Below are 48,728 nucleotides of genomic sequence, written 5' to 3'. Positions count from 1 at the left end.
CTCTTTTCATAATTCCCTAATTTAATGGTTCTAAATTGTTTTTAAAATTTAGTCCAGCTTTTTAGGGGGTTAATACATATACGAAAATTATCCAACTGATCCAGCATTAACCCTGTTAAATAGAGATGTTAATTTACTCGGAGCGCCACCTATCAAAGCAATGTACATCAGAAATGAAGGCTTGGTGACCGGTTTAAAATATGCTCCAGGTACTACAGCTACTACGGGAAAAGTAGATTTTGTTTATAATCTACCTCATTATGTTTCTACAGATTATTACGAAATACAAAGCAAAATAGTGAATGCTTATGCTGTACATAGGGCGTTGAATATTTCGGATAGAATGAAAGAGATAGTAACTACGCCATTTATGCCAGTGAGAAAAGGTTCGTATAAATTTAAGGTAAGTTATGTATTGCCCGGAACGAATAGAATAACAACTACTAAACAACTTGTAATTAATAATGAAATTGGACAATAAGATGGTATCAAATATTAAGTACGTGATACCTAGTATCAAGATTGGCTTGAGCAAGCTTTTATTTCAATTTAGTCTGTTGATATTTTTGTTTTCAGCATTTAGCTTAAAGGCTCAGCAAAAAGTAAAAACAATTAAAATTGCTGTTTTATCAAGGCCAGCAAAAGATTCTATTATGTTGAGATGGGCGCCTGCATCTGCACAAGCTTGGCACAGTTTAAATAAAACGGGTTATCAAATCAAGCGGTTTACCATAACCAGAAACGGAAAGTTGTTGCCCAAACCAGAATCTATATTGCTTACTCCTGTAGCTTTAAAGCCGTGGCCTATGGATAGCTGGAAAACTATGGTAGATCAGGAAAATAAATATGGTTCCATTGCTGCACAAGCCTTATATGGCGAATCATTCGAGGTTAGTCAGGATAATAAGGGTGGAATAAGCCAAATGATTAACAGAGCTAGAGAAAATGAATCTCGTTTCTCGTTTGCACTCTTTAGTGCCGATCAGGATTATCATGTTGCAAAAGCAATGGGTTTAGCCTATGTAGATAAAAATGTAAAACAAAATGAAAAATATCTATACAGAATTTATCCTGCCGTAACTGATAAAATGGTGAGGATAGATACGGGATTTGTATTTACAGGCTTTTCTGATTTTTCCCCACTTCCAAAACCTTATGATGTTAAAGTGGAACCTCAGAAAAAAGGTGCGACAATAAGTTGGAATCAAGAAGTAACCAAAGGTATTTACACCACTTTTATGGTAGAACGATCAGAAGATGGCGGTAAAAACTTTGTTCCGATTAGCGATGAACCAGTGGTAAATACTGAAGATGATGGAAAAGTACGAAGGAGAGCTTTGACCGCAGATACTCTTTCTACACTTAATCATAAGATTTTTTATCGTGTAAAAGGAATTTCACCTTTTGGTGAAACAGGACCAGTTTCTGATACCATTAGCGTAATTACAGATCATCAGTTGGAAGCATCTCCCGTAATGGAGAAAGCTGATGTTATTGGGAAAACGGTAAAAGTAAGCTGGAAGATGCCTGAGCAACCAGCCTTTATTTTGGGATATGATTTGGAGCGATCAAATAATGTAGAAAAGGGATTTAAAAAAATTAATCAAAAGATAATCTCTAGTAGCACTTTCGAATACATAGATGATCAACCACTAGGCTCTAATTATTACAGAATAAGAGCTTATGGTCAAGAGGGAATATCAAAGGTTTCTTATGGGATATTCGCCCAATTAATCGATAGTATTCCGCCTGCACCACCAATAGAATTAAAAGGAACTATTGATAAAACTGGCTTGGTAAAATTAAGCTGGAAAGCCAATAGCGAAAAAGATTTAGCAGGCTATCGTGTTTATCGGGGCAATGTCATTGATGGAGAGTTTTCGCAAATAACCAGAAAGGCTGTTAAAATAAATGCTTTTACCGATACCATCGAATTAAAAACATTAACCAAATCTGTTTTTTACAAACTCGTAGCGGTTGATAAGCGATATAATCCTTCTGAGTTTTCGCAACCCTTAAAGTTAAAGCGACCGGATATCGTTCCACCAATGCCCCCATCCCTGTATGAGGTTAAAAATCAAACGGATGGAATTTATTTAGCCTGGTACATAAGCAGTAGTAATGATGTGGTGGCACATGAGGTTTATCGTACCCCAAAAGGCGAAGAAAACTGGAAACCTATCGCTTCATTTAAAGATACGACACACACTTTTAACGATGCTACAGCCGAATTGAAACAGACTTATGTTTACAAAATTAGAGCTGTAGATGATAGTAATTTAACATCAGATTCTAAACCATTTACCGCTAAAAGACTTGATTTAGGTTTAAAACCAGCTATCATAAACATGAAGGCGACAGCAGATAGAGAAAATCTTGCGGTGGTTATAAAGTGGGCATACAATATTCCAAAAGTGGATAGCTATCTGATTTATAAAGCCGAACAAGGAAAACCTCTACGATTGTACAAAACTTTGAATCCTGCAACAACCTTACAGAAAGATAAATCCAATCAATTTATCGATACCCAATTATTAATCAATACCATCTATATATACCGCATAAAGGCTGTGTTTGTAGATGGAAACGAAAGTCCTTTCAGTAAGGAAATCCTAATTAATTATTAAGCTTATGAAGAAGATTTTATTATTAATGTTACTATTAGGGATTATTATAGATATTAAAGCACAAGTAAACAAAGTTTATAGTATTGATTATACTATATCTGCAAATATACCGGCAGATGCTTTTATATGTTCTTCCTTACCATCAAGTTTGCACGCTCAAGGTTTGATTGGGCAAACCCACTATTTTGATAAGAGTTCTCCAAACACAAATCCTCCAGATTTCATAACATCAATAAATGATATATTTTATCAAACTGAGATACCTACAACAATTAGCTATGAAAGTAATGTTTCAAATGGTGATGCCTCCATGTTATATCTTGGTTCAAATGATGGAGCTTATACAACCAATCTTTGTGGTGTAGTTGCTGGTACAAGTTGGCATGTTAATATTAACGAACTGACTTTTAAGCCTATTAATATTGGAAATAATGTCTTGTGTGGTACTGAAAACGTAACATTGAACATTCCTACATATCCTGATGGAGTATATACTTTACAGGCAACTAACGATCCTTCAAATTCAGCATCTTGGCAATCAATTTCTTTGTTAACTACGAACACTGTCACTTTTAATCAAGATTTGCTTCCAGCAACTATAATCAAAGGAGTTCCAACTTATTTTAGGATCAAGGGTGCTTATCAAAGTTTTCAAATTGAGTCTGATGTATCGAACTCAATAACTTTCTATCCAAGTTTCCCCACTCCCCAAACCAAAAATCCAATTGCTCCTCTTTGTGCAAATGGTAATGGCTCAATAAGTTTAAGCGATTTTAAGTACGATGATGGAACAGTTTACAATGGAGGAGAAAATTTATCACTTGTGATACAGAAAATTGGGGATATACCTGGTGCACCAATTATTTTTACAAGTTCGTCTCTTGTTGTTCCCGGGCTTGCTCCTGGTAATTATAAAGGACAGATAAATAGTGGAAGTGCCAATTGTACAAGTGAGTTTACTTTTACCATTCCCAATGCACCACCTCCAATAACGGCTAGTATAGCCGGTCAAAATCCTGATTGCTCAACAGGTACTGGAATTATAACAGCGACTGGTGGAGGGGGAACCCCACCTTATCAGTATTCTATAAATGGGGGCACAACATATCAGGCATCAAATGTTTTTACTGGTTTAACCGCGGGAAGCTATACGGTTAAAATTATAGATGCAAATGGCTGTAGTCCTGCAACGAGTAATGCCGTGGTTATTTCAGTTCCAACAGCAGTGAATACAGTCTTAAATAACAAAACCAACCCAACAGGTTTCGGTTTAAGCAATGGGCAGATCATCCTATCAGCCAATGGAGGTACAGGAACTGGTTATACATATGCTATAAATGGAGGAAGTTATACCGCATCAGATACTTTTAGTGGTTTAGTTGCTGGAACATACAGCTTAACCGCAAGAGACAATAAAGGTTGCGAGTCGTTGCCTTTGAGCGTTACCTTAGCTGAGCCTACACAATTGGGTTTAGCAATAAGTACCAAAACAAATAATATTTGTTTTGGTGGTAGTATTGGAAGTGTAGAAGTTACTGCTAGCGGTGGCACTAGTCCTTATGATTATTCTATAAATGGTGGCAGTTATCAAACCAGCAATTCTTTTAATAATTTAACCGCGGGCAATTATACCTTATCTGTAAAAGACAATAATGGGAATATAGCTAATGTTAATGCAAACATTTTACAGCCCAGTTCAATAAGCGCTAGTATTACAGGGCAAAATCCAAATTGCGCAATTGGAGGTGGAATAATTACGGCAACGGCAAATGGTGGAACTCCGCCATATAGCTATGCTTTAAACGGAGGTACTTATGTAAGTTCTAACGTATTTACCAATCTCGCAGCCGGAACATATACCGTTAGTGTAACTGATTCGAAAAATTGTAGTGCCGCAATCAGTAATTCTGTTGTAATAACTTTGCCAAATCCTGTAAATGTTTCGCTGAGCTTCAAAAATGATCCTACAGGTTTTAATACCAATGATGGACAAATCGCTGTTATAGGAAGTGGAGGCAATGGAGCAGGTTTTACCTATTCTATTGATGGTGCAAATTATGTTTCATCGGGTACATTTACAGGTTTACCCGCGGGAACGTATTCACTGTTAGCGAAAGATGGAAACGGATGTGCATCTACAGTTTTATCTGTTACTTTAAATCAGCCCAATCAATTTAGCATCAACGTAAACAGTAAAGTAGATAATACCTGTTTTGGTGGAAATACAGGTTCGGTAACTGTAAGCGCTTCTAGCGGAACGGCACCTTATCAATATGAAATTAATGGTGGCGGTTATCAAAGTTCGAATAACTTTACAGGATTAATCGCTGGAAACTATACATTAAATGCTAAAGATGCGAATGATTATGAAGTTTCTACAGTTGTAACCATTATTCAGCCTCAGGCTATAACTGCTAGCATAGTAGGGCAAAATCCAAATTGTAATTCTGGCACTGGAACAATCACGGCAACTGCTGGTGGTGGGGTAGCACCATATCAATATTCATTAAACGGCGGGATTTATCAAAGCTCCAACTTATTTTCAGGCTTAAATAATGGAAATTACACCGTAACTGTAATAGATGCAAATAATTGTGTACTTAAAACAAATAATACAGTAAATATTGCCATTCCCAATGCAGTAGTGTCAGTATTGGGTTTTCAGAATAACCCTACAGTTGTAGGGGCAAGTGATGGCCAAATTGTGGTTTCTGCTACTGGTGGAAGTAATTCGGGATATGTATTTTCGATAAATGGATCTGCTTATAATCCATCTGGAACATTTAGTGGTTTGCCAAATGGAACGTATTTAATTACAGCTAAAGATGGAAATGGTTGTGTTTCAAATCAATTAAGCATAACGCTTAATTCGAGTACACAGCTTACTTTAAATGTAACATCCAAGATAGATAATAGTTGCTATGGCGATTTATCGGGAAGTGTTGCCGTATTGGCAAATGGAGGAACCTCGCCTTATCAATATAGATTTAATGGTGGGGTTTATCAGAGTTCGGGCAGTTTTACAGGATTAGTTGCAGGAAACTATACTATAACTGTTAAAGATGCTACCAATACAACTATTGATGTGGCTGTTAATATTGCCCAGCCAGCACAGATTAGTGCAAATATTGTTAAAGTAGATGCAAGCTGTTTTGGTGGAACAGGATCGATTATCATTAATAATCCAACGGGTGGTTCGGGCTCTGGATATACTTACTCGAGCAATGGTGGAACAAGTTATCAGATTAGCAATATCTTTAATTTACCACAGGGTAATTATTTGGTTAAGATTAAAGATGGAAGCGGTTGTGTATCGGTAAATAATAACATAGTTGTTGGCCAGCCTGCAAGCGCAGTTCAAGCAACGGTTGTTACCCAAGATGTAAAATGCAATGGTTTCTCTAGTGGGGTAGTTATAATTTCTGCTTCTGGAGGCTCTGGCGGATATATTTATTCCAAAGATAACTGGGCAAGTAGCAATGCTACTGGCGTATTTACCGGTTTACTAGCAGGTCAATATGAATTCAAAATTAAAGATCAAGCAGATTGCGCCACAAGCTTATCTGTTTTGGTTAAACAACCGCCACAACTTGTATTGAATATTGACGGAAAAACTGATGCAACTTGTTTTGGAGGAACGGGTACAATTAATGTATCTGCAACAGGTGGCGAAGGGAATATTGCATATAGTAGTAATCCAAGTCTGCCATTTAGCAATGGCGTATTTTCTGGAGCGGTTGCAGGAACTTACGAAATCAAAATTATTGATGATAACGGATGTATCAAGTTTGCAAACGTAACCATTGGTCAGCCGAACCAATTAATAGCATCTGCTGCGGTTACTGCTGTAACTTGTCATAGTTCTGCAGACGGTAAAGTAGTTTTATCTGTTTCTGGCGGAACTGGCACCTATGTTTATGGAATTAAAAGTTCAGGATTATATGCATCCACAAATACGTTTAGTGGATTAACAGCCGGACATTATGTTTTCTCTATCAAAGATCAAAATGGCTGTATGGTGGATGTTAATGCAGATGTTCTTCAGCCAGACGATATTTTGTTGAATGTTTCAAATAAGCAGAATGTACTGTGCAACGGAGCTAATAACGGAAGTTTTGTTGTAAATGCAACTGGTGGAAATGGAAGTTATACTTATAAATTAAATGGTGTAGATCAAGGTTTAATTAATAGTTTTAACAATTTAGCTTCTGGTAATTATGTAGTGCGTGTTACGGATGGTAACGGATGTTATAAGGAATTAACTGAAGCCATTACTGAGCCAATGACTTTAAATTTAGCGTTGATTAACAAAGCGGATATTAAATGTTTTGGTTCTAATACTGGAGAAATCTCTGTGTCAGCATCTGGAGGTGTAGCTCCTTTTCAATATGCTTTAAATGGAGGCAGTTTTCAAGCTAATTCTACATTTACTAGTTTATTATCTGGTAATTACGTGGTTCAAGTTAAAGATGTTAATTTATGTTTGCAAACACTAAATATAACTCTTACCGAATCTCAAAAATTAGTTGCCTCTATTACAAAGCAAGATGTTAAATGTTTTGGTGATGCAAGCGGATCGATTACCATAAATGTTTTAGGCGGAGAAGCGCCATATCAATATTCGGTTAATGGCTCTTCGTTTCAATTAAGTAATACATTTTCGAATCTAATTGCCGGGAATTACAATTTGGTGGTTCGAGATAAAAATAACTGTCAGATTTCCGATCAGGTTTCTGTAATTAACATCGCACCTAAATTGGTTTTGCAGGTTTCGGCAGTTTCTCCTACAACTTGTAACGGTGTTGGTAGTATTTCTGTTAGCAGTGTTAATGGCGGAGTACAGCCATATTTATATAGCATCGATGGAAATAATTATTCTTCAAATCAGAATTTTACAGGACTTGTTGCTGGTCAGTATACGGTTTTTGTTAAGGATAACAATGGATGTATAACTTCAGAAACAAAAACCATAAGTGTTCCGGCTGGTATTTCAGCTCAGCTCTTAACAACTGATGTTTCTTGTTTTTCTGGTAATAACGGAAATATCGTGGTTAATAATACTGTAGGCGGAAATGGAAATTATTCATATTCTCTTAACGGCGGAAGTTTTCAGGTATCGAATAATTTTAGTGGTTTAGTTGCAGGTAACTATTCTCTTGTAGTTAAAGATAATCCCAACAGTTGTCAGTATACTTTAAATATATCAATAACAGAACCTTCTAAATTAAATCTCGAATTAAAATCTCAAAAAAATATTTCTTGCAACGGACAAAATAATGGAAAGATCGAAGTTTTGGCGAATGGAGGTACATCATCATATCAATATAGTATTGATGGAGGAATAACTTATACTACTTCAGGAATATTTTCTTCGCTAATAGCTAAGAATTACAACGTTTGGGTAAAGGATGCACATAACTGTACAGAAAATATTAATGTGTTGCTTACTGAGCCTGCCTTATTAGCGTTAAGTTTATCAAGCAAAAGTGATGTAACTTGTTTTGGAACTAAAAATGGTTCATTAGTCGTAAATCCATTAGGAGGAACACAACCTTATCAATATTCTATAAATGGGGGAACACAACAGTCTTCCAATCATTTTGAAAATTTGGCAGGTGGGAATTATCTGATAAATTTAATCGACGCAAATGGCTGTAGTACTAATCTAAATGTCGTTATCAATGAAAATTCAATTCTTGGATTATCTATTAACTCATTTAAAAATCTAAGTTGTAACGCTAGTTCTACTGGTGAAATTTCAGTTGTTTCAACGGGCGGAAGTGGCATTTACCAATATTCAATTAACAATGGTGCTTATCAAGCATCAGCAATTTTCAAAAACCTAAGTGCCGGAAATTATAACATCTCTGTTAAGGACGATAAAGGTTGTACGGCTTCAATAACAAAAACGATTATTGAGCCATTAGCTTTAATGGTAACAAAAACAGTAACTCAGCAAAAGTGTTTCGATGTATGTGATGGAGAAATAAAACTATCAGTTTCTGGAGGAACTGCTCCCTATACTTATAAATGGTCATCAGGTAATTATGGAAATGTTTCTACCATAAGTAATTTATGTGGAGATTTTTATAGGGCAACGATTGTTGATGCTAATGGATGTTCTGTAGAAGATGCAACAGATATTATTACGCCATCAGAAATTAAGATCACTAATGTTCCTGATACAGTTTTGTGTGTTGGGCAAATTGTAACTTATGATGCCGGTAACCCAGGATTCAGCTATTTATGGACTGCCGATAATGGTTTTTCCAAAACGACTCAAAAAGTTCAAATCAGTGAAGACGGGAAATATTCGTTAAAAGTTACCAATGCTATTGGTTGTTCAGTAGCAAAAACATTTACCGTTCAAACTTCTACAACTCTGTTAAAGGCTAACTTTCTGGTATCTACCTATGCGAATGTTGGCGATACCATTATCGTTGTTGATGTTTCCAAACCAACACCATCAAAAACATCTTGGATTTTTGATACGGGAACGATTATGGTAGGAGGGAATGCATCAAGTAGCATTAAGCAAATAAGTTTTAACGCTCCCGGAGTTTATAACATGATGATGATGGTGAATCTTGGACAATGTGCAGATGCTGTTCAAAAAAGCATAACAATTTTGCCGAAAGACAAGAAGAAGGAGGTTAATGATGCTTTGGGTTATAAAGATGAATTATTTACTTCTTTCAAAATATATCCAAATCCTACCAATGGAGAGTTTAAAACAGTGATTAAGCTCTCACAAAAGATGGATATTAAAATTTCGATGTATGGTTTCGGTGGCAACTTAGTTATTGCTCCACAAACTTATTCGAACAATGATAATTTTGAAATTAATTTTAATGAGAGGGGAATTCCACCAGGGATTTATGTTTTAACGCTCGAAGCCGGAAATCAGGTCGAAACTTTAAAGATTATTAAAATATAAAATCAGACTGAACCTAATTGCAAAACCCTTATAGAAAATAAATCTATAAGGGTTTTGCGTTGGTAAATTAAATTCTTAATTATAGATGAAAGTTCCTTTTTCGCTTTCTATGGTAACCTGTTTTTGAGCACCTTTTTCTACGCGACCGATAATCTGTGCCTCGATGTTGAAGCTTTTGGAGATTTCGATAATATCTTGGGCAATTTCTTCGGGAACGTACAATTCCATACGATGGCCCATGTTAAATACTTTGTACATTTCTTTCCAATCTGTTCCAGATTCTTCTTGTATTAATTTGAATAATGGTGGAACTGGGAATAAATTATCTTTTATTACATGAATATCATCATTGATGAAATGGAGCACTTTGGTTTGGGCACCGCCACTGCAGTGTACAATTCCATTGATTTTATTGCGGTGGCTTTTTAATATTTTCTTGATAACCGGAGCGTAGGTACGAGTTGGAGATAATACGAGTTTTCCTGATGTGATTTTACCGAATCCTTCTATTTCGATTTGATCGGTTAATTGTTTCTGACCTGAGAAAACTAAGTCGAAAGGTACAGTTGGATCGAAACTTTCAGGATAATTATTGGCTACAGATTTTTCAAACACATCATGGCGGGCAGAGGTTAATCCGTTAGAGCCCATACCACCGTTATATTCAGTTTCGTAAGTTGCTTGTCCGTAAGAGGCCAGTGCTACAATTACATCGCCTGGTTTAATGTTATCATTGCTGATGATTTCTTCTCTTTTTATACGACAGGTTACGGTAGAATCGACAATTATGGTTCTTACCAAATCGCCAACATCGGCTGTTTCGCCCCCGGTGGAGTAGATGGAAATGCCTTCTTTACGTAAATCGGCCAGAATTTCTTCGGTTCCGTTAATGATTTCGGCAAGTACTTCACCTGGGATTAGATTTTTATTTCTTCCAATTGTAGAAGATAGCAAGATATTATCGGTGGCACCAACGCAGATTAAATCGTCGAGATTCATGATGATGGCATCTTGAGCGATCCCTTTCCAAACGGATAGATCGCCGGTTTCTTTCCAATATACATAAGCTAAAGATGATTTGGTACCTGCACCATCGGCGTGCATAATGTTGCAATAAGCATCATCTCCACCTAAAATATCGGGAATGATTTTACAAAATGCTTTCGGGAAAATTCCTTTATCGATGTTTTTGATGGCATTATGCACATCTTCTTTTGAGGCCGAAACGCCACGTTGATTGTACCTGTTATCACTCATGTTGGCGCAAAGATAAGGATTCGAGGTAAAAGGAGGAAGGTAAAAGGTAAAAGGTTTTTAGCAAGGGGTGAAAAAAACAAAAGTATTATGTTTGATGGATTGTTTTACCACCTGATAGGCCTGGGAACAGGTAAGGATTGTTGTAGAAGAAATTTTTACCATATAAGAAATGTAAGGACATTTAATACTATAGCGAATGACCTTAAAATCCTTAAATCTTAAAAATCTTGATCAAAAAAAGGAGTAAAGATTTACACCACCTGAGAAACCTAAGAACACCTAAGCTCTGTAGCAGAGGGAATTTCTAACGCAGAGGAAATGTGAGCATATTTAAGTCTATTGCGAATGATCTTAAAATCCTTAAATCTTAAAAATCTTGATCAAAAAAAGGGCGTAAAGTTTACACCTTACGCCCTATACTTTAAACCTTAAGGCTTAAATGTTATTTCATGAATAATAATTCTCTGAATTTTGGTAAAGGCCAAACGCTGTCATCAACGATTTGTTCTAATTTATCTGCATGGTAGCGGATTACTTCGAAATACGTTTTAACTTTCTCATCGTAAGCAATCGCTTTTTCGCGAGTATCTTCGATTTTGTTGGTGATTTTACGTTCTTCTAACATCGCATCGATATTGGTTTTAACAATTTCTAAATGCTCGGTTAATTTTTTAACGATATCTAAAGAAACTTTACTATCTACACCGATTTCTTTTAATCCTTTTACGTTTGCGATTAAAGAGTTTTGGTAAGCAATTGCAGCAGGAATAATTGCAGTGTTTGCAACTTCACCCATTACACGCGCTTCGATTTGTAGTTTTTTGTAGAAGTTTTCTAACATGATTTCATGACGGGCATGAACTTCACGTTTGCTATAAATACCTGTAGCGTTGAATAATTCTGCCGATTTATCTGTTAAATAAGCATCTAAAGCTTTAGGTGTAGTTTTAATGTTTGATAAACCACGTGCTAGTGCTTCATCTTCCCACTCTTGGCTATAACCATTGCCTTCGAAACGAATAGATTTCGATTCTTTGATGTATTTTTTGATAACTGTTAATAGAGCGATGTCTTTTTTATCACCTTTCTTAATCAATTTATCAACCTCAGTTTTGAATTTAACCAATTGCTCGGCCATGATCGCATTTAAGATCGTCATCGGTGCTGATGAATTCGCTGAAGAACCTACCGCTCTTAACTCAAATTTGTTACCTGTAAATGCGAAAGGAGAAGTACGGTTACGATCTGTATTATCCAACAAAATTTGTGGAATTTTAGGAATACCTAACCAAAGTGCGTTATCTTCTTTAATTTTTTTGCTGATGCGTGAGTGCTCAATCTCATCCAACACATCGTTCAATTGAGAACCTAAGAAGATAGAGATAATTGCTGGTGGCGCTTCGTTAGCACCTAAACGGTGATCGTTGCTTACCGAAGCAATACTTGCACGTAATAAATCTGCATGCTCGCTAACTGCTTTAACTGTGTTAACAAAGAAAGCAAGGAACATTAAGTTGTTTTTAGGCGTTTTACCTGGTGCCAATAAATTTTTACCAGTATCTGTAATTAACGACCAGTTGTTGTGTTTACCTGATCCGTTAATGCCTGCATATGGTTTTTCGTGCAATAAAACACGGAAATGGTGACGACGGGCAACTTTTTCCATCAAATCCATCAACAATTGGTTGTGATCGATTGCTAAGTTGATTTCTTCGTAAATAGGCGCACATTCAAACTGAGATGGTGCAACCTCATTGTGACGCGTTTTTAAAGGAATCCCTAATTTTAGGGCTTCATTTTCGAAATCGACCATGTAACTGAATACACGCTCAGGAATTGATCCGAAATAATGATCTTCTAATTGTTGGCCTTTTGCAGACATGTGTCCGAATAGCGTACGGCCGGTTAACAATAAATCAGGACGAGCGTTAAATAAAGACTCATCAACTAAGAAATATTCTTGTTCGATACCTAAAGATGCGTTTACTTTAGTGATACTTTTATCGAAATATTGGCAAACATCAACAGCAGCTTTATCAAGCGCAGCTAATGCTTTTAACAAAGGTGCTTTATAATCCAAGGCTTCACCGGTATATGATACAAAAACTGTAGGGATACAAAGTGTTTTACCTGCTTTACTTTCCATGATGAAAGCTGGAGAAGAAGGATCCCATGCAGTGTAACCACGCGCTTCGAAAGTATTACGAATACCACCGTTAGGGAAACTAGAGGCATCTGGTTCTTGTTGAACTAAGGCGCTTCCGGCAAATTTTTCAATTGCACCGTCTCCGCTAGGTTCGAAAAATGAATCGTGCTTTTCTGCAGTTGTTCCTGTTAAAGGCTGGAACCAGTGTGTATAGTGTGTAGCGCCTGCACTCATTGCCCAAGCTTTCATAGCTGTGGCAATCTGGTTAGCGTCGTCCGTATTAATTAATTCACCTTGGTTGATAGATGATATTAATTTTTCATACACGTCTTTAGATAAGAAATCTCTCATTTTTCTCTTATCAAATACATTAGAGCCAAAAAAGTCAGAAATTTTTGCTGATGGTGATTTAACTTCTGGTGAAATTCTGTTTTGAGCCTCTTTTAATGCGATGGTTCTTAAGCTTTTCATTAATTTGTTATGTTTTTTGTCAAAAATAGCATATTTTATTAATTTTTATAAAACAATCGCATTAAATATGTGAAATTTATTGAAAATGAAATAAAAAAATGTTTTTGAGATGAAAAATTTCATTTTTCGCAAATTATATAGATTTTTTAAAGTTTTATGGAATTGATTAATTTTCTACATCATGGTATAAAACTTAAAAGCTATGTTCAATTCTTCAATTAACGTATACAAAACCGAGTGGCTCGATCTTGTATTTGCAAACCGCAACAAAACTTATGGCGCTTATGAATTAAGATCTAAGTCGTCTACTATCATGACCAGAGCACTTTTCGTATCGGGAAGTATTTTTCTTCTGTTGTGCTTTTCTCCAATTATTTATGCAAAGGTATTTCCGAAGGAGACTGTTTTTGAAAATACTACAACCGTAGTGGACTTGCAGCCTATCCATGATATGAATAAAAAGGTTGAGCCTGAAAAAAAGGTAGAGCCAGCAAAAGCAGAGCCAGTTAAGGTTAAAACGGTTAAGATGGTTTCGAATATTGTGGTGGTTGACCGAAAAGACATAGAAGAACCGCCAACAATTAAGGACATTGAAAGTGCTGTTGTTAGTAATAAAACCCAAGATGGAGAGATTAAACCAAACTTGGTTATCCCGACTGCTACTGGGAATGGAAATGGTTTGGGTAAAGACAAAGAAGGTGTTGTTGGTGGGGTTGATAATGAGATCTATATTGGTGGTGGAGTTGATGAATATCCAGAATTTACTGGGGGGATGAAAGCCTTTACCAAATATATGGAGCGCAATTTAAGGTATCCCTCAAGAGCACAAGAAGATGAGATTCAAGGTAAGGTATTTGTAAGTTTTGTAGTGGAGAAAGATGGTTCGATTACCGACGTTCAAGTTTTGAGGGGAATTGGTTATGGTTGCGATGAAGAAGCAATGAAAGTGATCAAAAAATCGCCTTTATGGAAACCTGGTAAAAATAAAGGTGTTCCTGTTCGCGTGAGATACAATATGCCAATTAATTTTAATTTGATGTAATGGATTGGTATTCTTCTAACTTGATTCGGCAAGGATTAATAGCATTATAAAATCTCCCGCAGATCAAGGTGATTTACGCAGAAGCAATCTGCAGATTTTGCGTGATCTGCAGGAGAATTTTAAATGATTAAAATTAATATAATCTTGAGAAAGTGTATTTCAGAATTTATAAACGTATTAACGAAATCCGTGTTTAATTAAACGCTCTTAATTAAATATGAATAGTGGGGTGGGTAAGAAAAAGGCTTGGGTGAAAACTCAGGCCTTTGTTTTTAGGTATAACCATTAATAGTTGTGGTTTTCTAATTCACTAATGATGACTTTAAGCATTCTCGGTACTATAAGGTTATGGAATGGTTTAATGATTGTAAAATATATTCTGCCAAACCAATTGTTAAAATTTATTGTTGTAGAAAGGATTAATTCCCTTTCGGTTATTCCGCTTTTTTGTTCGCCAAGTAGTAGTGAGATTTTGAAATTTAAATGTTTGTCGTTGTGACCTAAAATGATTTCATTCTCGGTTCTATCTAGTAATTTGAAAAGACCAAGGTGTTCTCCATTTTCACCTTTTAGATTTTTAAGTTGGCTAGATCTATCCTCCATGTTGCTGGATGTTTTTAATCCAAAAATAGATACTATTTTGTTTCTCCAGATAAATAATCTTTCAATCCATTTTGGACTTTTTAAAGCGCTCGAAAAAAATGCGATCCAAAGGTGGAGAGAAGTAAATTTATGATCGTGATCGATTACCATTCCGGCAAAACCATCCATGTAGTCATATTTTGAATGATTGGAATTCAAAATTGAATTTTTAGGAAGTGTGTTTTTTTTTAAAATCGTCATTTTAGAGGCTTAATTTTTTTAGCTGGAAGGATAATCTATGGTTATAAAATTAGGCACTCTAAAATTAGGAGTCTTTTAACCAAAAGTTATCTTTTATAAACTTGGCTCTACTTTATTATTCTTGAATCTAAAATACTTCTCTCATTATAGATGGAAACGGTGAATATTGAGAATATCTACCTCAAAGCTATGAAAAAAGAGCCTATCTGCGAGGGAAAAATAAGATCTAATCCTTGGTTTTTTTTTTATTACTGATAAACTAATTTATACCCCAAAATATGGGGATTGTGGATGATTAATGGATGTTGTAGATTTAAATTGGTTAGGGGATTCCAGAATGTACATCTGATTTCCTTAAAGATTAAGAGTTAAAACTATTCATTATTAGATTATTGAGATTATGGCATTTCGGAATCATTTATATTTATTATATCTATCGACAACATTTTGGACTTGGTTCTTTTTAGCTGGACTATGGACAAATTACTATCAAGATTTAAGTTTCATAAATGCTTTGATATTTGTTGTAATATTTCCCACCATAGTGATGTTATTTATAGGAAAAGGACTATTACGCTCCATCACTAAAAGCGGTTATTTTAAAGTTGCACTTATTTGCGCTTCCTATTTCGCGTTTGTATTATTAACCTACGATTTTATTTACCTGAAGCTATATTTAGGAAAGAATTTTAACTATTTAACTGATTATTGGTACTTAACTTTCTTCTCGCCCATACCTTATTTAATTTTATTGCCGTTGGGATATTCTCTGGATAAAAAAATGATAATACATTAAAACATTAACCTAATAAGATTGGGTTTTTCTCTTGCAATACCTGTAAATATGTGTGATTTATTTCTTTTTTATGGCTGTTTGAGCTGATTGAATATTAATATTTTTGCTTATAAAATTATATCAATGGTATTAAAATAAAACAATAAAATATGTGGTCAAAATCTCATACAATCTTAACTAAGGAAGTTACAAAAGAACAAATGTGGAAACTTGTTTCAGACGTGAATAAATGGCATACTTGGGATAATGGGGTTGAATTTGCAGAATTGGAGGGTAAATTTGAGAAAGGAAATCATTTTATTTTCAAGCCCAAAGGAGGTCCAAAGCTTAAAGTTGGGATTGTGGAGGCTACCGAAAACAAAAGCTATACAGATTTTACCACATTTCCTTTAGCTAAAATGTATGGTGAACATATTTTTGAAGAGACCCCAAATGGGCTAAAGTTAACGACCACCATGAAGATTGAAGGGCTTTTAGGTTTTTTGTGGCGAAAAATTGTAGCTGAGAAAATAGTTAATGCTTTACCAGAAGATATGCTACAACAAATTAGAACGGCAAAAAATCTATAAAAGTAGATTCTATTCTGCTTAAAACTACTAATCCTTATCTAATGAATACAACACTCATTATAGCCAATATATTGGTATTCCTAACATTTATAGCGCATACTTTTGGAGGCGATGGAGCTTATGGAAAAATAGAGCCTGATCAAACTGATTTTGCGAAACTTCAGTTTTGGGTTATGGGTAGAGGTGCATTTCAAATGGTTTCTGTAGATTGTTTACTGGCAACCATTGGATTAACACTTATTAATTTTACCAACTATTTTAAAGATCCGAAATTACTGTTAAATATTTTGGCCATTTATTTTTTTGCTTACGGAATAGCCTTTTTAATTACATTGATTATTTCTACTAAATTTCCGAAAAGCTTTATAAAACTATGGCAATGGCTATTAATGTTTGTTATTTCAGGATTAATATATGCTGGAACACTTTAATAATTATCAAATTCAAAAAAATGACTAACAATGTAAATTACTTGCATAATCAAAGTCAAGTAAACAGTATCAAAAGAGAAAAAAGAAAAATATAAACAAAACATCATGAACAGAGTTCAAGTAATTTTAACAATAGACACAGAAAACCTCCCTAAAAATTTCCAAGATATCCTAAAGCAAGAACAAGAAATTGTTGCCCAATGGAAAGAAGAAGGTATAATAGACCATTTATTTTTACGACAAACCAAAAATGGAGCGATTGTAATTTTTAAAAATATTGAAGAAGCAAAAGTGAAGGAATTGATGGAAATTCTTCCTCTATATAAACTAAAAAAAAGCGTTGAATATTTTAGCTTAATAAAAGAGTATTAAGATTATACAAAGAATGAAAAATCTCGAAAAATTAACCGGAATCACCAAAGCAGACTATTACGAGAAAGTTTGGGAATTAATAAATAGCGAAAAATAGAAACCGAATTAAGCATTCTTTTTTAATGAAAATAACATTTATACGGCACTCAAAAGTATTATTTAATTGGGCTAGTTTTTATAACTCAGAAATGTTTGATTTGGCCTGTATAAATTATGATTTTAGTGATATTGAATCTATAAAAAAAATAAATCTACAAGGAGAAATTATTTACGTGAGTACCTTATTCAGAAGTGAAGAAACGGCTAACCGCATTTTAATTGGAGAGGTTGAAGTAATTAAAACAGCTTTACTTAATGAAGTGCCACTTCGATCTTTTGTTGATACGAAAATTAAATTGCCCACATCAGCATGGATGCTAATCGGCCGGTTACAATGGTTAATCAATAATAAGAGACAAAAGGAAATTAGAAAAGATTCTGAAAAAAGGATAAGCGTTTTTCTAGATCTTATAGAACAAAAACAACAGGATTGTATTGTTGTAGGTCATGGGTTTTATTTCTCACAAATGGTTGGGATAATGAAAACCAGATTTTTTAACGGCGATATGAAAAAAAGGATTAAAAATGAGGAAGTGCGGATTTATGATTTAATCAATTAGAAGAAAAGACATTAAATAATGCGGGTAATAGGATAATCAGCCACTTTTAACTTCTGATTGCTAATCTACTTTAGCACATTGCTAAAATAGGTTTTGGCACTCGTCATTTCAAATTTAACCCAATAGTGAGCGGATGGAAATCTTAAAACTAATGGCATTAAGATTCCAGACTTTAAGAGAAAGAAGGCTGTATTAGAGGAACATTATGCTAAAATAATTCCAAATGATAAAAAACAGTCGCATAATATCTCATTACCATCTTCATAAAGACCAACCGGAGAAACTTCAGTTTGAAATTTATTCGTTGAATGATTATTTGGCGAAAAATGTTGGACATACTCACCAACCACATGTTCATAGTTTTTACCAAATGATATGGTTTATGAAAGGCATTGGTCAACATTTTGTCGATTTTAATGCATTTGAGGTTAGCCCGAATTCAATTTTTTTTATCGCTAAAAATCAGATTCACTTTTTTGATGACAATGCAAATTATGAAGGCTTAATTATCCATTTCAACGAAAGTTTTTTGGGAGGGAGCGAAAATGATGTCGACCTATTGTTGAAAAATATTTTTAACGATTTTGAAAGCGATCCTTTTTTTAATATTTCAAAATCTGATGTAGGTAATCTGGAAAATTTAATTGCACAGCTTCAACAAGAAATTAAAACTCCAGAAAATTTTGCGCATAAAGATTATTTAAAACACTTACTAAAGCTGTTTTTTATATCAATAGAGCGCCTTGGCAAAAGGAACAACTCCAAACAATTATCTATAAAAAGCAATAGCCACATTGTATTCCTAAAGTTTAGGCAGTTAATCGAATCCAATTTTAAGCACAAGCATACCGTTGCAGAATACGCCAGTTTATTAAGTATATCTTCCAAAACGCTCGCAAATTATACTAAAGATATCGCGTTTAAATCGCCACTAAACCTAATAAACGATCGGGTTATATTAGAAGCAAAGCGGTTGTTGTGTCATTCTAGTTTAAATGTAAATGAAATAGGGTTTCAGTTGGGGTTTGCCGATGCATCTTACTTTGTAAAGTTTTTTAAAAAACAGGTAAATAAATCGCCAACCGATTTCAGGAAAATCGTTTCTTAAATTTACCATTCATATTCTTTTTTGTCCATTTTAGATTAGTGGCTAACATTGCAATTTTGTAGTGTCGATATTGACATAAACAATTAAAAAAGAACAAAATGACGAAATTAAAAAGAAACATATTTGTTTGCCTTACACTTATGGGAACGTTATTATCTACGGTTAGCCTTGCACAAAAAACAACAAAACAAGCCGTAGGCGCCTATTTAGAAATTACCTTGAAAGTAAATGAAGCCGATAGGCCAGCTGCAGCAGGCGTGTATTTAAATTACAAATCTCCATTTTTGAAAAGTATAAAAGGTGCAGTTTCAAAAGAATTGTTAATAAGAACGGATGATGTACAGGTTTTGCATGGTTTTAAAACACAGGCGGATGCAGAAGCTTATTTAAAATGTGATTTATTTAATAATGATGTTGTTTCTGCATTGAAATCTTATTTACAAGCAACACCCGAAGTAAGAATTTATTCGGTGTTTAGTCAAAAATAAGAAATGGCAGAGCCAGATAAAATATTTTCTGGCTCTGTTATTACTAAAGAGATGAGTTTTTTTGGAAAGCAATACCTGTGGTAATCGTCTTCAGCAATCCCGCCCTTTGCTTAATACCATGAAAAATGGTATAACGCTGTCGGTCGGGTTTATTTTACATTTTACAGAACCAGAATTTTTTGTTTAGCGTTATCTTAGTAATTGATCAACCAACTTGCTGTTGTAATTTTGATCCAACAAATTCTCGATTATAAGTCCGAAATTAAAATCGGACAATTATCTTCTGGATTGCTTGGGTTACAGTTATCATTGCACTTTTTTAAGCTGTTAAATAAAACTGCTCTAATTGAGATTAATTCACGAATCTTTCCATCGAGTAACGTTACTTTTTCCTCTATTTTATGTGAAACATTACCACATGATGCTTCGTTCACATCAATTAAATTTAACAAATCTGCAATTTCATTAAGGGTAAAGCCAAAGTTTTTAAGCCTTTTAACTGTGAAAAGCCGTGTTTTCATTACATCTGAATATTCCTTATAATTATTATCACGCCTTTCTTTCCTGCCAATACTTATTAAGCCATGTTTTTCGTAATAACGAATGGTGTCTTTTGTAAGCCCAGTTTCTTTTACAAGTTGCCCTATTAACATATTTTTTATTTTTTTTAGAAAAGCCTTGACTGTTGCCTATACTCCACTGTTTATGTTTGTAAACATAATTACAATTTAACTAAAAATACGATGATCAAAACAAATTTTAAAGCTCTGTTACTAGGGGCTTTTTTAATAGGATTAAGTTCTTCAGTTCAAGCACAAACTATTGATAAAAAAACTTCAGTAACCCAGCCCTCATCAGTTTGTGGCGGTTGTGGTAAAGCCTATTGCGATAAAAACTGCTCATCAAATTTTAAAAACACAATGGCAGATACAAATAACTTAAAAGGTAAAAAATCTCCAGCTATCCTAACAACTAAAAAACGTAAAAAATGGAAATGTTAGATCAAATAAACAATGAAGAAATTGTAAAAGGCAAAAGCTGGCCTAAAAAAATTGGTTGGCTAGGCATTTCCCTTTGCGTATTGTGCTGTGCTCTGCCAGTAATTGGGGGCCTAGTTGGGATTACCTCATTAACAGTGCTCTCTTTTTATCTAGAAAAAATTGGCATGATTGCTTTAGGTATTTCTGCATTTTTCTTCTGGTATGCATGGTATAAGAAAAATAAAAAATCAAAAACATGCGCAGTAGATTGCGATTGTAAAACCAAATAATATTATTGTAGACCGGCGAATGTTTTCGTCGGTTTTTTATTATAGCTTTACTCTATCGATTTTATGATAAAATGTTCGAAACACTTAAAAAATATTGCCAATCGATTGTTTCTTTATCTAATGAAGAATTAGATCTTATACCTCTTTATTTTGAAAAGAAGGATTTAAAGAAGAGAGAATATCTGCTTCATGATAACGAGATCTGTAATTTTATTGCTTTTGTTTCCCAAGGCTCCATCAGGCATTTTCATGTTAAGGATGGTGTAGAAAAAACCTGTGATATTTCTTTTGAAAATGCCTGGGTAACCGATTTTCAAAGTTTTACCCATAACAGCCCTTGCATCATGAATTTACAAGCTATGGAAGAAACAATTGTTTTCCTTATTCGTAAAAACAACCTAAAAGCTTTATACCAAGTTTGTGGTAAATACGAAACTTTTGGCAGAATAATGGCTGAGCAGGTGGCGCAAAGAGCTACTGAAATTGCCATGTCTCTTTCGTCTGAGAAACCAGAAGAACGTTTCCAAAAATTGATTAAAAATCAACCAAATTTATTTCAAAGAATTTCCCAGAAATATATCGCCAACTTTTTAGGGATCAGTCCTGAGAGTTTAAGCAGGATTCAAAATAGAATCATTACTAAACGAAAGTCTTAACTTAAGTCATCGTTTTGCGTGTTGATTAGGTTGCAAATTTGTTTCAATAAATAATTAAAAAAATGAGACAAATATTTTTAACCTTAACAACCGTAATTATGGCAACCATTAGCACAGTACAGGCTCAAAAAATTAATCTATCTGTAATCAAGGCTACCGAACATCAATTGGATGATGTTATGGAAGTGATTGATACCACACTTTTGAAGCATAAATTAATCGAAGTTGAAAATGATTATAAATCGAATCCCAACGAAATTAATAAGACTAGATTGGGATTGATTTATCATGAAACTGCGTTGAATCTTTTTTTTTCTTCTAAAACCAAATATCAAGGTTATGCGCAGAAGGCTTATGATGTTTTAAGCGAAATGTTTAACGATCCAAAAACTGATCAAGCTTTAATGCCTTTCATTGCTTCATATCGGGCATCATCATTATCATTGGTAGGAGCAGAGACGAAAAAACTAAAATATCTTGGGGAAGCATTTGTTTTGTTTGGAGATGCAGTAGAAAAATATAGTGCAGTATCTCCACTTCCAGAGTTTTTGAGAGGGAGCGTTGCTGAGAACTTACCATGGTTTTTCTTCACCAAAAGAAAATTTGCCAAACAAGATTTTCAATCTATTATTGATAAACAGGAACGACTTGATGATTATGCCAATTGGAAAATAATGAGTTTTACTTATTGGGCTTGGGCCAAACAACATCAGGTAAAAAAGTTTAGAAGCAAAGCCTTGCAATATCTTGAAAAGGCAATAAAACTAGATCCTACCTACCAAGCAGGAAGAGCTAAGGCAGAAGAGTTGAAAGTAGCTTTAATGTAAGTGAAGTTAAGTTGGTTTTGTAATGGGGCTTTATCCTAAATGTGAATGATTTTTCTGAGCTTTTCTAAGGATTAATAAAAAGTGCATTTAAGGCATTTTGACAGGCTCAATGTGACAAAAATCTAAAGAAAAATTGGGTTTGGTTCTGCATTAAGATTCCCGCCTACGCAAGAATGACGGGGTGAGTAGGCAACTCGCTATTAAAGCGGCCATCATTAAGGCCCTCAAATCAAAAACATACAATAAACACACACAATTTAATTTTACAATAAATCAAAACCCACCCTTGCTTTTGTGTCTTTTGTGGTGGGTTTTTACCACAAAAGACACAAAAGTTTATCGTTACCAAATAATAAGATATTCCGATATAGCCTCATTAATGCTTAGGGATTATTTGCCTTTGCATTAAGATTCCCGCCTACGCGAGAATGACGGGATGGCTAGGCAACTCGCAATTAAAACGGCCGTCATTAAGGGGCTCAAATCAAAAACATACAATAAACACACACACAATTTTATTTTACAATAAATCAAAACCCACCTTTGCTTTTGTGTCTTTTGTGGTCGGTTTTTACCACAAAAGACACAAAAGTTTATCGTTACCAAATAATAAGATATTCCGATATAGCCTCATCAATGCTTAGGGATTATTTGCTGTGCATTAACTCCCGCCTACGCGAGAATGACGGCATGAGTAGGCAACTCGCTATTAAAGCGGCCGTCATTCTCAGCTTGATCCGATAGCTATCGGATGGGAATCTTAATGCTTAGGGTGGATTTTGCTCTGCATTAATTACGCCTGCGGGAGAATGATTGTCTTTTATAAATAAGACGTATCGCTTACAATTTCTTTTGTGTCTTTTTTCGTTTAAAACAATGTATCAATCCAATTCAAACCAAAATCATTCAATCTTTAACGAAATAGAAGCCCTAATATTTGTAAGATTAATATCGGTTTCCATATTAATAATCCCCTTTGGGTTTGTAATATTGGCCAGAAAATCAAAAGGATCGATTTTATTGGTGCTATTATCCTGAATAAAAATTATGCAGTTCTCCTGCTCAAAATGGATGGAAATGTGGGCGGTATTGGCATTTGTAAACTTGACTACATTTGAGATTACTTCCCTAATAAAGTTGCAGATCAGCTTATTTAATAAAGGCGTTAAATTGGTTTTAACTAACAGCGCATCATAATCTGATTTTATTTCTATGATATTGAAATCTAGAAAATGTTGCTGTATTTTAATTAGATAGTCTGCAATGTCGTACGTAAAACCGCCATCAAAATTATCGTTTTCTATCAATTGGTGACTTAAACTTCTCGTTTCCTCGTAAATGCTATTCACCTCTTCTTCAATACCTTTAAGTGCATTAATTTCGGTTGGTGTAGTGGTTTTTTTAACTTTATTGCTAATCAAATATTTTAATGCGGCCAAGTCGCTGCTTAAGTCATCATGTAAAGCCCTCCCAACATACGCACGTTGTTCTAGGGTAACTTTGCTCCGTTCGGTTGATAACTCTAAATCGTTAATCAATAATATTTCTGCAGCTTTTTCTTTTTCAATTTCGTAGGCAATTTGCTGTTGAATCAGAATTTCCAGATCCCGATATTTCTGTTGGGAATCTGTTCTCATTTTATAGCCTACGGCGGCAGAGAAGAAGATTACATCTAAAAAGCAACCTAAACCGGTGTATGAGATATGATTTAAGCCTAAAATATAACCATGCGCATAGTAAGTAATGGAATTAAGGATACTGGTAATCAGCATGGCAATGGTGCCAATAATGATGTAATTGTGATAACTATCGAGTTTTTCTTTGATGAGGAAATACAATAGGCAAAGAAAAATTCCGAAAAGGTAAACATCTAAAATGGTACCATAGAGCAATATAATTTCTTGAATTTTTGGAGAAAACAACAACTCGGGGAAACGCACAAAAATGTAAATTGGTGTAAGCAAGTAGGTTTTCCTTGCAATTTTATAAACGATAAGCGCATTGGTTTTAGTGTTTTCATTGGCAATTAAAATAAACTTTAAATAAGCCAATAACGAAAGCCAATAGATTATTGTACTAAGAATGTATTGGATTGAGCTGGTATTGTATAAATTGGTAAGGGTTGTAGAGCAAACTATTAACATGTAACTTAAGGAGAACCATAAATAAATGGTATAATTGGCGATTAATTTTTCCCTATTGAAATAAAATAGACTGGTATGATAAATTGCAGCGAGCAGCAGTGCGCCGATTGCGAAAATTGGAATTAGTGATTCTAAAGTATATTGAGATAGCATTATTTAATTTAATTTAGTGGCAACTTAATGCAGATTAAACTTCCTGGCGAATTGTTTGCGATGCTGAATTCGCCATTTAGGTCTTTAACCCGAAGTTTTAGGTTATTAAGCCCAACACCTTCTTGTATGCGATTTGGCGCTATTCCTTTTCCGTTGTCGGCTACGGTTAAGTTGCAAAAGCTATTTTCAAATAAAATCGAGATCAAAACATCTGTAGCATCGGCATGCTTTATAATATTAGTTAAACATTCTTTAATGCAGAGATATACACATTCCGAAATGTTTATTGGCAATAAACTTTCTATAAGTTCTGGATTATAATCTGTGTTGATGCGAATTAAATTCAAGCTTTTAAACCTCAACTTTGTTTTGTTTAAATAAGCATCAATATCATATACGTAGTTGCTGTAAAATAGATCCTGATTAGTTAAAAAGCTATTGAAGTTTTTTGCATCGTTAAAAATCAAATCAATTTCCTCTTCAATTTCTATAAGGTTTTCGGTTTCGTGCGCAGAGTGTGTTTTTTTATGTTGATCATTTACTAAATATTTTACGGCCATCAAACTCTCGGTTAAGCTATCTTGAAGTTCATTTGCAATGATTTTTCGTTGCGCTATAATGGTCTTGTGTCGTTCTTCACGGAGGTTAAATTCATGTTTTAACAGAACTTCTGCTGCTTTTTTCCTTTCAGTTTCTAATTTTAAAATTTGTAGGGTTAGCTTCTCTTTAGCTAGAAAATTTTCTTTAGCTTCCATTTTAACCTTAAAACTAAACGCTAGGGAGAAAAATATAGCCTGCGTAAAATACCCCATCCCAACAAAAGAAAGTGAATCTATCGGGATCTCAAAAGCTCCAATAATATCGTAGCTAAACACAACATCCAATAGGTTAAATAGGATAAGAAAAAGGGTTGCTACGATAATATTTAAATTAAAAGCATCTCGTTTTTCTTTAAATAGTAAGTAAGTCAGTATCAAAATACTTAGCGGTGTAATGCTATCAAATATCAATGCGAAATACCAAACTATATCCTGATATTTTAATGGCCCCAAAAAATTAAATATGTGGCAAATTGTACTCAGGATAAAAACGATCCAGATTTTGCGAATAAATTTAATAACCAAATACTCCTTTTCCCTTTTTTTTAATGTAAAGAGCAGAAAGTAGATATAAATTAAGTGGGAGAGCCAAAGGGTAGAGGCACAAAATAAAAGAGGTACAATTGGAGGATTTTCAACCCTGTTGCTCGTAATTGTTGCCTGTAATAAAAATAATAGGCAAAGTACCAAGTAAATGCTGTACACGCCCAATAGTTTTGTTCGGTTAAAATAAAATAAGTTGCAATGATAAATTGCAGATATGGCTATTGCTCCGATACAGAGAAAAGGAATAAGATCATCTAACTTAAAGAGGGCCAGCATTTAATTTTATTATGGTATAAGTTATAACAGAATTGCTTCTAAAGACTGCTTTGTTAATCTATCTATTTTCTAATAGCATAATGTGGTTTATTTACAAATTTAATCAAATAAGTATTATTTATAATACGGTTATAGAGCAAAAAAGTGTAAAAACCCCTAAATATGGGTATTCGTTTTCACATTTATGGCTATTCTGTGCCAGTTAGTTACAATAATTTTGCTTGATCAAGATGATAACGTTTAAAAGTACTTTTCTTATACGCCTCCACGTAGCCAAAAAATACTCTAAAAACGAGCTAAACTATCTTAATTACATCATGAAAACATCAATGCAATTTATTTAACGTTATGAAACAAAAATTTACTTATCTCTTAATCTTGCTCATTTTCTCGGCCCTTGTGGGGGTAGGGAATTTTGCAAAGGCACAGTCCGTAACCGGTACTGCAGTAACAAATGGTTGTAAATCTGGTGGTACGATTACGGCCAGTAGTACAGGGCTCGGGGCAACACCTCAGTACCAATTGCTTTTAGCAGGGGCTGTTGTAGCACCTGATGCCAGCAACCCATCGGTTTACACCAATAGCAATGTGTTTACCAGTTTAATTAATGGCAATTACACCTTAAATGCAAGGGCCAGCCTTGGCGGTACCGTTTACACGAGCAGTACCATTACGGTAACCAATGGGTATGCCGACATGGTAGTGAGTACACCTACTAAGGTTTTAACCTGTGTAAGTACAAGTACAACGTTAACCACAACAGTTACCGGTGGAAAGGCGAGTTATATCTATAAGATTGCTAATCAAACTTCCCCAAGTACGATTATAGAAAGTAGTGCGGCTACTGCAGCGACATCTTATACTTTTGGAGCAACAACTGCTTTACCTAAAGGAAATTATATTGTTAGTGTAACTGATAACTGCGGTATTACAACCACAGCAGCAACTTCTATATCAGACCCTACAGTTACTTTAGCTGATATTAAAGTTGGAAGTGTAGCCTATTTTTCTCGAAATAATTTTAATGATTGTAATTCTACGCTCAAAATGGTAGTGGAATTTGGATGGCAATATGTTGCAAATTCGGTTTCAATCTCAGCTTCTGATGCTGCGAAATTTACCTGGAAAATAAGATTTCAAAACCAGTTATATGGTCAGGACATTACTGGAGATGGAAGACCTGACGTTGGAGGAGCAGGATTCTCGCCTTTAACTTCGCAGGTTACAGCTCCATTGGCTGCTGATAGAGCGGCCGCACTTGCTGATGAGTTGACTGCAACTCCAACAGCAGTTGTATTGATGGATGCATGTGGTAACAGTAAAGTAATTCCTATAATAAACTACAATAAGTTAATTTCAAGACTATCTGCAAAAAATTGTAGTGGAAACGCTTCAGTTGTTGCAAGTTTTGGGGCTGGATTAACTTGTTTGCCCGTAAATTACGTGTTCACAAATACATCGAATCCAGCTGATGTTATTACAGTTACTCAAACTACTGTCACTCAGCAATTTACTGGGTTTACCCCTGGATCAACCTATCATTTTACCTATGTTGATGGTGCTGGGTATACCACAGGAGTATGGTCAAATGCGGGTCAAAATATTTCTATCTCAGCTACTTCTAGTTTTGCACCAGCACAATTTTATTTCGGTCCATACCGTAATCTTAATGCATTAAATTATGGTCAATTAGACTTAAGTTTTTCACCTGGGGCACCAAATGATCCAGTTAGTGTTAAGGTCTTAAGCTCGAGTAGTCCATTAGTCCCGGTTGGTACAATTAAAACTGGCATTTTGGATGGAGGTGGTAACTGGGTTGTGCCTAATGTAAATTCTACAGATCCAATTAATTATTGGCCTAAAGGAACTTATACATTAGAATTAACTTCAGTTTGCGGTATAAAAAATCTAAATGTAACTGTATTAGGTTATACGGCAAGCCTAACAGGTAATACCATAAGCCCAATTTGCGGAGGGTTTGATTATGTGGTGAACGGTATTTTTGACGATGCGACTGCTTATCAAGTTATTATTTTACCAGGTTCTGCCAGTAATGTTGGTCAAACAAGAGATTTGGCCAGTACAACCGCTTCCTTACCCTTTAACGGTTTAACCAATGGTAACTATACTTTTGGTATTAGGATTAAAGGTGGCACTACCGATGTATTAACCCAAACGGTTACTTTAAGTGCAGCAAATGTTTTAAGCATAAATAAGTCAGCAACTGGTGGTTATGTATGTACTACAGGTGCAACCAATGGTACCTTAACCATTGTGGCCAGCACACTTTCACCAGCGCCCGGCAATACTTTAGAATATGCCATTGGAGGGCATAACATCGGCGATCCTTATGGAGCTTTCCAAAGTGGTAATACCTTTACAGGCTTAAGTGAAGGAACATATTATTTTAAAGTAAAAGATGGTTGTGGTAATATTATTACCGAGAGTACGCAAATCGGCGTAGCTGCTGCACCTACCGCAAGGGTAGATGGCAAGGCGAGTCCTGCTCCGGTATGTAAATATGTAGGTGCAACCATGCAAATGGATGTAGATGCACTGGGTGCAGGTATAACCTATAACTGGAGTGGTCCTGGTATTTCAAATACTGTTGGAGACCCAGCTTACAAAGGATTGAAAAATCCACAAGTGAGTTTAGATCCACTAACCGTTGGTACCTTAAATTATTCAGTTTCTATCGTTAACCCAGCATGTAGTGCAACGCCAACGGTATCAAATATATCCGTTAATTTAAAGGCTCTACCAGTTGCTACAATTGCTTATTCGGCAAACTTATGTAAAACAGGTACGGCTGCAGTTACCCAGACGGGAACGACAGGTGGTACTTACAGTGCATTGCCTACAGGTTTAACAATTGATGCCAATACTGGTGCGTTAAATTTAGCTACGAGTGCTGCAGGTACTTACACGGTAACCTATACTTTTACTGATGGCTCTTGCCCAACAACTACAACGGCCAGTGTAACTGTAAACGATTTGCCACTTCAACCAACTGTAGCGGTAACGCAACCGAGTTGTGGTACTCCTACGGGAAGTTTAACCATTACCGCTGTAACTGGCGAAACTTATAGTCTAGATGGAGGTGCTTATTCTACCACATTAACCTATTCGGGTTTAGTTGCGGGTTCAACACACACGGTAACGGCTAAAAATGCAGGTACTTGTACCGCAGTTACCTCAGTAACTATCGATGCTGCAAAAGTAATTGCAACTGCACCTACAGTTGCGGTAACTGCACAACCAACCTGCGCTGTAGGTACAGGTTCGATTAACATTACAGCAAAAACCGGCGAAACTTATAGTTTAGATGGTGGTGCTTATGCTGCTACTACAACTTATACTGGTTTAGCATCGGGTTCGCACAGTGTTACTGCTAAAAGTGTAGATGGTTGTATTTCGACTGCTACTTCAGTAACAGTTAATACGGCGCCAGGCGCACCAACAGCACCAACGGTAGCCGTAGCTACACAGCCAACCTGTTCAGTGGGTACTGGTTCTATTAGCATCACTGCTGTAACCGGCGAAACTTATAGTGTAGATGGCGGTGCATATTCTGCAGCAACAACTTACAACGGATTAACTCCAGGGTCGCACACCGTAATCGCTAAAAATGCAGGTGGCTGTACTTCATCGGCAACTTCGGTAACCATTAATGCTGCACCAGCAGCGGCTGCTACACCTGTAGTTAATGTAGTATCGCAACCAACATGCGGTACACCTACAGGAAGCATCAGCATAACCGCTGTAACCGGCGAAACATACAGTTTAGATGGTGGTGCATATTCTGCAACTACAATATATAGTGGTTTAACACCAGGTTCGCACAATGTAACTGCAAAAACTGCAGGTGGTTGTACTTCTACAGCAACTTCATTTAACATTAGCCCCGCCAAAGTGGAGGCGGTTGTTCCTGTGGTAACTGTAACCGTACAACCAACATGTACTGTTGCTACGGGTACCATAAGTATTACCACAGTAACCGGCGAAACGTATAGCGTAGATGGTGGTGCTTATTCAACAACAACAACTTATGCAGGTTTAACTGTAGGTTCGCATAGTGTAACTTCAAAAAGTATCGACGGATGTTTATCTGTACCAACTTCGGTGACGATTAATGCTGCACCAGCTGCTCCAGCAGCGCCAACGGTAATCGTAACAGGACAACCTGATTGTAGCGTGGCAACTGGAATCATCAGCATTACGGCTGTAACTGGTTTAACTTATAGTTTAGATGGTGGCGCTTATTCGGCAACCACATCTTACACAGGTTTAACAGCAGGTTCGCACAGTGTAATTGCTAAAAATGGTTCAGGCTGTACCTCAGCACCTACTACGGTAACCATTAATGCTGCACCAGTGGGTGCAACTGCACCAACGGTAGCGGTAACGGCACAGCCAAGCTGTGCGGTAGGTACAGGCTCCATTAGCATTACAGCAAAAACCGGAGAAACTTATAGTGTAGATGGAAATGCTTATTCGGCAACGACTACTTATACAGGTTTAACTTCAGGTTCGCACAGTATCACGGCTCAAAGTGTGGATGGTTGTATCTCAACTGCAACTTCGGTAACCATTAATGCTGCACCATTGGCCCCAACCGCACCGGTTGCAAATGCAACGCAACCAACTTGTACAGTAGGGACGGGTAGTCTAACCATTACTACAGTAACCGGGGAAACCTACAGTTTAGATGGCGGCGCTTATTCGGCAACGGCAACTTATACAGGTTTGACAGCAGGTTTACACAATGTAACCGCTAAAAGTGCGGGTGGCTGTATTTCATCGGCAACTTCGGTAACCATCAATGCTGCGCCTTCGGCACCAGCAGCACCAACAGTAGCGGTAACGGCACAGCCAACCTGTGTTGTAGGCTCTGGAACCATCAGCATTACTGCTGTAGCTGGTTTAACTTATAGTGTAGATGGCGGAGCTTATTCGGCAACCACAACTTATACAGGTTTAACTGTAGGATCGCATAGCGTAACGGCTAAAAATGTAGCGGGTTGTATTTCAACAGCAACTTCGGTAACTATTAACGCTGCGCCTTCGGCACCAGTAGCACCAACGGTAGCGGTAACGGCACAGCCAACCTGCGCTGTAGGTTCGGGAAGTATCAGTATTACTGCTGTAACTGGTTTAACTTATAGCTTAGATGGCGGATCTTATTCGGCAACCACAACTTATACAGGTTTAACTGTAGGATCACATAGTGTAACGGCTAAAAATGTAGCGGGTTGTATTTCAACAGCAACTTCGGTAACCATCAACGCTGCGCCTTCAGCGCCAACAGCACCGGTTTTAACTGCAACGCAGCCAACTTGTACGGTAGGAACAGGCAGTATTGCCATTACTACAGTAACTGGCGAAACCTATAGTTTAGACGGTGGCGCATATTCGGCAACGGCAACTTATACAGGTTTAACAGTAGGATCGCATAGTGTAATGGCTAAAAGTTCGGGGGGCTGTATTTCAACAGCAACCTCGGTAACCATCAATTCTGCACCTTCGGCACCAGCAGCACCAACGGTAGCGGTAACCGCACAGCCAACCTGCGCATTAGCAACAGGAAGTATCAACATCACACCGGTTTCTGGAAACACTTATAGTATAGATGGTTCAGCATATGTTGCTACGCTAGCCTATGCAGGTTTAGCAACGGGTACACATACAATTACGGCTAAAAATGCTAGTGGCTGCATAAGTAATGCAACAAGCATTGTTATTAATGCACAACCAGCAACACCAACGGCTACAATTTCGTATCCATCTGCTCAATATCAAGCAACTGGAACAACAGCCGTTACTCAAACTGGTCAAGCAGGAGGAACTTATAGTGCAAGTCCTTCAGGCTTAAGTATTGATGCAACTACTGGTGCGGTAAATTTAGGGTCAAGTACGCCTAATCAAACCTATACCATAACCTATGCATTTAGTAACGGTACCTGTACAAATACTACAAGCACAACAATTAAGATAAACTCTACACCAGCAACAATTGGTTATGGAAAACCAGAATATTGTGCTACAGGTTCTACAGATGTTTTGAGAACGGGTCCTGCAAGTGGAATTTACACTGTAAATGGAACGGGTTTAAAAATCAATTCTTCTACAGGTACAATCAACTTAAGTTCGAGTACTCCAGGTAGTTACACGGTAACCTACACCTATCAAGATGGATCAATCACTGCGGTGGCCACAACATCAATAGTGGTAAATGCTATGCCTATAGTGAGTTTAAATAGTGATTTAGGTTTAGATATTTCTAAAGGAGATATTGCAATCTTAACCGCAACAGGAGGAGTAAGTTACAGCTGGACAGGTGGCGATATATTAAGCGGACAAAATACTGCTTCGCTTAGGGTTAGACCAAAACAGACGACCACTTACACCGTAACTGCAACAAACGCAAGTGGCTGTAGTGAGGTTATGCAGATTACGATTAACGTAACGGATGATTTGAAACTGTTGCCTAACAACGTAGTTACACCAAATGGTGATGGTAAGAATGATACGTGGGTAGTTAAGAACATCGACTATTATCCAAACAATGATGTAAATATTTATGACAGAGCAGGTAGGAAGGTTTATGGCGCTAAAGGTTATCAAAATAACTGGGACGGTACATACAACGGAATGCCATTAGCAGAAGGCGCATATATTTATGTGATTGATCTTGGTAAAGGTATTGGATTGATCAGAGGAACAATTTCAATAATTAGAGATAATAGATAATCATTAGAAATTGACCCAAAAACTAGTGTTCGCCATTCATATTGAATTGCGGACCTAGTTTTAAATTAATTAATCTTATTAATAGTGGTGTGCCAGTTTAACAATTGGTGAATCAATTAAAATAAATGCAATGAAAAAAATACTAATAATATCGATACTACTTATATCAGTAAAGGTAGGTTATTGCCAGTTAAACCCCATGGGGAGTATGTATTATCAAAATCAATATTTGGCTAACCCGGCCATTGCAGGGATAGAACAAGGTTGGGAACTGAATGCGGGATATAAAGCACAATGGACGGCTATAGAAGGTGCACCAGCGATGGAAGCTGTTACTGCCACTTATGGTACCAAAAACAAGAAAATTGGGTTAGGACTTAATTTTTTCAATGATCAGGCTGGAGTAGTTCAAAGAACTAGTGTAAAAGCAACTTATGCCTATCATTTGCCACTTAACAGTGGTTCGAGTTTTATCGATTTTGGACTTTCTGCAGGTGTGATGGATGAATGGATAGATTTTAACAAAGTTAGAGGAGATCTTAATGATCCATCACTTTACAATTTCAACCAAAGAAGTGTTTACTTTGATGGAGATTTCGGTATCGCATATAGAAATAAAAGCTTAACCATTCAAGGTGCTTTGCCAAATTTAAAAAGATTTTTAAATCGTGATTTGCAAAGAACGGTTGCCGATCGTTCCCTTTACATGGCGTCCATCAGCTATAATTTCTTAAGTAGCACGGATAATGTATTGCATAGTATAGAGCCTAAAGTAGTTTACCGTGGTGTAGAAAATTATAAGGATATACTTGATGCTGGTGCAAATCTTCAGTTTTTTGGAAACAAGTTATTGTTGAACGGAATGTATCATAGCACAAATAGTGTAACTATTGGCGCAGGAACAACCTACAAAAACCAATTAACCATTTTAACTCAATACACCACCAATACAGCTGATTTACAGAACTACAGTAATGGTGAGTTTGAAATTGCATTAAAGTATAATTTTCGATAAGCTAGATTTTAACTAATAAAAGCAAAGCTAATTTCCTTACAGCCTGTTTCCGATAAGGACAGGCTGTATTTATTTTAGTAAAAATCTTAAGCGAATTTTAATAAATGAATAATTCCTCAAAAAGTAATCCGCAACCATGGAAGTTTTAATTGCAAACAATCACCAAACGATTAGATATGGTTTAACGCTTGTGGTTGAAGAGCTGTGGGATGGGTGCACCATATTTGAAGCCAACACGCTTAATGAGGTCGTAAGTATAATTTCTGCGCAAGACATAGATCTGGTTATTTTTGATGTTAATGTGCCGGATAGCGAAAACCTGGAAGATTTAATGCATTTTATTTCTAAAGAAACAGATGTAGTTGTGCTTTTGGGCAACGAAAAAGATGCGAAGAGAATAGCATCTTTACAGGAAGCGGGAGTAGCGAAATTCCTTTTTAGAGATCATTCCATCGAAGATTTAAAGGCAATTTTGTGTTCATAATTCATCCTGTTTTCTTCTAGGAAAACAAGACTTTCTACATGCTAATGGCATTATTGGGGAAATTTGGGGATTTTTATCCATAGTATCACGCCCCAATTTTACACACATTAATCAATCATCTTAAATTAATGTTGTTATCTCGCGATTTAAGGATCATTATTGAAATGGATTAATCTTTGTCTGTAAAAGTACAATGAACATCTCCATTATAGACGATCACCAACTGCTATCCGAGCTTTTGAAAGTTTCACTCTCCGACTGCGATTTTATCAAAACGATAAAAGTGTATAATAGTGCAAAATATTTTTTTTGGGATTTTGACGTACACAAAACTGACGTACTCATTGTTGATATGCTGATGCCTGAAGCCATGAGTGGAGTAGATGTAATTGTTAAATGTAGAAAGACCAGATCAAAATCAGCTTTAAAAATTCTCGCATTATCAACGGTAACCAATCCAAACATCATGAAGGATGCATTTAATAAGGGCGTTAATGGCTATCTATCTAAAAATGCATCTATAGAGGAATTGGAACACGCCATCCAATACGTGGATACCCAGCCGGATAAATTGTATGTTGGTGAGAATTTAAAGGATATTTTGCTGCAATCTCATATGTCTGAAACGATAAATTTTCGCCTTTCTCCACGAGAAAAAGAACTATTACTCACGGTTTGTTCGGGTAAAACCGTTAAGGAAATTGCATTAGCGCTAGATTTAAGCGTAAATACTATACAAAGTTATATGAAAGTGTTGATGCGAAAAATGGAAGTAAACCGAACTCCAGATCTTATTTTAAAAGCCATTAGGCATGGTTTGTTTAATCCAAGCTACGCCAATTAATGTGGTTTACCTTATGATTGAAATCCAATGACGACATTTAAAATCCTGATAGCATACAAAAGACAATATGAAAATCCTATTATTTTAAATGTGGGTGATGTTGTAGATTTAGGGGAAGAAGAAAAAGAGGATAAATGGCTTGGTTGGATATGGGCAGAATTTAAAAACAATCAAGGCTGGATACCGATTCAAATTTTGGAAATAGCAAATGACAGAAAGACGGGAAGAGTTTTAGAATATTATTCAGCTAATGAATTGGATGTTGGGCAAGGTGATGTTATTGAAAAAATTAAGTCTGTAGATGGCTGGAGCTGGTCGAGAAAGATTATTAATAATGAGGAGGGGTGGATACCTGATGAAGTAATTGGATAAGCTCCATATTCACTCAATGCATATAAACTCCTTTTAAACTAAGAATAACTAAGAGAGTATATTAAATTTCTCTAAAAAGCTGTTGTCATAATTCGCTTAGATTTTGGGTAATCACAAATGAATAAGCTCAGATAGGAACAGTTTTTAAAATAATACAAATACTTTTTCATTTTTGAATCAAGTAAAACCTTAACAATAGTTAAGGTTTTTGATGAAGCTAATCGCTTACTTTTGATTAAACATTATTCTTAGCTGATATGAAGAACAAAATTTTATGGATATTATTTGCCGTATTGGCGATAGGTGTGGGGCTGTATCCTTCTCTGTATTTTTTTATTGACCGAAAATTCGGTTTGTTGAGTACAAAGTCTACAACGTTACTACTTAATGTGTTTTGGAATATCGGTTTTTATACCCACATCGTATTGGGAGGCATTTCACTATTGATTGGATGGGTTCAGTTCAGTCCAAAACTTCGGGAAAAGAATATTAAAATTCACCGGATAATTGGTAAAATTTACATGGTATGCGTTTTACTTAGTTCTATTGCCGGTATTAGTATTGGTTTTTTTGCAACGGGTGGTATTGTTGCCTCGGCAGGATTTATTTCTCTAGGTTTGTTGTGGTTTTTTTCCACATGGAATGCCTATTCGCACATCAAAAACGGTGATGTAGAAAAACATAAAAAAATGATGGTATATAGCTATGCAATTTGTTTTGCTGCGGTTACGCTCAGAATTTGGCTTACCCCTCTAATCTTGATTTGTAATGATTTTACTGTTGCTTATAGAGTTGTGGCTTGGCTTTGTTGGATCCCAAATTTGTACGTAGCTTATTTAATTAATCAACGTAACCATAAAGAATAAAATCTGATTTTTAGAAACAGCTTGAAAAAGTCTCGTTTATTTACTTTTTGTAGTACGTGGAGACACGTACCACGGCTTTTGACAGTCGTCTTCCTCAGCTTGACTGGGGATCTTAATGCTCTTTCTTGTGCTGTCGCATTAAGATTCCTGCCTGCGCGGGAATGACGGGATGGATGGGCGATTTCCAGTTACGCTAGTCGGCCAGCCTCAGCTTGACTGGGGATCTTAATGCTTTTTATTGTGCTCTCGCATTAAGATTCCTGCTTATTTAAAAAGTGCATATTTGTTTTGCTGTAGGTTGTAGCCCTTTGTCTAAGCGCTAACTATCGCCACTGAATATAAACGGTCGTCATCCTCAGCTTGACTGGGGATCTTAATGCTCTTTCTTGTGCTGTCGCATTAAGATTCCTGCCTGCGCGGGAATGACGGGATGGATGGGCGATTTCCAGTTACGCTAGTCGGCCAGCCTCAGCTTGACTGGGGATCTTAATGCTTTTTATTGTGCTATCGCATTAAGATTCCCGCCTGCGCGGGAATGACGGGATGGTTGGGCGATTGCCAGTTACGCTAGTCGGCCAGCTTCAGCTTGACTGTGGGTTTTAATGCTTTTTCTGGTGCCCTGCACTATGATTCCTGCCTATTTAAAAAGTGCATGTCTGTTTTGCTGTAGGTTGTAGCCCTTTGTCTAAGCGCTAACTATCGCCACTGAAAATGAACGGTCGTCATCCTCAGCTTGACTGTGGATCTTAATGCTCTTTCTCTCGCATTAAGATTCCCGCCTGCGCGGGAATGACGAGGTGGCTGGGCGATTGCCCGTTACCCTAGTCGGCCATCCTCAGCTTGACTGTGGATCTTAATGCTTTTTCTTGTGCTGTCGCATTAAGATTTTCGCCTGCGCGGGAATGACGAGGTGGCGAGGCGATTGCCAGTTACACTAGTCAGTCATCCTCAGCTTGACTGTGGATCTTAATGCTTTTTCTTGTGCTCTCGCATTAAGATTCCCGCCTGGGCGGGAATGACGGGGCGGCGGGGCGATTGCCAGTTACCCTAGTCGGCCATTCTCAGCTTGATCAGATAGTTATATTATGGGGATCTTAATGCTCTTTCTCTCTCATTATATTCCCGCCTGCGCGAGAATGACGAAAAGCCAAAGAAATCTTAACCTTATGCCTTTTCCTCAACCCATTTCCGAGCATTCACAAAAGCTTCCATCCAAGGGGAAACTTCGTCTTTACGTCTTTTTGGATAATTTGCCCAGTGCCATTGAAATAATGAACGCTCGATGTGAGGCATCATAACCAAGTGGCGGCCGGATTCATCGCACATCATTGCGGTGTTGTAATCAGAACCATTCGGACTTGCTGGATAGGTTTCGTATGCGTATTTGGCTACGATTCTATATTTATCTTCTGCATATGGCAATGAGAATCTGCCTTCGCCATGCGATACCCAAACCCCTAATGTACTGCCTGCTAAAGTAGAAAGCATTACCGAGTTGTTTTCGGCAACGGTTAAAGAAGTGAAAATACTTTCGTGTTTGCCACTTTCATTGTGAAGCATTTTTGGTTTTTCCGCGTGGTCTTTATTAATTAATCCAAGCTCAACAAATAATTGGCATCCATTACAAACCCCAACAGAAAGTGTATCTGGACGATTAAAGAATTTTTCTAAAGCAACTTTTGCTTTCTCGTTATACATAAACGCTCCGGCCCAGCCTTTGGCAGATCCTAAAACATCTGAATTTGAGAAACCACCCACTGCACCGATAAACTGGATGTCTTCCAAAGTTTCTCTGCCGGTGATTAAATCGGTCATGTGTACATCTTTCACATCGAAACCGGCAAGAAACATTGCGTTTGCCAGTTCACGTTCAGAATTACTTCCTTTTTCGCGAATGATTGCTGCTTTAGGGCGAGGTTTTGTAGAATCTATAACCGGTTTTTTTCCATCAAACTGAGTTGGGAAAGTATAATTTAAAGTGTGGTTTTTATAATTGTCAAAACGTTCTTTTGCCTTAGCTGCACCACTTTGTTTTTTATCTAACAGGTAAGAAGTTTTGAACCAAACATCACGCAGATGATCGATATCGAAACTAAATTGTTCTGAAGCATTTTTTATTTCCAGCGTAGCTGAAGAATTTACTGTACCAATTTTGTGGAAAGTTACACCTGCTTCCGCTAATGTGTTTTCTACTGAAACCTCTGCTTGGAAAACCAGTGCAATATTTTCAGCAAATAACAACTTGATGATGTCTTGTTCTGCTAATGAAGATAAATCGATTGAAGCCCCTAAGTTGCGATCGGCAAAACACATTTCTAAAAGTGTGGTAATTAAGCCACCACTGCCAATATCATGACCAGCCTGAATTTTATCTTCCCTAATTAACTGTTGAATGTTATTGAAGGCTGTTTTTAATTTTCCGGCATCCTTAATATCGGGTGTTTCGGTTCCAATTCTATTTAAAATTTGTGCAAAAGATGAGCCACCTAGTTTATAAGAATCGTTGGAAAGGTTGATGTAATAAATAGCGCCACCATCTTTTTGAAGTACCGGTTCTACTACTTTATTAATGTCGTCGCAATTTGCACCAGCAGAAATTATTACCGTTCCTGGAGCAATTACATCACCATCCTGATATTTTTGTTTCATGGATAAGGAATCTTTTCCTGTTGGAATGTTGATTCCTAAATCAATTGCAAAATCAGAGCAAGCTTTAACTGCTGCATATAATCTAGCGTCTTCACCTTCGTTTTTACAGGCCCACATCCAGTTGGCAGAAAGCGAAACGCTTTTTAATCCATCTTTTAAAGGTGCCCAAACAATGTTGGAAAGGGATTCTGCAATTGCGTTGCGACTACCAGCAGCTGGATCAATTAAGGCTGAAAGTGGGGCATGACCAACTGAGGTTGCAATTCCTTCTTTTCCCTGAAAATCTAACGCCATTACACCGCAATTGTTTAAAGGCAATTGCAATGGACCAGCACATTGCTGTTTGGCCACGCGACCGCCAACGCAACGATCTACTTTATTGGTTAACCAATCTTTTGAACCCACCGCTTCCAATTGTAATACCTGCTCTAAATAGGTATTTAGTGTAGCCGAATCGTAAGTAATTGACTGATATTTGCGATTGATGGTTTCATCTTCCATCACTATTTTAGGGGAGCTGCCAAACATATCCTTCAAGTCGAAATCCATGGGTTTAGCACCAGAGGTTTCAGATTTGAAAGTAAAACGATGATTGCCAGTTACTTTACCAACGGTGTACATTGGAGAACGTTCGCGATCTGCAATTTTTTGTAAGGTATCAATATGATCATTTCCGATTACCAATCCCATTCTTTCCTGAGATTCGTTTCCGATAATTTCTTTGGCAGATAGGGTTGGATCGCCGACCGGAAGTTTATCTAAATTAATTAATCCACCGGTTTCTTCTACCAACTCTGATAAACAGTTTAAGTGACCGCCAGCGCCATGATCGTGAATGGAAACGATAAAGTTCTCTTCGCTTTCTACCATCCCGCGAACTGCGTTTGCTGCTCTTTTTTGCATTTCGGGATTTGATCTCTGGATTGCATTTAACTCAATGCCAGAGCCATGTTGGCCAGTATCTGCAGAAGAAACTGCTGCGCCGCCCATCCCGATTCTATAATTCTCGCCACCAAGAATTACGATATTATCTCCTTCTTGTGGTTTTTGTTTTTGTGCCTGACTTGCTTTTCCATATCCAACGCCACCGGCAAGCATAATTACTTTATCGTAACCTAATTTTCTTGGTGTCACATTGAGCTTGTCGAAATGCTCATCGTGTTCGAAAGTTAGAACGGAACCAGTGATTAAAGGCTGTCCAAATTTATTTCCAAAATCAGTCGCACCGTTTGATGCTTTGATTAGAATATCCATTGGGGTTTGGTAAAGCCATTTTCTTTCTTCAACGCCAGCTTCCCATGGTCTATTTTCTTCTAAACGAGAAAGAGCCGTCATGTAAACTGCAGTTCCGGCTAAAGGCAAGGAGCCTTGTCCGCCAGCCAAGCGATCTCTAATTTCGCCACCAGAACCAGTTGCTGCGCCATTAAAGGGTTCAACCGTGGTTGGAAAATTATGTGTTTCTGCTTTTAAAGAGATTACCGATTCAAAATCGCTAGTGGTGTAGTAATCAGGAATATCGGCTCTTTTTGGTGCGAATTGTTGCACAACAGGACCTTTAATAAAAGCAACATTATCTTTATAGGCCGAAACAATATCGTTCGGGTTTTCTTCTGAAGTTTTACGGATCAGTTTGAATAGGGAAGAAGGTTGTTCGACACCATCAATCACAAATTTACCATTGAAAATTTTATGGCGACAATGTTCTGAGTTCACTTGAGAAAAACCAAAAACTTCAGAATCTGTTAAGGATCTTTCTAATTTGGTTGCCAAATTATTTAGGTAATCCACTTCCTCATCGCTTAGCGATAAACCTTCTTGTTTATTATAAGCAGCAATATCTGTGATTTCAAGAATTGGTTCAGGTTTTACATTGATGGTGTAAACTTCTTGATGAAGCTGAGCGTACTTTTGGGAAAGCATTGGATCGTAATCTGAAAAATCTTCTGCAACTTTCTTAAATTCTTCTATCCGGATGATTCCCTGCAAATCCATGTTTTGGGTAATCTCTACCGCATTGGTGCTCCAGGGGGTAATCATTGCGGCTCTTGGTCCGACAAAAAAGCCTGTTAAAGCTGTTTCTGACGAGATTTTGGCGCCGCCAAATAACCATTCAAGTTTAGTAATATCATTGGGAGTAAGCGTTTTATTTGTTTGAAGAACAAAAACCGCTTGCGATTGACTTAAGAAGAAATGAATCATGCTTTTTTTTTGAAGTTGCAAAAATAGCTTTTTTAAATTTAATGAGGGAATATTTAATGAGTGAATAAGAGCGTTTTCAATGAAAGAATGGTTAAGGATGATCGAGATTTGGTGGGCATTGTGGAGATTTTAAAGGCGTAAATGCTAATGTAAAAATTCAATCATTTTACGCAACTTTGTAACACTCTATCATTCAATGATTCAAAACTCACTTATTTTTTAATATGTTTAACCGCATCCATCATATAGCCATTATTTGTTCAGACTATACAAAATCGAAAGATTTTTATGTAAAGCAGCTTGGCTTTGCCATATTAGGAGAGGTATATCGTGAAGAGCGGAAATCTTATAAACTAGATCTTGCCATAAATGGAGTTTACCAAATCGAATTGTTTTCTTTCGAGAATCCTCCAGCTCGTCCATCAAGGCCAGAAGCGCAAGGCTTACGTCATTTGGCTTTCGAAGTGGATAATATTGAAGTCGAGATTGCAAGATTATCAGCACATGGAATTGTAACCGAGCCGATTAGGATAGATGAATTTACGGAGAAAAGATTCACCTTTTTTGCAGACCCAGATGGCTTGCCGTTGGAGTTGTACGAGAAATAGATAACTCAATAGCTTTATCAGCTTTAATATGCCAAGCGCTATGAAAGTTGACCAAGCTGAACGAGAAAAAATGATGGCTAAATGAGCATTTTTAAATTTAAACAGTTTGATGTTGATCAATCTGGTTGCGCCATGAAAATTAATACGGATGGCGTATTGTTGGCTGCTTCTGTTTTTCATCCTAAACCAAAAAGGATATTAGACATTGGAGCGGGTACGGGTGTAATTGCTTTAATGTTGGCGCAACGTTTTAATAATGCCAATATTGATGCCGTTGAAATAGACGAACAAGCTGCAGTAACTGCCTCAAATAATTTTAAAAATTCACCCTTTTCTCAGCGCCTATCGGCATTTCATATTTCTATTGAAGATTATTCTTGTACAGATCATTATGATTTGATTGTTTCCAATCCGCCGTTCTTCGTAAATGATTTGAAGAATGAAGAAGCCAGAAAAGGGATAGCCCGACATGCAGATCATGATTTTTTTGAAATGTTAATTCGAAAATCTTCTGATATGTTAAATGATAAAGGATGTTTCTGGTTAATACTTCCGGTGAAGCAAGCGGATTATGTTATTGGTTTAGCTCCAAAATATGGTTTTTTTCTTAGAGAAAGGATTAGCATGCATTCGGATAAGGATAAGCCGACTTTCAGACAAATGGTTTGTCTGCGCAAGGAAGAGGTTGATCAGATTGAACGGGATTTCTATATCTATGAATCACTTAAGCAACATACACAGGAGTACAAGAAGTTGTTGAAGGATTTTTTCTTGGCCCTCTGAGCAGGATTTTTAGGATTTAAGGATAAGGCAGGATTAAGGTTTGATTTTCAAAGCACATAAAGGGAGTTGAACTCATAAGGCATTAAGATTCCTGCCTGCGCAGAAAGGACATGAGGAAGTCCAATTGTCGGCCTTGATATAAGTCGCTTTAACTATATGCTTTCCAAGAGCTAGTCTTTTTCTGCGATTCTTCATTCCCAACTTAATCCAATAGTTATTAGATGGGGTTTTAATGTCTTGAAGATTTTTTTATTTTGTATTAGAGTTTCTGTTTTCGGGGATAGATGGCGTAAGTTTAGGCACTGTCGTCTTTGTCAACTGTATAATTATATTTGTGCCATTAATTTTTGATGCATATTGATCTTGAAAATCTTAAAATCCTTTAAAATGCTGCTCCTTGATGAAAAAAATAGGTTTAATTTCTGATACCCACGGATACTTGGATGATGCTGTATTTAAACACTTCGAAAGTTGTGATGAAATTTGGCATGCTGGTGATTTTGGGCCAAATGTGGCAAAGCCATTGGCAGACTTTAAACCCCTTCGTGGCGTGTTTGGAAATATAGATGATCTAGAGATTAGATCAGCGTTTCCAGAACAAAATCGATTTAGTTGCGAGGGAATAAACGTCTTAATGACGCATATAGGAGGTTATCCGGGTAAATACGCCATGTCGGTTAAGTCTGAATTATACACTAACTCACCAAAATTATTTATAACCGGGCATTCGCATATTTTGAAGGTAATGTTCGATGAAAAGATAAAATGTTTGCATATAAACCCCGGTGCAGCTGGAAAACATGGCTGGCATAAAGTAAGAACTTTGGTTCGGTTTTGCATTTCTGAAGAAAATATTCATACCTTAGAGGTTATAGAGTTATCGGGTAGATAATGTAAAAAGTACACTAAGTATGGTTTGTGGCGTTAAAACACTAGGACAATTCATTATAGAAAAACAGGCAGATTTCCCTTATGCTAAAGGTGAACTTTCTAGGTTGTTAAGAGATATGGGCATAGCCGCTAAGATTGTAAATCGAGAGGTTAACAAAGCAGGTTTGGTTGATATTTTGGGCGACATGGGTACCACAAATATTCAAGGTGAGGAGCAAAAAAAGTTGGATGTTTATGCCAATGAACAGTTTATTGCTGCATTAACGAGTGGTGGTGAGTGTTGTATTGTAGCTACCGAAGAAGAAGATGAGATTATCCATATCGAATCTCCTGTTTCTCAAAATGCAAAATATATTGTTTGTATCGATCCTTTAGATGGTTCGTCTAACACCGATGTTAACGTAGCGGTTGGTACAATTTTTTCTATTTATCGAAGAAAATCTACCGTAGGAAGAGCAACAATTGAGGATGTTTTGCAAAAAGGTACGCAACAAGTAGCTGCTGGCTATATTATTTACGGTTCTTCAACCATGTTGGTTTACACGACTGGGGTTGGCGTTAACGGATTTACGCTAGACCCATCTATTGGTGAGTTTTGCTTATCACATCCACAAATGAGAATTCCGGAAACCGGTTACATTTATTCGGTAAACGAAGGTAATTATGTTCATTTTCCAGATGGAGTTAAAAAATATATCAAATATTGCCAAGTAGAAGATGATGCAACTAAAAGACCTTATACTTCTAGATATATTGGTTCTATGGTTGGAGATATTCATAGGAATTTAATCAAGGGCGGGATCTATATTTACCCAACAACTTCACGCTCTCCCAATGGAAAATTGAGGCTTCTGTATGAGTGCAATCCAATGGCTTTTATTATAGAACAGGCAGGAGGGAAGGCGAGTACAGGTTTCGATCGCGTACTTGATATTGTTCCGACGGAGTTGCACCAAAGAGTTCCTGTTTTTATTGGATCTAAACTGATGGTAGAAAAAGCCGAAGAAATGATGCTTATTTATACTTCAAAATTTAGCAGTGTTACGGAAAAGGCCGAAACAACTTTAGAAGATCTGGGGGTTATTGGAGGCATAGATTAGGTTTGCTTATCTCTTTATAAAACATACTTTTTTATAAAGAGTGGGACAGTTTCTTCTTATGTGGTATTTAGTATTGGCAAAAATATGAGCTGATGTCTTTATAAAAGTGTAGCTTTATTACGCTCTACTTCAAAAAAAGTATCTATTGCCAAATTCTGTTTATCGTGTGATGCTGCAACGGCTAAACGATCGCAACGTTCATTTTCTGGATGATCGTTATGGCCTTTAATCCAGATGAATTTGACCTTGTGCAGTTTGTAAAGTTCTAAAAAACGAATCCATAGATCTTTGTTCTTTTTATCTTTAAAGTTTTTAGTTACCCAACCAAATACCCATTTTTTTTCAACTGCATCTACAACATATTTAGAATCTGAGTAAACGGTTACTTGCTGGTTTAAACTTTTTAATGCTTCTAAACCCTTGATTACGGCAAGTAGTTCCATTCGGTTATTTGTGGTCATTCTAAAACCTCCACTTAATTCTTTATAGTGTTGGCCGGCTCTCAAAATGGTTCCATAACCACCTGGGCCTGGGTTTCCGCTTGCTGCTCCGTCTGTGTAAATCTCGATCATAAACGGTGCAAATCTAAGTTTTTAGCATCAAAATAAGCTATTTTAAGTTTTTTTAATGGTGGAATTGAAATTCAAATAATTGAATAATAGAGTTTTAATAGTTTTTTTTATTTAGGAGTATAAAAATATTTGCAAGAAATATTAAAAATCGTACTTTTGTGACACTAAAAAACACGGTGGTTGTAGCTCAGTTGGTTAGAGTATTGGTTTGTGGTGCCGAGGGTCGTGGGTTCGAGCCCCATCAGCCACCCCGTATGGGACAAAGACATTTTCGAATGGTTTTGTCCCTTTTTTTTTGCCCTTAACTCGCTATTTTTCAAGAAGATATATTCGGCGAAAGAGTTCGACTTTTGGGTTCGACCTATACCTAAATTGTATGTCAATTTTTGCGGAAAAAGAGTTGTGACGATTAATTTCTTTGATTCAGCTGAATTTTCATCATACAGATTATCGATTTTTCCGAGTGTAGCCATTGCTTTAATTAAAATGGGTGAGATATCGGAAATTCTTCGATTTCGAGGTTCAATAGGCACAAGTTCTCTTTCTAGAGCTGTAATCTTTTGTAAAGTATCCTCTTTAATATCTCGGTATTCAGATGGCTCAAGATCGTTTTCCAAAAGCAGTTCTCTTGCTCTTTCGAGCTTTTGATTACAGTCTCTAATTTTATTCAAAACAAGATTTCTATCATTTTTTAAACTTTTGGAATTACCTTTGTAATCTTCAACAATTTCCTTGATAAGCTGGTCAGGGTTTCTAGGAATAAAGCATGTTAAATAATCCCGGAAAGAATTATTCACATCCTCAGCTCGATATCTTACACCACATGAAGACCTGCAGTGATAGTAAATGCTGTAGCGGGTTTTCCCTTTAGAGGCACTACCTGTAAGCGATCTTGTACATTTAGGACATTTTATTAATCCTCTTAACGGCAGATCCTCAGAACTGGAAACTGGCATTCTAGGCTGTTCTTTTTTGCGAATGGCTAAAATTTTCTGGATCTGATAAAATTGATCTTCCGTGATTATCCCCTGATGCTGGCCATCGACAATCCTTTCAGGTTCATCTCGATAGGACGGAACGAGAATCTTGCCCATATAGGTAGGGTTTTTAAGCAGGTTATAGAAATTGTTCTTACTGCATTTAATTCCCTGTCGGTTTATCTGATTAAGTAAATATTCTCCAGAATAAATTCCTTTTAAATATTCTTCAAACACCCATTTAATAGCATTTGCTTCAGGTTGCTTATAAGTAATGTATTTCTTGCCATCCTCGTAACTTCTATTAATATAACCAAGAGGAGCGGGTCCGGTGTACCGACCTTCTTTTTTTGCCTGTCTAATTCCAGCCTTCGTATTTAATCCTCGCCTGTCATTTTCGATTTCTGGGGTTGTGAGATAAACAGCGAGCATCATTTTATTTTCAGGCACAGTTAAGTCCAGTGGCTGTTCAATAGCTTGAGGCTCTATCCCCTGCTTATTCAAAGAGGATATCATTTGGTAGGCGTCACTCGTGTTGCGGCTAAATCTATCCCATTTCGTAAATAAAAGAAGATTGGCCTTTCCTCTATTTCGTTTGATAAATACCAAATATTTTTGCCACACTGGTCTTTTAAAAGTTTTGGCCGAATAATCTTCTATAAAAACTTCCCTTATCTTAATTAAATTCAGTTCACAGTATTTCTGTAAAACATCTTGTTGGCTTCTTAAAGAATATCCTTTTTCAGCCTGCTCATCTGTACTCACTCTGATATATAAATCTGCTGTTCTCATCCATTAATTTGGTTAATTGATTCAATAACAGAAGATAATGATTTTTTTTAAAAAGTTCAAGAGCGAAGCAGAAGAATAGCAAAAAGATTAAAAATTTTGATGATTTTCCATAAATATATAATGAACATCATCGTTGAAAACTTTTTGTCCAAAATTTTTACCTTCAAATTTTAATGTCTTGTCAACAAGAAGACTCAAGAGCTCACGTTTTTCCTCAATATTGCATTCACAAAAAAGAATAGCCATATCGTTGATTAAATTCATCGCCGCATCTTTGATGATGTAATCTTGGGAGAATAATTTGTGTCTTTTTCCTTTTGCGTTCCACCTATCTTCATATTGCTGTGTGTTTTCACTGCAATCCAGCTTTATCTGGCGATATTCTGCTAGCTCGAGCTCGCCCTCGAGTAACAGGTTTCTTGCTTTAGTCAGTTTGTTTTTAATTGCTTCGGTTGCCCGAATGAACATTTTTCTGTCTTCTATTATTTCAGACATTTCATTGCTGTAACAATCATCAATTGCAATTTTAATAAACGGTTTAAATTCTTCCCTTAGATTGAGCTCAGCTAAGCAGTTTCTGAATTCAATAAGAACAGTGTCAGCCCTAAACCTCACGCCGCACTCAGATCTGCAATGATAATAAAAAATAGGTTTTTTGCTACCCCTACGTGCGCTTCCCGTAAGTTTGCGGGTACAATCTGTACAGTTTAAAAAACCTCTTAACGGCAGATCTTCAGGAACTGTTAGAGAGGTACCCTTTTTTCTTGCTTTCTTTGATAAAATATCCTGAACGTTCCAAAACTGTTTTTTTTCTATCAAGGGGTCATGGTTTCCAGTAACCAGAATCATTTCCTCATCCCTATATTTTGGAACGATTACTTTTCCGTAATAAACTGGATTTTTAATAAGGTGATAAAAGTTATTCTTACTGCATTTCAAACCCTTTCTAATCGCCATCCTGAATGTTTCCTCACATGAAAAAGTATCTTTTTCAATCTGGCTAAATATCCATTTTATTAATTCTGACTCAGGATGTTTAGGAGTTATAAATTTTTTGCCATCCAGGTGGGTGCGATTTATATATCCAAGTGGGGCAGGACCTGTCCACCGTCCCTCTTTTTTGGCCTGCCTTATTCCTGCCCTTGTATTTAATCCCCTACGATCATTTTCAATTTCTGGCGCTGTAAGATAGATGGCCAACATCATTTTATTTTCAGGGACATCCATATCCAGAGGTTGCTCAATCGCCTGTGGATCTGAGCCAAGTTTTTTTAGAAGAGATATCATCTGGTAAGCATCGCTAGCATTTCTGCTAAATCTGTCCCATTTTGTAAATAATACCAGACTCAAGTTTTTTTTTGTTTTCTTGAGGAAGGTAATAAATTTCCTCCATTCTGGTCTGTTAAATGTTTTTGCGGAATGATCCTCGGTGTAGATTTTTCTAACTAAAATTCCATTACCAAAACAATATTTTTCAAGTACGTCCTTTTGGCTTCTCAAAGAATATCCCTTTTCCGCCTGTTCATCAGTACTCTGCATATACCAATAAATTTGACCCCCTTTCGCCAATTTTAAATTGACCCCCAGAGTTGTTGCTTGAAAAAAGCAG

Annotated in this window: 33 protein-coding genes, 1 tRNA gene and 1 pseudogene; 25 read left to right on the top strand and 10 right to left on the bottom strand. The window is 36.6% G+C overall.

Features of this window, described 5'->3' with window-relative positions; translation table 11 throughout:
- Nucleotides 1-160 precede the first annotated feature (160 nt).
- Genes H7U22_RS21100 through H7U22_RS21090 form a run of 3 tightly spaced genes read left to right on the top strand, consistent with a single transcriptional unit; the run spans nt 161 to nt 9,564 of the window.
- Entirely contained in the window at nt 161-481 is a 321-nt protein-coding gene (locus H7U22_RS21100) for a hypothetical protein (RefSeq protein ID WP_187073327.1), read from the top strand.
- Between the two features lie 22 nt (nt 482-503).
- Nucleotides 504-2,627, top strand: a complete 2,124-nt coding sequence (locus H7U22_RS21095; RefSeq protein ID WP_187073326.1) for a fibronectin type III domain-containing protein — start codon at nt 504-506, stop codon at nt 2,625-2,627.
- A gap of 4 nt (nt 2,628-2,631) precedes the next feature.
- Nucleotides 2,632-9,564 (top strand): T9SS type A sorting domain-containing protein, encoded by a 6,933-nt coding sequence (locus H7U22_RS21090; RefSeq protein WP_187073325.1) that lies wholly within the window; start codon nt 2,632-2,634, stop codon nt 9,562-9,564.
- A gap of 75 nt (nt 9,565-9,639) precedes the next feature.
- Here the strand turns inward: H7U22_RS21090 and H7U22_RS21085 are convergent, their stop codons facing one another.
- Nucleotides 9,640-10,821, bottom strand: coding sequence for an AIR synthase related protein (locus tag H7U22_RS21085; protein ID WP_187073324.1), 1,182 nt, complete (start codon nt 10,819-10,821; stop codon nt 9,640-9,642).
- A 442-nt stretch (nt 10,822-11,263) separates the two neighbouring features.
- A complete protein-coding gene (locus H7U22_RS21080; protein WP_187073323.1) occupies nt 11,264-13,438 on the bottom strand; it encodes a glutamine synthetase III family protein in 2,175 nt (724 codons plus the stop codon).
- 202 nt (nt 13,439-13,640) lie between these two features.
- Between H7U22_RS21080 and H7U22_RS21075 the strand changes: the two genes are divergently transcribed.
- On the top strand, nt 13,641-14,480 hold the full coding sequence (locus H7U22_RS21075) for an energy transducer TonB (RefSeq protein WP_187073322.1): 840 nt from the start codon (nt 13,641-13,643) through the stop codon (nt 14,478-14,480).
- Between the two features lie 285 nt (nt 14,481-14,765).
- Here H7U22_RS21075 and H7U22_RS21070 read toward each other — a convergent pair whose 3' ends face one another.
- Complete coding sequence (locus H7U22_RS21070) at nt 14,766-15,323, bottom strand: DUF2867 domain-containing protein (protein ID WP_187073321.1); 558 nt, start codon at nt 15,321-15,323, stop codon at nt 14,766-14,768.
- 945 nt (nt 15,324-16,268) lie between these two features.
- Here H7U22_RS21070 and H7U22_RS21065 point away from each other — a divergent pair.
- From H7U22_RS21065 to H7U22_RS21040, 6 genes are all read left to right on the top strand, one after another.
- Nucleotides 16,269-16,688 (top strand): SRPBCC family protein, encoded by a 420-nt coding sequence (locus tag H7U22_RS21065; protein ID WP_187073320.1) that lies wholly within the window; start codon nt 16,269-16,271, stop codon nt 16,686-16,688.
- Nucleotides 16,689-16,729: 41 nt separating this feature from the next.
- Nucleotides 16,730-17,119 carry a hypothetical protein gene (locus tag H7U22_RS21060; RefSeq protein ID WP_187073319.1) on the top strand — a complete coding sequence of 130 codons (390 nt, stop codon included), beginning with the start codon at nt 16,730-16,732 and terminating at the stop codon, nt 17,117-17,119.
- Between the two features lie 105 nt (nt 17,120-17,224).
- Nucleotides 17,225-17,491 (top strand): hypothetical protein, encoded by a 267-nt coding sequence (locus H7U22_RS21055; RefSeq protein WP_187073318.1) that lies wholly within the window; start codon nt 17,225-17,227, stop codon nt 17,489-17,491.
- Nucleotides 17,492-17,613: 122 nt separating this feature from the next.
- The gene (locus tag H7U22_RS21050) at nt 17,614-18,150 is read left to right on the top strand and encodes a histidine phosphatase family protein (RefSeq protein WP_187073317.1); all 537 of its coding nucleotides are present in this window, start codon (nt 17,614-17,616) and stop codon (nt 18,148-18,150) included.
- A gap of 223 nt (nt 18,151-18,373) precedes the next feature.
- Nucleotides 18,374-19,258, top strand: coding sequence for an AraC family transcriptional regulator (locus H7U22_RS21045; RefSeq protein WP_187073316.1), 885 nt, complete (start codon nt 18,374-18,376; stop codon nt 19,256-19,258).
- A gap of 98 nt (nt 19,259-19,356) precedes the next feature.
- A complete protein-coding gene (locus H7U22_RS21040) occupies nt 19,357-19,746 on the top strand; it encodes a hypothetical protein (protein ID WP_222621925.1) in 390 nt (129 codons plus the stop codon).
- Between the two features lie 248 nt (nt 19,747-19,994).
- On the opposite strand, the gene H7U22_RS21035 is transcribed toward H7U22_RS21040, so the two are convergent.
- Nucleotides 19,995-20,399, bottom strand: a complete 405-nt coding sequence (locus tag H7U22_RS21035; RefSeq protein WP_187073315.1) for a MerR family transcriptional regulator — start codon at nt 20,397-20,399, stop codon at nt 19,995-19,997.
- Nucleotides 20,400-20,489: 90 nt separating this feature from the next.
- Here H7U22_RS21035 and H7U22_RS21030 point away from each other — a divergent pair, with 90 nt between their 5' ends.
- From H7U22_RS21030 to H7U22_RS21015, 4 genes are all read left to right on the top strand, one after another.
- Nucleotides 20,490-20,747, top strand: a complete 258-nt coding sequence (locus H7U22_RS21030) for a hypothetical protein (RefSeq protein WP_187073314.1) — start codon at nt 20,490-20,492, stop codon at nt 20,745-20,747.
- Nucleotides 20,741-21,016 (top strand): hypothetical protein, encoded by a 276-nt coding sequence (locus H7U22_RS21025; RefSeq protein ID WP_187073313.1) that lies wholly within the window; start codon nt 20,741-20,743, stop codon nt 21,014-21,016. Before H7U22_RS21030 ends, H7U22_RS21025 begins: the two co-directional genes overlap by 7 nt.
- A 71-nt stretch (nt 21,017-21,087) precedes the next feature.
- Nucleotides 21,088-21,672, top strand: a complete 585-nt coding sequence (locus H7U22_RS21020) for a Crp/Fnr family transcriptional regulator (RefSeq protein WP_187073312.1) — start codon at nt 21,088-21,090, stop codon at nt 21,670-21,672.
- Between the two features lie 62 nt (nt 21,673-21,734).
- Nucleotides 21,735-22,499 carry a hypothetical protein gene (locus tag H7U22_RS21015; protein ID WP_222621924.1) on the top strand — a complete coding sequence of 255 codons (765 nt, stop codon included), beginning with the start codon at nt 21,735-21,737 and terminating at the stop codon, nt 22,497-22,499.
- Nucleotides 22,500-23,401: 902 nt separating this feature from the next.
- Here the strand turns inward: H7U22_RS21015 and H7U22_RS21010 are convergent.
- Together H7U22_RS21010 and H7U22_RS21005 are read right to left on the bottom strand one after the other, a co-directional pair.
- Nucleotides 23,402-24,796 (bottom strand): 7TM diverse intracellular signaling domain-containing protein, encoded by a 1,395-nt coding sequence (locus H7U22_RS21010; RefSeq protein WP_187073311.1) that lies wholly within the window; start codon nt 24,794-24,796, stop codon nt 23,402-23,404.
- 8 nt (nt 24,797-24,804) lie between these two features.
- Nucleotides 24,805-26,217: a sensor histidine kinase gene (locus H7U22_RS21005; RefSeq protein ID WP_187073310.1), complete on the bottom strand. Its 1,413-nt coding sequence runs from the start codon at nt 26,215-26,217 to the stop codon at nt 24,805-24,807.
- 348 nt (nt 26,218-26,565) lie between these two features.
- Here H7U22_RS21005 and H7U22_RS21000 point away from each other — a divergent pair, with 348 nt between their 5' ends.
- The 6 genes from H7U22_RS21000 (at nt 26,566) to H7U22_RS20975 (ending at nt 36,548) form a co-directional block, all read left to right on the top strand.
- On the top strand, nt 26,566-32,967 hold the full coding sequence (locus tag H7U22_RS21000; protein WP_187073309.1) for a gliding motility-associated C-terminal domain-containing protein: 6,402 nt from the start codon (nt 26,566-26,568) through the stop codon (nt 32,965-32,967).
- A gap of 130 nt (nt 32,968-33,097) precedes the next feature.
- Nucleotides 33,098-33,982 carry a PorP/SprF family type IX secretion system membrane protein gene (locus tag H7U22_RS20995; RefSeq protein WP_187073308.1) on the top strand — a complete coding sequence of 295 codons (885 nt, stop codon included), beginning with the start codon at nt 33,098-33,100 and terminating at the stop codon, nt 33,980-33,982.
- A 136-nt stretch (nt 33,983-34,118) separates the two neighbouring features.
- Nucleotides 34,119-34,466: a response regulator gene (locus tag H7U22_RS20990; protein ID WP_187073307.1), complete on the top strand. Its 348-nt coding sequence runs from the start codon at nt 34,119-34,121 to the stop codon at nt 34,464-34,466.
- A 193-nt stretch (nt 34,467-34,659) separates the two neighbouring features.
- Nucleotides 34,660-35,310 carry a response regulator gene (locus H7U22_RS20985; protein WP_187073306.1) on the top strand — a complete coding sequence of 217 codons (651 nt, stop codon included), beginning with the start codon at nt 34,660-34,662 and terminating at the stop codon, nt 35,308-35,310.
- 27 nt (nt 35,311-35,337) lie between these two features.
- Nucleotides 35,338-35,682, top strand: coding sequence for an SH3 domain-containing protein (locus tag H7U22_RS20980; protein WP_187073305.1), 345 nt, complete (start codon nt 35,338-35,340; stop codon nt 35,680-35,682).
- Nucleotides 35,683-35,939: 257 nt separating this feature from the next.
- On the top strand, nt 35,940-36,548 hold the full coding sequence (locus H7U22_RS20975; protein ID WP_187073304.1) for a DUF2306 domain-containing protein: 609 nt from the start codon (nt 35,940-35,942) through the stop codon (nt 36,546-36,548).
- 1,164 nt (nt 36,549-37,712) lie between these two features.
- On the opposite strand, the gene purL is transcribed toward H7U22_RS20975, so the two are convergent.
- A complete protein-coding gene (gene purL, locus H7U22_RS20970; RefSeq protein WP_317173017.1) occupies nt 37,713-41,447 on the bottom strand; it encodes a phosphoribosylformylglycinamidine synthase in 3,735 nt (1,244 codons plus the stop codon).
- A 173-nt stretch (nt 41,448-41,620) separates the two neighbouring features.
- Here purL and gloA2 point away from each other — a divergent pair, with 173 nt between their 5' ends.
- From gloA2 to fbp, 4 genes are all read left to right on the top strand, one after another.
- Nucleotides 41,621-42,004, top strand: coding sequence for an SMU1112c/YaeR family gloxylase I-like metalloprotein (gene gloA2 / locus H7U22_RS20965; RefSeq protein ID WP_187073302.1), 384 nt, complete (start codon nt 41,621-41,623; stop codon nt 42,002-42,004).
- Between the two features lie 81 nt (nt 42,005-42,085).
- The gene (locus H7U22_RS20960; protein WP_187073301.1) at nt 42,086-42,787 is read left to right on the top strand and encodes a tRNA1(Val) (adenine(37)-N6)-methyltransferase; all 702 of its coding nucleotides are present in this window, start codon (nt 42,086-42,088) and stop codon (nt 42,785-42,787) included.
- A gap of 400 nt (nt 42,788-43,187) precedes the next feature.
- A complete protein-coding gene (locus tag H7U22_RS20955; protein ID WP_187073300.1) occupies nt 43,188-43,679 on the top strand; it encodes a metallophosphoesterase family protein in 492 nt (163 codons plus the stop codon).
- 19 nt (nt 43,680-43,698) lie between these two features.
- Nucleotides 43,699-44,778: a class 1 fructose-bisphosphatase gene (fbp, locus tag H7U22_RS20950; protein WP_187073299.1), complete on the top strand. Its 1,080-nt coding sequence runs from the start codon at nt 43,699-43,701 to the stop codon at nt 44,776-44,778.
- Between the two features lie 98 nt (nt 44,779-44,876).
- On the opposite strand, the gene rnhA is transcribed toward fbp, so the two are convergent.
- Complete coding sequence (gene rnhA / locus H7U22_RS20945; RefSeq protein ID WP_187073298.1) at nt 44,877-45,350, bottom strand: ribonuclease HI; 474 nt, start codon at nt 45,348-45,350, stop codon at nt 44,877-44,879.
- Between the two features lie 176 nt (nt 45,351-45,526).
- Here rnhA and H7U22_RS20940 point away from each other — a divergent pair.
- A tRNA-His gene (locus tag H7U22_RS20940) sits at nt 45,527-45,600 on the top strand.
- Nucleotides 45,601-46,159: 559 nt separating this feature from the next.
- On the opposite strand, the pseudogene H7U22_RS23515 reads toward H7U22_RS20940, so the two are convergent.
- Nucleotides 46,160-47,119 (bottom strand): annotated as a pseudogene (locus H7U22_RS23515) (recombinase family protein); the annotation flags it as partial.
- A gap of 87 nt (nt 47,120-47,206) precedes the next feature.
- Nucleotides 47,207-48,728: recombinase family protein (locus H7U22_RS20925; RefSeq protein WP_222621923.1), on the bottom strand; the 1,522-nt coding region annotated here is incomplete at its 5' end.

The sequence above is a fragment of the Pedobacter fastidiosus genome (assembly GCF_014306625.1).
Classification (GTDB): domain Bacteria; phylum Bacteroidota; class Bacteroidia; order Sphingobacteriales; family Sphingobacteriaceae; genus Pedobacter; species Pedobacter fastidiosus.
The sequence above is the reverse complement of the archived record's forward strand: the minus strand, read 5'-3'. Positions and strand labels throughout refer to the sequence as shown.

What these genes read in the sequence shown, in the direction of transcription:
- H7U22_RS21035 (WP_187073315.1), bottom strand. Translation starts at nt 20,399, where the DNA reads ATGTTAATAGGGCAACTTGTAAAAGAAACTGGGCTTACAAAAGACACC.
- H7U22_RS21090 (WP_187073325.1), top strand. Translation starts at nt 2,632, where the DNA reads ATGAAGAAGATTTTATTATTAATGTTACTATTAGGGATTATTATAGAT.
- H7U22_RS21060 (WP_187073319.1), top strand. Translation starts at nt 16,730, where the DNA reads ATGAATACAACACTCATTATAGCCAATATATTGGTATTCCTAACATTT.
- H7U22_RS21010 (WP_187073311.1), bottom strand. Translation starts at nt 24,796, where the DNA reads ATGCTATCTCAATATACTTTAGAATCACTAATTCCAATTTTCGCAATC.
- H7U22_RS21045 (WP_187073316.1), top strand. Translation starts at nt 18,374, where the DNA reads ATGATAAAAAACAGTCGCATAATATCTCATTACCATCTTCATAAAGAC.
- gloA2 (WP_187073302.1), top strand. Translation starts at nt 41,621, where the DNA reads ATGTTTAACCGCATCCATCATATAGCCATTATTTGTTCAGACTATACA.
- H7U22_RS21050 (WP_187073317.1), top strand. Translation starts at nt 17,614, where the DNA reads ATGAAAATAACATTTATACGGCACTCAAAAGTATTATTTAATTGGGCT.
- H7U22_RS21075 (WP_187073322.1), top strand. Translation starts at nt 13,641, where the DNA reads ATGTTCAATTCTTCAATTAACGTATACAAAACCGAGTGGCTCGATCTT.
- rnhA (WP_187073298.1), bottom strand. Translation starts at nt 45,350, where the DNA reads ATGATCGAGATTTACACAGACGGAGCAGCAAGCGGAAACCCAGGCCCA.
- H7U22_RS21025 (WP_187073313.1), top strand. Translation starts at nt 20,741, where the DNA reads ATGTTAGATCAAATAAACAATGAAGAAATTGTAAAAGGCAAAAGCTGG.
- H7U22_RS20995 (WP_187073308.1), top strand. Translation starts at nt 33,098, where the DNA reads ATGAAAAAAATACTAATAATATCGATACTACTTATATCAGTAAAGGTA.
- H7U22_RS20960 (WP_187073301.1), top strand. Translation starts at nt 42,086, where the DNA reads ATGAGCATTTTTAAATTTAAACAGTTTGATGTTGATCAATCTGGTTGC.
- H7U22_RS21000 (WP_187073309.1), top strand. Translation starts at nt 26,566, where the DNA reads ATGAAACAAAAATTTACTTATCTCTTAATCTTGCTCATTTTCTCGGCC.
- H7U22_RS20975 (WP_187073304.1), top strand. Translation starts at nt 35,940, where the DNA reads ATGAAGAACAAAATTTTATGGATATTATTTGCCGTATTGGCGATAGGT.
- H7U22_RS21055 (WP_187073318.1), top strand. Translation starts at nt 17,225, where the DNA reads ATGAACAGAGTTCAAGTAATTTTAACAATAGACACAGAAAACCTCCCT.
- H7U22_RS20990 (WP_187073307.1), top strand. Translation starts at nt 34,119, where the DNA reads ATGGAAGTTTTAATTGCAAACAATCACCAAACGATTAGATATGGTTTA.
- H7U22_RS21015 (WP_222621924.1), top strand. Translation starts at nt 21,735, where the DNA reads ATGAGACAAATATTTTTAACCTTAACAACCGTAATTATGGCAACCATT.
- H7U22_RS20980 (WP_187073305.1), top strand. Translation starts at nt 35,338, where the DNA reads ATGACGACATTTAAAATCCTGATAGCATACAAAAGACAATATGAAAAT.
- H7U22_RS20985 (WP_187073306.1), top strand. Translation starts at nt 34,660, where the DNA reads ATGAACATCTCCATTATAGACGATCACCAACTGCTATCCGAGCTTTTG.
- H7U22_RS21085 (WP_187073324.1), bottom strand. Translation starts at nt 10,821, where the DNA reads ATGAGTGATAACAGGTACAATCAACGTGGCGTTTCGGCCTCAAAAGAA.
- H7U22_RS21070 (WP_187073321.1), bottom strand. Translation starts at nt 15,323, where the DNA reads ATGACGATTTTAAAAAAAAACACACTTCCTAAAAATTCAATTTTGAAT.
- H7U22_RS21005 (WP_187073310.1), bottom strand. Translation starts at nt 26,217, where the DNA reads ATGCTGGCCCTCTTTAAGTTAGATGATCTTATTCCTTTTCTCTGTATC.
- H7U22_RS20955 (WP_187073300.1), top strand. Translation starts at nt 43,188, where the DNA reads ATGAAAAAAATAGGTTTAATTTCTGATACCCACGGATACTTGGATGAT.
- H7U22_RS21030 (WP_187073314.1), top strand. Translation starts at nt 20,490, where the DNA reads ATGATCAAAACAAATTTTAAAGCTCTGTTACTAGGGGCTTTTTTAATA.
- H7U22_RS21100 (WP_187073327.1), top strand. Translation starts at nt 161, where the DNA reads ATGTACATCAGAAATGAAGGCTTGGTGACCGGTTTAAAATATGCTCCA.
- H7U22_RS21080 (WP_187073323.1), bottom strand. Translation starts at nt 13,438, where the DNA reads ATGAAAAGCTTAAGAACCATCGCATTAAAAGAGGCTCAAAACAGAATT.
- fbp (WP_187073299.1), top strand. Translation starts at nt 43,699, where the DNA reads ATGGTTTGTGGCGTTAAAACACTAGGACAATTCATTATAGAAAAACAG.
- H7U22_RS21040 (WP_222621925.1), top strand. Translation starts at nt 19,357, where the DNA reads ATGACGAAATTAAAAAGAAACATATTTGTTTGCCTTACACTTATGGGA.
- H7U22_RS21020 (WP_187073312.1), top strand. Translation starts at nt 21,088, where the DNA reads ATGTTCGAAACACTTAAAAAATATTGCCAATCGATTGTTTCTTTATCT.
- H7U22_RS21065 (WP_187073320.1), top strand. Translation starts at nt 16,269, where the DNA reads ATGTGGTCAAAATCTCATACAATCTTAACTAAGGAAGTTACAAAAGAA.